At 39.6% G+C, this 57,671-nt stretch carries 46 protein-coding genes and 1 riboswitch (1 of these 47 running past the window's edge); of the genes, 5 read left to right on the top strand and 41 right to left on the bottom strand.

The features are described 5' to 3' along the window. The 9 genes from ftsH to pth form a co-directional block, all read right to left on the bottom strand. Positions 1-189, bottom strand: the 5' portion of a protein-coding gene (gene ftsH, locus I2F89_RS14355; protein WP_019722333.1) for an ATP-dependent zinc metalloprotease FtsH. The gene continues 1,908 nt to the left of window position 1, outside the view; 189 of the gene's 2,097 nt are visible here — the first part of the coding sequence; it begins with the start codon at positions 187-189; its stop codon lies off the left edge, out of view. Between the two features lie 90 nt (positions 190-279). Beyond that, positions 280-825 (bottom strand): hypoxanthine phosphoribosyltransferase, encoded by a 546-nt coding sequence (gene hpt / locus I2F89_RS14350; protein WP_010734122.1) that lies wholly within the window; start codon positions 823-825, stop codon positions 280-282. Next, positions 825-2,255, bottom strand: coding sequence for a tRNA lysidine(34) synthetase TilS (gene tilS / locus I2F89_RS14345; RefSeq protein ID WP_195514558.1), 1,431 nt, complete (start codon positions 2,253-2,255; stop codon positions 825-827). The genes hpt and tilS overlap by 1 nt, the downstream gene beginning before the upstream one ends. A gap of 78 nt (positions 2,256-2,333) precedes the next feature. Continuing rightward, on the bottom strand, positions 2,334-2,804 hold the full coding sequence (locus tag I2F89_RS14340) for a S1 domain-containing RNA-binding protein (RefSeq protein WP_010734120.1): 471 nt from the start codon (positions 2,802-2,804) through the stop codon (positions 2,334-2,336). A gap of 45 nt (positions 2,805-2,849) precedes the next feature. Beyond that, the gene (locus I2F89_RS14335; protein WP_010734119.1) at positions 2,850-3,275 is read right to left on the bottom strand and encodes an FtsB family cell division protein; all 426 of its coding nucleotides are present in this window, start codon (positions 3,273-3,275) and stop codon (positions 2,850-2,852) included. A 63-nt stretch (positions 3,276-3,338) separates the two neighbouring features. After that, a complete protein-coding gene (locus I2F89_RS14330; protein ID WP_019722335.1) occupies positions 3,339-3,614 on the bottom strand; it encodes an RNA-binding S4 domain-containing protein in 276 nt (91 codons plus the stop codon). Between the two features lie 9 nt (positions 3,615-3,623). After that, entirely contained in the window at positions 3,624-5,222 is a 1,599-nt protein-coding gene (locus tag I2F89_RS14325; RefSeq protein WP_023520496.1) for a putative polysaccharide biosynthesis protein, read from the bottom strand. A 15-nt stretch (positions 5,223-5,237) separates the two neighbouring features. After that, positions 5,238-8,759: a transcription-repair coupling factor gene (gene mfd, locus I2F89_RS14320; RefSeq protein ID WP_074801894.1), complete on the bottom strand. Its 3,522-nt coding sequence runs from the start codon at positions 8,757-8,759 to the stop codon at positions 5,238-5,240. A gap of 17 nt (positions 8,760-8,776) precedes the next feature. Beyond that, entirely contained in the window at positions 8,777-9,337 is a 561-nt protein-coding gene (gene pth / locus I2F89_RS14315; RefSeq protein WP_010734115.1) for an aminoacyl-tRNA hydrolase, read from the bottom strand. Between the two features lie 346 nt (positions 9,338-9,683). Here pth and I2F89_RS14310 point away from each other — a divergent pair, with 346 nt between their 5' ends. Both I2F89_RS14310 and I2F89_RS14305 read left to right on the top strand, forming a co-directional pair. Then, the gene (locus I2F89_RS14310) at positions 9,684-10,658 is read left to right on the top strand and encodes an L-lactate dehydrogenase (RefSeq protein WP_019722338.1); all 975 of its coding nucleotides are present in this window, start codon (positions 9,684-9,686) and stop codon (positions 10,656-10,658) included. Between the two features lie 297 nt (positions 10,659-10,955). Further along, on the top strand, positions 10,956-12,356 hold the full coding sequence (locus tag I2F89_RS14305) for a L,D-transpeptidase family protein (RefSeq protein WP_142433810.1): 1,401 nt from the start codon (positions 10,956-10,958) through the stop codon (positions 12,354-12,356). 48 nt (positions 12,357-12,404) lie between these two features. Here the strand turns inward: I2F89_RS14305 and I2F89_RS14300 are convergent, their stop codons facing one another. After that, complete coding sequence (locus tag I2F89_RS14300; protein ID WP_071866553.1) at positions 12,405-12,911, bottom strand: VanZ family protein; 507 nt, start codon at positions 12,909-12,911, stop codon at positions 12,405-12,407. Between the two features lie 122 nt (positions 12,912-13,033). Between I2F89_RS14300 and I2F89_RS14295 the strand changes: the two genes are divergently transcribed. Then, positions 13,034-14,833 (top strand): M3 family oligoendopeptidase, encoded by a 1,800-nt coding sequence (locus I2F89_RS14295; RefSeq protein ID WP_071866552.1) that lies wholly within the window; start codon positions 13,034-13,036, stop codon positions 14,831-14,833. A 122-nt stretch (positions 14,834-14,955) separates the two neighbouring features. Here I2F89_RS14295 and I2F89_RS14290 read toward each other — a convergent pair whose 3' ends face one another. From I2F89_RS14290 to I2F89_RS14210, 17 genes are all read right to left on the bottom strand, one after another. Continuing rightward, complete coding sequence (locus I2F89_RS14290; RefSeq protein ID WP_195514557.1) at positions 14,956-16,461, bottom strand: NlpC/P60 family protein; 1,506 nt, start codon at positions 16,459-16,461, stop codon at positions 14,956-14,958. Between the two features lie 363 nt (positions 16,462-16,824). Further along, positions 16,825-17,349 carry a rod shape-determining protein MreD gene (gene mreD / locus I2F89_RS14285; RefSeq protein WP_065096081.1) on the bottom strand — a complete coding sequence of 175 codons (525 nt, stop codon included), beginning with the start codon at positions 17,347-17,349 and terminating at the stop codon, positions 16,825-16,827. Between the two features lie 3 nt (positions 17,350-17,352). Next, complete coding sequence (gene mreC / locus I2F89_RS14280; protein WP_195514556.1) at positions 17,353-18,207, bottom strand: rod shape-determining protein MreC; 855 nt, start codon at positions 18,205-18,207, stop codon at positions 17,353-17,355. Positions 18,208-18,366: 159 nt separating this feature from the next. Next, entirely contained in the window at positions 18,367-19,005 is a 639-nt protein-coding gene (locus I2F89_RS14275; RefSeq protein ID WP_065096082.1) for a thiamine diphosphokinase, read from the bottom strand. Then, positions 19,005-19,655: a ribulose-phosphate 3-epimerase gene (gene rpe / locus I2F89_RS14270; protein ID WP_074801789.1), complete on the bottom strand. Its 651-nt coding sequence runs from the start codon at positions 19,653-19,655 to the stop codon at positions 19,005-19,007. The genes I2F89_RS14275 and rpe overlap by 1 nt, the downstream gene beginning before the upstream one ends. A gap of 12 nt (positions 19,656-19,667) precedes the next feature. Continuing rightward, positions 19,668-20,567: a ribosome small subunit-dependent GTPase A gene (gene rsgA / locus I2F89_RS14265; protein ID WP_029593934.1), complete on the bottom strand. Its 900-nt coding sequence runs from the start codon at positions 20,565-20,567 to the stop codon at positions 19,668-19,670. A 151-nt stretch (positions 20,568-20,718) separates the two neighbouring features. Then, positions 20,719-22,767 (bottom strand): Stk1 family PASTA domain-containing Ser/Thr kinase, encoded by a 2,049-nt coding sequence (gene pknB, locus I2F89_RS14260; RefSeq protein ID WP_195514555.1) that lies wholly within the window; start codon positions 22,765-22,767, stop codon positions 20,719-20,721. Further along, complete coding sequence (locus I2F89_RS14255) at positions 22,764-23,504, bottom strand: Stp1/IreP family PP2C-type Ser/Thr phosphatase (RefSeq protein ID WP_010734102.1); 741 nt, start codon at positions 23,502-23,504, stop codon at positions 22,764-22,766. Before I2F89_RS14255 ends, pknB begins: the two co-directional genes overlap by 4 nt. A gap of 12 nt (positions 23,505-23,516) precedes the next feature. Continuing rightward, on the bottom strand, positions 23,517-24,875 hold the full coding sequence (rsmB, locus tag I2F89_RS14250; RefSeq protein WP_071866547.1) for a 16S rRNA (cytosine(967)-C(5))-methyltransferase RsmB: 1,359 nt from the start codon (positions 24,873-24,875) through the stop codon (positions 23,517-23,519). Next, positions 24,875-25,819: a methionyl-tRNA formyltransferase gene (fmt, locus tag I2F89_RS14245; protein WP_010734100.1), complete on the bottom strand. Its 945-nt coding sequence runs from the start codon at positions 25,817-25,819 to the stop codon at positions 24,875-24,877. Before fmt ends, rsmB begins: the two co-directional genes overlap by 1 nt. Then, a complete protein-coding gene (gene def / locus I2F89_RS14240) occupies positions 25,812-26,303 on the bottom strand; it encodes a peptide deformylase (RefSeq protein ID WP_071866546.1) in 492 nt (163 codons plus the stop codon). Before def ends, fmt begins: the two co-directional genes overlap by 8 nt. 13 nt (positions 26,304-26,316) lie before the next feature. Beyond that, positions 26,317-28,725, bottom strand: a complete 2,409-nt coding sequence (priA, locus tag I2F89_RS14235) for a primosomal protein N' (RefSeq protein WP_071866545.1) — start codon at positions 28,723-28,725, stop codon at positions 26,317-26,319. A gap of 190 nt (positions 28,726-28,915) precedes the next feature. Continuing rightward, positions 28,916-29,221: a DNA-directed RNA polymerase subunit omega gene (gene rpoZ / locus I2F89_RS14230; protein WP_010734097.1), complete on the bottom strand. Its 306-nt coding sequence runs from the start codon at positions 29,219-29,221 to the stop codon at positions 28,916-28,918. A 4-nt stretch (positions 29,222-29,225) separates the two neighbouring features. Beyond that, on the bottom strand, positions 29,226-29,840 hold the full coding sequence (gene gmk / locus I2F89_RS14225; protein WP_034688579.1) for a guanylate kinase: 615 nt from the start codon (positions 29,838-29,840) through the stop codon (positions 29,226-29,228). Positions 29,841-30,104: 264 nt separating this feature from the next. Then, positions 30,105-30,995: a YicC/YloC family endoribonuclease gene (locus I2F89_RS14220; RefSeq protein WP_195514554.1), complete on the bottom strand. Its 891-nt coding sequence runs from the start codon at positions 30,993-30,995 to the stop codon at positions 30,105-30,107. 18 nt (positions 30,996-31,013) lie between these two features. Further along, the gene (locus I2F89_RS14215) at positions 31,014-31,232 is read right to left on the bottom strand and encodes a YdbC family protein (RefSeq protein WP_019722353.1); all 219 of its coding nucleotides are present in this window, start codon (positions 31,230-31,232) and stop codon (positions 31,014-31,016) included. Further along, positions 31,202-32,893 carry a patatin-like phospholipase family protein gene (locus tag I2F89_RS14210; RefSeq protein ID WP_195514553.1) on the bottom strand — a complete coding sequence of 564 codons (1,692 nt, stop codon included), beginning with the start codon at positions 32,891-32,893 and terminating at the stop codon, positions 31,202-31,204. The genes I2F89_RS14215 and I2F89_RS14210 overlap by 31 nt, the downstream gene beginning before the upstream one ends. A gap of 231 nt (positions 32,894-33,124) precedes the next feature. Here I2F89_RS14210 and I2F89_RS14205 point away from each other — a divergent pair, with 231 nt between their 5' ends. Next, positions 33,125-33,901, top strand: coding sequence for a hypothetical protein (locus I2F89_RS14205; protein WP_071866542.1), 777 nt, complete (start codon positions 33,125-33,127; stop codon positions 33,899-33,901). A gap of 53 nt (positions 33,902-33,954) precedes the next feature. Here the strand turns inward: I2F89_RS14205 and thiT are convergent, their stop codons facing one another. From thiT to mprF, 9 genes are all read right to left on the bottom strand, one after another. Then, positions 33,955-34,539 carry an energy-coupled thiamine transporter ThiT gene (thiT, locus tag I2F89_RS14200; RefSeq protein WP_071866541.1) on the bottom strand — a complete coding sequence of 195 codons (585 nt, stop codon included), beginning with the start codon at positions 34,537-34,539 and terminating at the stop codon, positions 33,955-33,957. Between the two features lie 83 nt (positions 34,540-34,622). Then, a riboswitch (TPP riboswitch) is annotated at positions 34,623-34,725 on the bottom strand. 23 nt (positions 34,726-34,748) lie between these two features. Further along, a complete protein-coding gene (locus tag I2F89_RS14195) occupies positions 34,749-35,717 on the bottom strand; it encodes a ribose-phosphate diphosphokinase (RefSeq protein ID WP_019722356.1) in 969 nt (322 codons plus the stop codon). Positions 35,718-35,806: 89 nt separating this feature from the next. Continuing rightward, complete coding sequence (gene glmU / locus I2F89_RS14190; RefSeq protein ID WP_195514552.1) at positions 35,807-37,180, bottom strand: bifunctional UDP-N-acetylglucosamine diphosphorylase/glucosamine-1-phosphate N-acetyltransferase GlmU; 1,374 nt, start codon at positions 37,178-37,180, stop codon at positions 35,807-35,809. Between the two features lie 155 nt (positions 37,181-37,335). Next, positions 37,336-38,154: a pur operon repressor gene (purR, locus tag I2F89_RS14185; protein WP_010734088.1), complete on the bottom strand. Its 819-nt coding sequence runs from the start codon at positions 38,152-38,154 to the stop codon at positions 37,336-37,338. A 175-nt stretch (positions 38,155-38,329) separates the two neighbouring features. Further along, positions 38,330-39,151: a metal ABC transporter permease gene (locus tag I2F89_RS14180; RefSeq protein WP_019722358.1), complete on the bottom strand. Its 822-nt coding sequence runs from the start codon at positions 39,149-39,151 to the stop codon at positions 38,330-38,332. Then, positions 39,124-39,804: a metal ABC transporter ATP-binding protein gene (locus I2F89_RS14175; RefSeq protein ID WP_010734086.1), complete on the bottom strand. Its 681-nt coding sequence runs from the start codon at positions 39,802-39,804 to the stop codon at positions 39,124-39,126. Before I2F89_RS14175 ends, I2F89_RS14180 begins: the two co-directional genes overlap by 28 nt. 18 nt (positions 39,805-39,822) lie before the next feature. Further along, positions 39,823-40,761: a metal ABC transporter substrate-binding protein gene (locus tag I2F89_RS14170; protein ID WP_195514551.1), complete on the bottom strand. Its 939-nt coding sequence runs from the start codon at positions 40,759-40,761 to the stop codon at positions 39,823-39,825. A gap of 535 nt (positions 40,762-41,296) precedes the next feature. Then, the gene (ispE, locus tag I2F89_RS14165; RefSeq protein WP_071866538.1) at positions 41,297-42,145 is read right to left on the bottom strand and encodes a 4-(cytidine 5'-diphospho)-2-C-methyl-D-erythritol kinase; all 849 of its coding nucleotides are present in this window, start codon (positions 42,143-42,145) and stop codon (positions 41,297-41,299) included. A gap of 112 nt (positions 42,146-42,257) precedes the next feature. After that, a complete protein-coding gene (mprF, locus tag I2F89_RS14160) occupies positions 42,258-44,828 on the bottom strand; it encodes a bifunctional lysylphosphatidylglycerol flippase/synthetase MprF (RefSeq protein WP_161642441.1) in 2,571 nt (856 codons plus the stop codon). Between the two features lie 434 nt (positions 44,829-45,262). Here mprF and proC point away from each other — a divergent pair, with 434 nt between their 5' ends. After that, positions 45,263-46,057 carry a pyrroline-5-carboxylate reductase gene (proC, locus tag I2F89_RS14155; protein WP_074801768.1) on the top strand — a complete coding sequence of 265 codons (795 nt, stop codon included), beginning with the start codon at positions 45,263-45,265 and terminating at the stop codon, positions 46,055-46,057. A gap of 136 nt (positions 46,058-46,193) precedes the next feature. Here proC and I2F89_RS14150 read toward each other — a convergent pair whose 3' ends face one another. The 5 genes from I2F89_RS14150 to rny all read right to left on the bottom strand — a co-directional run bounded on the left by I2F89_RS14150 (position 46,194) and on the right by rny (position 57,332). Next, entirely contained in the window at positions 46,194-46,595 is a 402-nt protein-coding gene (locus tag I2F89_RS14150; protein WP_229078145.1) for a hypothetical protein, read from the bottom strand. A 520-nt stretch (positions 46,596-47,115) separates the two neighbouring features. After that, positions 47,116-48,666, bottom strand: a complete 1,551-nt coding sequence (locus I2F89_RS14145; RefSeq protein ID WP_195514549.1) for a hypothetical protein — start codon at positions 48,664-48,666, stop codon at positions 47,116-47,118. A gap of 39 nt (positions 48,667-48,705) precedes the next feature. Beyond that, the gene (locus I2F89_RS14140) at positions 48,706-55,014 is read right to left on the bottom strand and encodes a QWxxN domain (protein ID WP_195514548.1); all 6,309 of its coding nucleotides are present in this window, start codon (positions 55,012-55,014) and stop codon (positions 48,706-48,708) included. 365 nt (positions 55,015-55,379) lie between these two features. Next, positions 55,380-55,583 carry a hypothetical protein gene (locus I2F89_RS14135; protein ID WP_029594071.1) on the bottom strand — a complete coding sequence of 68 codons (204 nt, stop codon included), beginning with the start codon at positions 55,581-55,583 and terminating at the stop codon, positions 55,380-55,382. Positions 55,584-55,775: 192 nt separating this feature from the next. Next, the gene (rny, locus tag I2F89_RS14130) at positions 55,776-57,332 is read right to left on the bottom strand and encodes a ribonuclease Y (RefSeq protein WP_071866532.1); all 1,557 of its coding nucleotides are present in this window, start codon (positions 57,330-57,332) and stop codon (positions 55,776-55,778) included. Positions 57,333-57,671: the final 339 nt, after the last annotated feature.

The raw sequence follows: 57,671 nt of genomic DNA, 5'->3' as shown, positions 1-57,671 counted from the left end.
ATTAGCAGGTTGCACCTCAAAGTTTTTGATTTTGCCTTCTTGTAATTGTTCAGTGAATTTTGAGTACTCGATATCTGACGACCGTTGGCCATTGTTACCAAAAATAAAGTAGACGACCATTACCATCGCTAAGATTACGAGGACATAATACAAGGCATTTTTCATCATGCCATTGTTTTTTTTGTTCATAGTTGTCCTCCCTATGCGTTATTTTTACTTGATAAATCTTTTATCAATCCTGACCATACTATTGTAACATAATTTATAAGAGATAGATGATTAATTTGATTGATAAACGCTCGGTTTTAGTACACCGATGTATGGAAGATTTCGATAGGCTTCTGCATAATCTAATCCATAACCTACCACAAACTCGTTTGGCACATTGAAACCAATGTAATCCGCTTCGATATCTACGACTCTGCCTTCGGGCTTATCAAGGAGTGTCACGATTTTGACTGAGTTTGCTTTACGGTATTTGAATAGATCGACTAAATAAGCAAGTGTTCTTCCGCTATCAATGATGTCTTCGACGATCAATAAATCACGGCCTTCCACATTCGTATCCAAGTCTTTTACGATTTTTACTTCACCTGATGAAACAGTTGCGTTACCGTAACTTGAAACATCCATAAAATCCAATTCTAGGTAAGCATCGATCGAACGGATAATGTCTGCCATGAATGGGACAGCACCTTTCAATACACCAACAACCAACGGATTTTTATCTTGATAATTTTCAGTTAACTCTTTTCCTAGTTCTTTACAACGAACTTGTATCTCTTCTTGCGTGATCAATACTCTCTCGATATCTTTTTCTAACATCAGGTTCTCCTTCCAATTGCTTCTTTTTGATATTTGTAAAGAAGTATGTAGTGTATTTTATCAGTTTCTACACCAATACTCAAATAAGAATGGACAAAAGGGACTAGACTCCATAGATTTCTCCCTTCATCTATAATAACCCATGAATTTTTTCGTTGTGCAACAGATATTTTTTTATCGATAAAATATCTTGACACTCTTTTGTTCAACGTCTCCGTCAATTGGATACGATCTCCCGGTTTTCGCCGATCGACCCAAAGCGATTGTTCGGCGGATAACCAGAGATCATGAGTGAAGATTTCACCTGTTTCATCCAATTTCCAATCTGGAAGTTGGTCGGGTGTGTAGATCCCTAACCATTCCGACTCTCCTAACTGAATGGCTTGATTCGGTATGATTTTTAACGGAGTATTTTGGTGGTTGGTTGATCGTTCCTTTTTTCTTTCATAAAGATAAAGTACTTCATAGGAACGTTCAATCACCCAGCGTTTGCCCAGATCAATCTGCCATTGTCCTGCGGCTTGTTCACATTGTTGTAACAACGTGTCAATCTGTTTTTCTTTGATCGTCACTTTCGTAACTGGAAAAACGTAATCAAAGAACGTGTAAAAGAAGAAGTAACGTTCAAAAGATTCCAAACTTTCGATCACCTTCCACGGAATAGATAAGCGCTCTTCTCCATACGTAAGATGTTCCGTGATCATCTGATGAGTATTTTTTCGGATGAATTGTTCTGCCCATTGGATTTGTTGTGAGAATTTTTGGAAATGAGCCATCGCTTGGGTATTTTCTTTTTTCAATTGTGGTACGACTAAATGACGAAGTCGATTACGTTGGACAGTTAGTTCCTGATTGGTATGGTCCTCAAAAAAAGGTAAATCTTCTGCTTCCGCATACGCATACAATTGTTCTTTACTAAATGACAACAACGGTCGAATAAGTCGCCCACCAGCAAAAGGTTGCGTTTCCTTGATTCCCGCATAGGTACCTAGCTGCCCACCACGAATGATTTTCATCAAAATCGTTTCCATTTGATCATCCCCATGATGCGCTGTCATCAATGTATCATAATGATATTCTCGTACGATCTCATCAAATTTCTCATACCGAAAAGCTCGAGCAGCCGTTTCAATTCCTTGTTCCGCGGGATTCTCCCATACTTTCAAGTGGAAAGTAAGATTGTTTTTATCGCAAAAGTCAGCAAGATAGGCTGCTTCATCCGCAGAAACGCTCCGTAAGCGATGATCGATATGGACAATCCCTAACCGAAAGCCAATTTGTTTTTGGGCGGTCATTAAGCAATCGAGTAAAACCATCGAGTCTACACCACCGGAAACAGCAACTAGTATTTTCGCATGTTCAGACAGATAGCCACGGCGTAAGCCTCTTTTTATAAATGCTTGTTTAAACTGACTTGCTCTTCTATCCATTGGTGTCACATCCTTTTACAAAATAAAAAGAGCGGACAAAAGTCTGTGACAATTGCCTGCCCTTCAATTTCGCTTAGCTTAGCTACGGCGACCGCCACGGCCTCCGCGTTTTCCTTCTGTGTTGCGTTTTAAGGAAGTCAATCGATCATCGCTATCTTTTAAAAATGAGCTCATCAATGAATCGAAGTCTTCTTTTGTATTGGAAGGTTGGCTGCGAGAAAAAGATTTTTTCTGCGGTGCGCGTCCTCGATTATCTCGAGTTTCTTTTTGTGGATATCTCTTTTGACGATTTTCATCATTAGTTTCTACTGGTTGCTCTTGTGCTTTGCGGATAGATAAACCGATTTTCCCATCATCATTGACTGTAATGACTTTGACTGTTACCTCATCACCAACGCTCAATACATCATGAATATCCTTGATATAACCGTTTGATACTTCACTGATATGAACTAACCCTGTTTTGCCAGCTCCTAAATCAATAAATGCGCCAAAATTTGTGATTCCTGAAACTTTTCCTTGCAGTTTTGCTCCTACCTCGATTGACATAAAAAAAATGTTCCTCCTAATTATTTCCCTTTTTTATATTACTGCTTATTGGGCAGTTGTTGAACTCGTTGTTTGTTCATCGGTGTCTGCTGAATTATCTGTCGTAGATTCAAGTATCGGGTAGACTTGCTCCCCTTCTTTTGAATAGAAAAATTTGCTTCTAGCAAGTTTTGCTACGTAATCTTCATCTTTAAGCAATTTCACGTCTTCTGTGAGTTGGTCTACATCTTTATTGATTTGTTGTAACTCTGTATCTGCTTCGACTTTTAATTCATTTAAATGATTCATTCGTTGCATATCATTAAAAATTTGGAAACCTATTACAGCGAAAATGACCAAAGCACCTAAAAAGATGGCTGCTAACCTGCGTCTACGAAAAATCAATTGGCGTTGTTGTTGTTGAAATTCGACATATTTTTTCTTTGCATACTCTGTGTCTAGTGCAGCGATTTTATTGCTTTTGTTTGCCACCTGTATTCGCTCCAATCTTTTTTGATTGTCATTCTTTATTATACCAACATCCTGAATGCTTGTCTAATCTATTTCGCTTGTGTTTTGTACTCGTGTTTCTGACAAGACTTCATACATTTTTTGTGCATCTTCTTTTTTTGTTGACTCATGCAACTCTGCTACCTTGATTTCCATCGTCTTGTTGCCAAATTGGATGTCCAATTGGTCTCCAACCTTGACATCACTGGAAGATTTCGCTAGTTTGCCATTGATTTTGATTCGGCCTTTATCCGCCACTTCCTTAGCGACAGATCGGCGCTTGATGATTCGCGAGATTTTTAAAAATTTATCTAGTCGCATCTCATGTCCTCACTTTTCTTTTTTTATTTTTTTCAAACGTAAGATTTTCTTACCAAATGGCAGTAACAGCCATTCACGGATCGTAAATAATTTTGTCCAGATCACTGCATATACAAATGTGACTACGCCTATAATGACACCGCCTAGGCTGGCAAAAAGAGCAGTCGAGCGATGGCTCACTGGACCAAACAATAAGTTTAAGAAGCCATAATACACAAACAACGCTAAGACCATCCAACCTAAACATTGGATCAATTTCTTACCAAATTTTCGTTCGTGCCAAAAACTATTGATTGCTGGAGTTTCAGTACGGACAAAATACCATAAAGTCACTGATAGTCCAAGTAATGTCGATAAACTAGCACCGACTGTTCCTAAATAACTCGTGAGAAGCGGTGTAGCTAAAGCTTTAGCAAGCAAGCCCCAACCAGCACCCTTTAGTGAGGGGCGGAAAGAGTTTTTACTTTGAGCAATGCTTTGGTACGCTTGAATAATTGCAGTTAGTCCAATGGAAAAAACAAATAGAACTAGTGTCATATTCCCAGCATAATCTTTAAACAATGCGTAATTGATATAAGGCAACAATACAGCTAATCCTACTGAAGCTGCCAATGCTAATGCAGTCGTCAGACGTAAGTAAATTTTGGCTGTGGAATAAAATTGTCCTTTGACTGCACTTGTTAGGTAGCGTGTCAACGCGGGTAAGAACGTAGCACTTAAAGCTGTAGCAATAACTAATCCTAATTGAACTAACGGTTGCCCACGATCATATACTCCTTTAGCTATTTTAGATGCTTGCTCGGATAAACCATAGATTTGTAACGCATTCTTAACAAAAAAAGAATCAATCAATTGGAAGAAGATCAATAGACCACTATAAATGGAGACTAATCCCCCTTCAATCAAGAAACGGCGCACGAGTGATTTCGCTGGCCTTCTTAAAATCGGAAAGTGGCGGAAGCTCAATGCACCACCATGGATTTTTTGTTCATAATAGTACAGTACACCATATGCACATACGCCACCAAATACTGCGCCACTCATTGCCGCTGTGCCTGTTTGATAGACTGTCCAGCCTAATCGCTTAAAGGCAATCGCGCTAAAAACAATGATTGCTACACGAACAATTTGTTCCACGACTTGCGAAACCGCTGTGGGTTCCATTAAAAATCGTCCTTGAAAATTCCCACGATAATAAGATAGTCCTGGCATCAACAAAAACGTGAAGGAGACGATCCGAATCAACGGCATCAGTTGTTGATCACCCATCATTAGAGCGATCCAGTGACTAAATGAAAATACGAAGAGCCAGAGTAAAAAGCCTGACCAAAAAACAAGGGGATAAAGATTTTTCAATGCTTGTCTTTGTTCGAAAGGGTCTTTTTTTTCTGCTACATATTTAGAGATAAACTGGGGTAGCCCCGACAAAGCGAGTGTCATCGCAATACCATAAATAGGATAAACTTGTTGATAAACATAAAAACCTTCATCGCCCACTAAGTTTTGCAATGGAATCCGATAGAGTGCGCTGAGGACTTTTGCTATAAAGGAGGCAAGCGTCAACACAAAGGCACCATGCATCACTTGACGCATTTCTTTATGATCCAAAGGTTCAGCCCCTTCCTATGCAGTCGCATATTTCTGTTCGCGCAATGCTTTGACAAATTGTTGGATTTCTTGCAACCAAACAGCAGTCGTTGTTTGAGGTGGCAAGGTCAAACGAATCATCATTTGTTCTTTTTCCACACCAAGTCCTGCTTTTAATTTTGTGGCAGTCAGCGCTTCAAATAATTGTTCAACCGTGTAGCGTTTTGTTCCCACTTTGCTCAACTTGAACACGATGGTTTGTTGTTGCTTACGAATCATCTCTAGCAATGCACGATCGCCATCCATTTTGATTTGTCCAATCGTCAACAAATGCGCGACTTCTTCAGGATATTCACCAAAACGATCCAGTAGATCTGCTTCTAATTCTTCCAACATCTCTTGTGAATCCAATTCGCGAATCCGTTTATAGATTTCGATTTTTTGGCGTTGATCTGACACATAACTTTCTGGTAGATAGGCATCGACGCCTAGATCGATCTCCACAGAAGTTTTTTCTGTTTGCTGATTTTTACCTTGTTTACGAGCGACTGCCTCACTCAACATTTGAGAGTACATATCAAAACCAACAGCATCGATAAATCCATGTTGTTGCGCCCCTAGCAAGTTACCAGCACCACGGATCGATAAATCTCGCATCGCGATTTTAAATCCTGAACCCAATTCCGTAAAGTCTTTGATTGCTTGAAGACGCTTTTCGCTGACTTCATTAAGGATTTTTTGCTGTTCGTACATAAAATAAGCATAAGCGACACGATTGCTTCGTCCAACACGTCCTCGTAATTGGTAAAGCGTAGAGAGTCCCATATAATCGGCATTTTCTACGAAGAGTGTGTTTGCATTTGGAATATCCACACCAGTTTCGATGATCGTCGTCGTCACTAAGACATCATACTGTCCCTCGATAAAGTCGAATAATGTGTTTTCTAGTTGGACTTCCGTCATCTGTCCATGCGCATAGGCGATTCTCGCTTCGGGAACTAATGCTTGGATTTCTTCTACTTTACGTTCAATCGTTTCTACACGATTATATAAGTAGAAAACTTGTCCGCCTCGTCCCATTTCCCGTTGGATCGCTTCACGAATCGCCCCGGGATTTTTCTCCATCACATATGTTTGGATCGGATACCGATTCGCCGGTGGCGTTTCAATCACCGATAGATCCCGTACGCCTAGCATCGACATATGCAGCGTTCGCGGAATAGGTGTCGCTGTCAAAGTCAGCACATCCACTTGCGCACGCAATTGTTTCAAACGTTCTTTGTGTTTTACACCGAAACGTTGTTCTTCATCAACGATCAATAGTCCTAAATCACTAAATTCAATATCTTTTGACAATACACGATGAGTACCCACAACAATATCTAGTTGTCCTGTGCGTAATTCTTCGATCGTTTCTTTTTGTTGTTTCTTTGTTCGGAAACGACTCAGCAAACCAACATTCACTGGGAATCCCTCAAAACGTTCCAACATCGTTTCGTAATGTTGTTGCGCCAAGATTGTTGTCGGCACAAGAAATGCCACTTGTTTACTTTCTTTGACTGCTTTAAAAGCGGCACGTAGCGCAACTTCGGTTTTCCCATAGCCGACGTCCCCCACAAGTAAACGATCCATTGGTTTTTCTTTTTCCATATCTCGTTTGATTTCCGCCGCACTTCGGAGTTGGTCATCTGTTTCCGAATATGGAAAAGCATTCTCAAATTCTTTTTGATAAGAGTCATCCGGACCAAATGCGTATCCTTTTTCTGCTTCTCTGACCGCATACAATTGGATCAAGTCATCCGCAATATCTTCGATTTTTGAGGAGATCTTACGTTTCGTTTTCGTCCATTCACTACCACCGAGTTTGTTGATTCGTGGTGTTTTGGATTCCGAAGCTACATATTTTTGGATCAAATTCAACTGCGTGACAGGAATAAATAGCTTATCATCATTTTGATAAATGATCGTCATATAATCTTGGTGGACACCGTCGACCTCTAAGGTTTCCATACCGATATATTTCCCGATCCCATGATTCGCATGGACAACGTAATCTCCAGCTTTTAATTCGTTGTAGCTTTTTAGTCGTTCTGCATTCGTTACCGTTTGACGACGTGTCTGTTTTTTTGTTGTCTTTTGAAAAATCTCTTTTTCCGTGATCGTTACGATTTTTTCTTGCGGCAACTCAAAACCTGTCATCAATGCGCCTTCGACTAATTGGACTTGTCCTTTGATCAGTTGGTCTGCTTCTGTTTCTACCACTAATATGTCTTCGTCACGCAACATTTGTTCCGCCTTACGGATACGTTCTTTCGTTGGAATGAAGATGACGACTGTCTGCTCTTGTTTGCGCCAACGATCCATTTCCGTTTTCAGCAATGGCATTTGTCCAAAGAACTGTTGCATCGTGCGATACTGGAACTGGTAAAGTGCTTGGAACCTGAGATTTCCCATTCCTTTTTGGAATAAAGAGAAAAAAGTGGTCGCAAATTTTTCTTTTTGGATGATCCCATGTACATCTGCCACAAATTGTTGTTCAGAGAATACGCGTAACTCACTAATTTTTTGTGTATGCCATTCCGCTGCTTCTCTCTCCATTTCGCGATTCGTTTCCATGATTCGTTGGTAATCGTCCACGATCAGCAAGCTATCTTGGGGGAAATAATCCAAAATCGATAAATGTTCAGGATACAAAAGATCCGCATAGAACTTCGCTTGGTCTGTCGGGATATTACGTTGCCATTCCGAGATCAACTGACCGAAATAGTCATGCAAAAATTGTCGTTCAGTAGGTTCTGCGGTCGTTGCTAATTTCTTTTCTAAGAGGTTTTCTATTTTGTTGATACCGTCAAGTAGATTCTCTTGAGAATAAATTTGTTCACTTGTTGGTGGTAACCACACTTCTTCGATCTTTTCAATCGATCGTTGCGTATCAGCTTCGAAGTATCTCATGGAATCAATTTCGACATCAAATAATTCCACACGAACAGGGTATTCAAATGTCAACGGATAGATATCGACAATACTCCCTCGCATACTAAATTCTCCAGGTTTTGCGACCATCTCTGTCCGCTCATAGCCCATCAAGACGAGTTGTTGCGGTAATGAGTCCACGGCGATCTCGTCGCCAATCTGCCAATGTAATTGGGCATTGCTCCATGTTTCTTTATCAGGAAGACGTTTGTGCAATGCTGCCACTGGAAGAAGATAGATTCCTGGCTCATCTTGTTGCAAACGATTCAACGTCGCTACACGTTCCGCCCGAGCTTCAGGAGAAGAAAAAGCCATTTCTGCGGAAAGCACTTCATCTACTGGAAATAAGTGGATACTTTCAGCCGGCAGAACGTGTTGCAGATCCTCTGCCAATTGGTTGACGTAATATAAATTCGGCATCAGGATAATCAGATTTTTATCCAGTTTTTTAAACGCATGTGCAAACAACAACGTCTTAGCAGATCCAGCTAAACCTGTAATCAACTGTCTAGACATCCGTTGTTCAAGATTCATGGACCATTCAGCCACTTGAGCATCTTTGCCAATCAATTGGATCATATCCATCGTTTCATTCTCCTTTCTTAATTAAATTGATTCATTGTATCTATAAAGGAATGGCCATCCAATAGAAATTCAACAGCAGCGACAGATTGATCGATGCTTTGTTCGATCAAGGGTTGCGTCTCTTTACTAAAGGGACTGAGAACATGTTGGACGACTGTTTTTTTACCTTCTGGTCGACCAATACCAACTTTTATTCGATCAAAGATCGTACTATCCAAATGAGAGATAATACTCTTGATCCCATTATGTCCGCCTGCACTTCCTTTTTGTCGTAAACGGATTTTACCGATTGCTAAATCTAGGTCATCATAAACAACTACCAACTCTTCTGGATAAATCCCAAAGTAAGTCATCAATGGACCAACCGCTCGGCCAGATTCATTCATAAATGTTTGGGGTTTGACTAATAAAATTTTCTCACCTTTGTGGAAAAATTCAGCTACTTCTGCTTCAAATGTGTTTTTCTTAAAGGTCGCTTGGTGTTTTTCAGCCAAACGATCCACCACCATAAATCCAACGTTATGCTTTGTATGTTCATATTTCGTTCCTGGGTTTCCAAGCCCTACGATCATTTTCATTTCTGCGCTCATCCAATCTTATAAACAGCACAAAAGGCTGGACTGCTCATAGGCGGTCCAGTCTTTGACTCGATTTTTTTATTATTTTAGCTCCTATTAGTATAACACACAATCCTTTGTTACAGCTAAAAAGAGAAACTTAATAAATGAAAAAATGATTAAAATTATAATTCAAAACTAATGAAATCATTGGTTTTGCTAAATAGTGAAATAACGCACATGTAAGCTTTTACATATGGTACAACCTTGTTATCTGTTATATTTTGTAACCAAATAGCGTGACAGCAAGCTTTTTCCATGTTAGCATAGGCATGGGAAAAACAAATCAATGGAAGGATTGATATAAATGACTGCAAACGCAGAAAAAAAAGATCATCAAAAAGTAATACTTGTTGGAGACGGTGCTGTAGGTTCTAGCTATGCCTTCGCTTTAGTTACACAAAATATCGCTCAAGAAGTTGGTATCATCGATATCAATACAGCAAAAACTGAAGGAGATGCGATCGACTTATCACACGCTCTAGCATTTACTTCACCTAAAAAAATCTACTCAGCTTCTTATGCAGATGCACATGATGCAGACTTAGTCGTTATCACAGCTGGCGCACCACAAAAACCAGGTGAAACACGTTTAGATCTAGTAAATAAAAACTTAAAAATCAACCGCGAAGTTGTTACACAAATCGTTGACTCAGGTTTCAATGGTATTTTCTTAGTTGCTGCTAACCCAGTTGATATTTTAACTTACTCTACTTGGAAATTCTCAGGTTTCCCTAAAGAGCGCGTAATCGGTTCAGGAACTTCACTTGACTCTGCTCGTTTCCGTCAAGCACTTGCTGAATTAGTTGACGTTGATGCACGTAACGTCCATGCGTATATTTTAGGTGAACATGGAGATTCTGAGTTCCCAGTTTGGTCACATGCCAATGTTGCTGGTTTACAAATCTATGAATGGGTCAAAAATAATCCAGACGTGGATGAAGAAGCAATGGTTAACTTATTCTTCGGTGTACGTGATGCTGCTTATACGATCATCGAGAAAAAAGGCGCAACATTCTACGGTATCGCTGTAGCTTTAGCACGTATCACTCGCGCGATCTTAGACGATGAAAATGCAGTTCTTCCATTATCTGTTTATATGAATGGTGAATATGGACTAAACGATATCTATATCGGTGCACCTGCTGTCATCAACCGTCAAGGTATCCAAAAAGTCATTGAAATTCCATTAAGCGACAGCGAACAAGATCGTATGGCCGCTTCAGCAAAACAATTAAAAGATATCTTAGATGAAGCTTTTGCTAAATTGGATGCTGAATAATTAATTACTTGAGACGCTGTCGTTCTCACTAAAAAAGAATACACGTTGTTCCAGAAGTAATGTCTTCGAAAACAACCTCATCTTCACAGGGAATCCTGAAAATCGACCTTCCATTTTCTAGGATTTCCTGTTTTTTTATACACTTCCGTATATAAAATCCTTGCCTAACTATCGTTATTTTTCTAAGCAGTATGTTAATTTTTATATAAAGAGGGACATCATTTCGTCTTTTACTGTAAATTATGCTATGATAGAGTCGTTACACCCTATAACTATTATTATTAAGGAGTTGCAGATATGACAAGATCTTCTCATCGAAAAAAATCAATGCGTATTGGTTTGCTTTCTGTTCTCGGTGTGATTCTAGTATTAATCGGCTTTTACACCTATCGTAGTACATATTACACGAATCGTTTTCTTCCTAAAACGGAAGTCAATTCGATCAATGTAAGTAACCTGACCATCGACCAAGCAAATGACAAGTTAAAAGAAGCGTATTCCAATAAGACGATTTCAATCAAAGAAAACGGAACGGTTTGGAAAGAGATTGCAAAGTCCGATCTTGGTTATAAAAAGGATTTTTCAACTGATCTAGCTTCGATCTTGAAAAACCAAAATGCTTGGACTTGGGGAATGAACTATGTAGCTGCGGCCGAAAAACAAGAAATCGATCCATTAAGTGCGGAACGGGAACAACTGGATCAAACGATCGAGACATTGTCTACGGAATTGACTGAATTGAATAAAGACCGTACGCCTACTGCCGATGCAACGATTGAAAAATCTGGTGACTCATTTAAAATCAAGCCTGAAGTGAAAGGGAACACGGTCGATGTCGAAGCCGTTACGAAGGAATTGACGACTGTTGTAAATGATGGAAAAGATACCATTGATCTTACTGAGTTCCAAAAAGAACCAGCCGTCACATCTACAGATAAGAAGTTGACTGAGCAGTTAACGACCATGAATAATATCGCTAAAGTAAAAGGAACTTACAGTATCAATGGCGAAACAATTACGATCCCTTCTTCACTCATCGTTGAATGGCTCACCTATGAAGATGGAAAACCAGCGCTTGATTCAGAAAAAGTTCGTCAATATGTTAGTGAACTTGGCGAAAAATACAATACAAGTACAAATGATACTAAATTCAAAAGTACCAAACGTGGCGAAGTAACTGTTCCTGCTGGCACGTTCAGTTGGACGATCCAAACAGATAGCGAAGTAACAGCTTTAACAGAAGCGATTTTAGCAGGACAAGATTTCACACGTTCACCAATTGTTCAAGGTAGTACAACTGCCGACCACCCATTGATCGAGGATACGTATATCGAAGTCGATTTAGAGAATCAACATATGTGGTTCTACAAAGATGGGAAAGTGGCGCTTGAAACAGATATCGTTTCAGGAAAACCTTCTACCCCTACTCCTCCCGGTGTCTTTTATGTCTGGAATAAAGAAGAAAATGCTGTATTAAGAGGAACGAACGATGATGGTACACCATATGAAAGTCCAGTGAACTATTGGATGCCAGTCGATTGGACAGGTATCGGTATCCACGATTCGGATTGGCAACCAGAATATGGCGGCGACTTATGGCGAACTCGTGGTTCTCATGGTTGTGTCAATACGCCACCAGGTGTCATGAAAGAATTATTTGGAATGGTTGAAAAAGGTACGCCTGTTTTGATTTTTTAATCGTAACTACTAGAGCACAGTTGCAGACACGCAACTGTGCTCTCTTTTTTACTTTCTCTTCTTTATAAAAGTAAATAAAATACATATAATAACTGCAGTCAATGCCCCCATCGAATCAAGCATGACATCTTGGAACATTGGTGAACGATCACCTGTCAACATTTGATGGAACTCATCTAGACCGGCGTATCCTGTCGCAGATAACCAAGCAAGAACCCCCGTTAACCACCAGATTTTCATTTTCGGGAATACACCTAGATACAGACTACCTCCTAATAGAAAATAGGTGCCAAAATGGGCGCCTTTTCTTAAAAAGAATTCAATGAATTTGCTGTATCCAGAATGGTCGATACTGATAACACTTTCTCCATAAGTAAACTGGATACCTGATAATGCTTCTTTAAAGGGTTGGTTTGGGAACCAGGCATCAATTCTTGAAAGTTGCGATTGTTGTCCATAGGTTTGCGAGGAGCTATAAAATAAAATAGCCATGATCATTAATGCAAACACTAAATAGAAATTTCCATTTTTTCTTTGTTTTTTTAAAAACTCCATAAGTCACCTCTTCTTTCTATGATAGCTTTTTTTTCATAAAACGACAATAATTTCTCCAAGACTTATTCCTTCTTTAAATGCTATACTAGAGATAGTACCATAAATATGAGAGGGGTTTTTTGATGACTTATTCGCTTAACTGGGATTTAGATTCTATCTTTCCTGGAGGAAGTGCTTCAACTGAATTAAATGAACGTTTGGCTCAATTAGAACGACAAATAGAAACATATTACGAACAAATCAATCAATGGTCATTTTCATCCGAAGATATCGATTCTCTTGTGACGATTTTGGCACTTCAAGAAAAAGTAACCAATGGCTTCAGCCAATGTAATAGTTATATTACTGCTTTATTATCTGCTAATGTCAAAGATTCCGATGCAAAGATTTTGTCTGGTAAACTCTATGCTTCGTTACCACGTTGGCAAGCAGCAGATACGATCTTATCGAAAAAATTTGCAGAAATATCTGACAATGAATGGACAAACTTGATTGCCCAAGATCAATTAGCTCCGATTGCTTTTCGTATGAACGAAATTCGTCGCGATGGCGCACGCTTGTTATCTGAAAACGAGGAGCACATTATCAATACATTATCTTTGGATGGTTTGAATGCCTGGAGTAGTCATTATGATACGATTGTCGCTAGCGTGACTGTACCATTTGAACAAGAGGGAGAAATCATTGAATTATCTGCTGGTCAAGCATTCAATAAAATGATGGGTGATCCTGATCCAGAAGTCCGCAAACAATTATTTACAGCTTGGGAAACTGCTTGGCAAGAAAAAGCACCTTTATTTACAGACACCTTGAATCATTTAGATGGGTTCCGTCTATCTACCTATAAACTACACGGTACAACAGATTTCTTACAAAAGCCTTTAGAATATAATCGCTTGAAAAAAGAAACATTAGATGTAATGTGGGAGACGATCCAAAAAAATAAACAACCCCTTGTCGATTACTTAACAAGAAAAGCCAATCTTTTTGGTAAAGAAAAAATGGAATGGCAAGATCAAGATGCACCGATCATTCTAGGTGATATGAAAGAAAAAACCTTTACCTTTGATGAAGCAGCAGCATTTATCATTGAGAATTTCAATAAATTCAGTCCTAAAATGGCTGAATTTGCTCAAGACGCTTTTAACAAAAGTTGGATTGAAGCAGAGGATCGTCCTGGCAAACGACCTGGTGGTTACTGCACGGAATTGCCTGAAACACAAGAATCCAGAATCTTCATGACTTATAGCAATTCAGTCAACGAAGTCGCTACTTTAGCCCATGAGTTAGGTCATGCTTTCCATAGTAGTACGATGTGGGATCTTCCAGCGTTGAATCGTGAATACGCAATGAATGTTGCTGAAACAGCAAGTACCTTTGCAGAATTGATCGTAGCTGATGCAACACTTAAAGCGGCATCAACAAAAGAAGAAAAAATCAATTTATTGGATACGAAATTACAAAATGCTCTGGCTATGTTCATGAATATCCACTCCCGTTTTATCTTCGAAAATCAATTCTATACTGCTCGTCAAAAAGGACTAGTGGCAGAACAAGAGATCACTGATATGATGATCGAAGCGCAAAAAGAAGGATATGCAAATGCATTATCTACTTATCATCCTTATTTCTGGGCAGCAAAACTACATTTCTTTATTGATGATGTACCGTTTTATAATTTCCCTTATACTTTTGGTTACTTGTTCAGTTTAGGTATTTACGCCTATGCTAACGAGCAAGGTTCAAGTTTTGAACAAGAGTATATCGACTTACTACGCGATACTGCTTCAATGACAACGGAAGAATTGGCTCAAAAACACTTAGGTGTAGACTTAACGAAACCAGATTTTTGGCAAGCAGGCATCAACATGGTCTTAGAAGATATCCAAAACTTCATGGAATTGACGGAAGAATTTATTTGATCATGCTTTCTAAGCAAGAAAATTTTAAAGGATCGAACAGACAGTTATCAAAACTGTTTGTTCGATCCTTTTTAGTTTCGTAAAAAAAGAACTAACTCACTTAAGAGTTAGTTCTTCATAAATTACATACTTACAGCGAAGTCAGGTGCATACCATTGAACTGAGCCAATTTTAACACTTTCGCCCGGTTGTGGTGCATGGATGTATTGTCCGCCACCTAAAGAAATTGCTACGTGGTAAGTGCCACCAGCTGCTCCCCAGAATAATAAGTCTCCAGCTTTTGCTTGAGAAACTGAGATTCTAGCTCCTGCTGATTCTTGAGGTACAGTCCAACCACCGATGTCACGGCCAGTTACTTGTAGGTACACATAGCGTGTAAATCCAGAACAGTCAAATCCACTTGGATCTTTTCCACCCCATACATAAGGAGTCCCAATGTATTTCATCGCTTCAGCTACAATCGCTGCTCCATTAGTAGATGGAGTCGTTGGCGCTGGAATTGATGGTGCCGGCGTTGATGGTTCAGGTGTTGGAGCTGGTGTTGCAGGTGTTGATGGCTCCGGTGTTGATGGCTCCGGTGTTGATGGTGTTGTTGGCTCCGGCGTTGATGTTGTTGTTGTTTCTGGAACAGATGGTGTAGTAGTAGATTCTTCTGTTGAAGATTCTGGTACACTACTTTCAGTTGTTGAATCTTCTGTTGATGTAGATGATTCAGGAACTGAAGATTGTTCTGTTGAAGATTCAGCACTTGATGATGATTCTGAAGTAGCTGATTCAGAAACTTCTGTTGATTCTTGTACTGATGAAGAAGCTTGTTCTTGTTCTTGCTCTTGTGCTGCTGCAGCGGCAACTGCTGCTTGTTCACGTGCTTCTCTTTCAGCTTGTTCTTGTGCTGCTTGTTGACGCGCTTGCTCTGCTAAACGAGCTTGTTCACGAATACGTGCTTGCTCTGCTTCAGCTTCTGCTTTTTGGCGGTTCAAGTCTTCTTTTTTATCTTCTGCTGTTGCTTGTTCAGCCGCTAAAGTAGTTTTTAGAACATTTAAATCAGCTTGTTTTGATAGTAAGTCGCCTTTTTGTGATTCTAAAGCCGCTTGATTTTCTGCTAACTCTTTTAGCTTCGCTTCATTTTCAGCTTTTTTATCTTCAACTGCCTGTTTGTCTTCTTTTTGTTGTTTCACTAAGTCTTGGTTCGCACGTACAATCGATGACATTGCTTGAACGCGTCCGATTGCATCTGAGAATGACTCAGCATTCAATACTGCATCGATGTAGTTAGAGCTTTTGCTGCTAACTTGTGTTTCACGTGCTTGCTCTTGGATTGTTGCTTCACGTTTTTCGATACGTTCTTGTAGATCTGCAATTTCTTGTGTCAATTGAGAAGACTCTTGACGTAATGTTGCTTGATTAGCTAATAAAGTTTCAGCTTTTGTATTGATGTCAGCGACTTGACCTTCTAATGCCTCGATTTGAGATTGGGCACTTGCTTGTTGGTTTTGTAATTCCGCAATTTTTTGATCTTGTTGTTGTATTTGAGAATCAAAATCTTCCGCCGCGGCTGCGATCGGTGATGCTACGGCAGTCAAGGCCATTGAACTTACCATTACTGCTGATATTAAACTCTTTTTCACTCTTCATTCCTCCGACTGGCTTAATTTAATAAATATCTAAAAATATTTAAGTCTTTCTTAACGATAACAAAATTGTACCATAGCTGTATGTCAATGAGATAATAGTTATGTTACAAAAACATTTCAAAACAACTGATTATAATGACAGAAATGTAAGATGACATGGTTATTTTCATAATACATTTTTCAATAATTAAATAATGCCCGTTTTAAATTAAATAAAAAAAGGCTGAAACATTCGTCCTTTCGCACCACCTAAAACCGAATAAACGGTGGGAACAGAAGTAATCTCTTCGGAAAACAAGGCGCCATCCACAAAAATTTGAAAAACAATTTTCGTGGATGGCGCCTTATTCTGCGAGGCTAGACACTTCTGTCCCGACCTTCTTTAAATAGCTTCTTTAATGGGAATACAAGTAGAGCGAACAATACCATATTCAATAATAATGTTGGACCTAAATATTTAGTGATAAAGTACGTACTATCTACACTCGCAAGTTTGAATACCATTTGTACGATCAATGTAAACAACTCATAGCCTGTGATGAAAATGATGAGGCTAAAAAACTCAGTAAAAATATTTACATGGATGACAGATTTCATCCCATACATGATAAATACTAATAAAGGTAAAGCAACTGCATAAATGCCAATCACACCAATATAGTAAGAATCAAAGATAATACCTAAAACTAATGTCGTGATCAGTAAGTAGCGTTTGGAGAAACTCAAACTGCAAAATAGTAAAACCAATATCAAAAGATGCGCACTTGCCATGTAGTCACCGCTTGACCACCTGATCATCATTCGGGTAAAGTGCCCATCGATCAACATGAGTAAGAACAAGAGGATCGGCAAATAAATGGTCATTTTCTCTTTTTTTAGCATGGACTATTCCTCCACAAGACGTTTGATGATCGTTACTACTGGGAGATCATACATATCCGCATAAGGTTTGACATAGACTTCGCGATCTAGCCCATAACTATCTGGTTTTGTTTTGATGACTGTACCGATTTGCAGATCTGCTGGCGAGTTGCCTCCAAGACCTGATGTTTGTACTACGTCGCCCTCTTTGATTTCACTTTCACCTGTTAGCTGTGTCACAACTAGCGCTTGTAACTTTTCGTCATAATTCTTGAGTAAACCGAAAGATTCTCCGTTTCCAGAAGATACGCGGACAGGGAAATGGTTGGAACTTACGTTTGACGAAGTCAGCAATTCTACTTTAGAAGAAGTGGCATTGACTTCAATGACACGTCCGACTAAACCTTTTTGCGCCATGACTGCCATATTGACTTCGATTCCATCATTTGATCCTTTGTCGACGACTAATAGATCTTGCCATGAGTCAGGTGAACGAGTGATCACATTTGCTGTGACTCTTTCATAACTCGTCAACGTTTGGCTTAAATCGAGTTCGCTTTTTAGTGCATCGATTTCTTTTTGCATGTTCTTGTTTTTTTGAGCTATCTCATCATAGCTGTCGATTTTTTCTTTTAACCGTTCATTTTCTGAATAGGTGGTGAAAAGATGATGTACTGAATCCACGCCATTTTGGACCCATTTGACCGGAGCAGAAATCGTCCGATCGACAAAAGAGACACTGTCGTTCACAATAGATTGGAAGAAATTGGGCTTTCCTTCATTCGCTCGCTGGGCAGCTGTCACACTTAGGACCGTTACTACAATAATAACGATGACTAAGGTAATAATGATATTTTTATTAGGATTGAACTTCTTCACAAAGACACCTCGAATTAAATTAGACTCTTACCTGTAATTTTATCATTAAATAAGGGGAAACAAAAGGCTCGACCCTTCTTTTAAGCTTTTTTTAGCAAATAATTTAAACTGTCATTTTTCCGCTTCATTTCTTTTGCTACTTTGTCCTGAACCGATCCATCAATCTTTACTTTGGATGACTGAAATGATTCCTTCAGAGAAGCTGAAGGATGCTTTGTCAGTGACAAATTCATTGCTTGCATAAGAAGTTGGACGAGATACTTCCTCGTTTGATAGTTGATATTTGCTGTCAGATAATGTCAATTGACTAACAGGTGTCAAACAACAGTAAGCTAAATACTTCATTTCAGGAATTTTTTTTATCTCGTAAGCTCCTGGTAGATAGTAAGTGATTACGTTTTGTTTGTCTTGTATTTGGATCTGTCGTATAAAAGGTTGAAACCGTGGTTCTAATGCTAACCATAGATTAGCTAATAAATGATCTAATCTTCCACCAGTTGCACCGATCAGTGTCACGCTTGCTTCTGGAAAGTGTTCGAATGTCTTTGCTAAACCTAGCTGAGTGTCCGTATCGTCTTTCTCTGCTGGCGCTTGGTGTACTTCGACAGCTTTATCGGATACTCGTTGATATTCTGAGGAAGACAATGAATCAAAATCACCGATTGCTAGATCTAACGAATAGCCTTTTTCAAGCAAATAGAGTGCCCCACGGTCGATGCCCACGTATCGATCAAATGATTGCTGTGACAAGTCTGGCCAATTTTCTGGTGATCCGCCTGCAACAAGTAATACTTCCATTAGCCTAATGCCTTTTTCAATTGATCGATTTGAGCTGCTGGATCTTCTGCACTATAGACAAAGGAGCCTGCCACAAATACGTCTGCACCTGCTTCATGACAAATTTTTGCAGTTTCTGGAACGATTCCACCATCCACTTCGATTTGATAGGTCCAATCGTTCACCTTGCGTAATTCCGCTAACTCTGCGATTTTATCCACTGTTTCTGTAATAAAGCTTTGTCCGCCAAAGCCTGGATTGACTGTCATCACTAACACTTGATCAACTAAAGGCAAAACATGCTTGATCATTTCGATCGGTGTACCAGGATTGATAACGACCCCTGCTTTGACATCTAAATCTTTGATCATCTGGATCGCACGATGGATATGTGGTGTCGATTCCACATGGACCGTAATGATATCTGAACCTGCTTTTGCAAAATCAGCAATATAATTTTCAGGATTGATGATCATCAAATGAACGTCTAACGGTAGTTTTGTGACCGGACGAATTGCTTGCACTACATTCGATCCGAATGTAATGTTGGGAACGAATTGGCCGTCCATTACGTCCACATGGATATAGTCTGCTCCACCTTTTTCTACTCGTTCAATGTCTGTTTGGAGATTGGCGAAATCTGCGCTTAAAATCGATGGTGCTATTTTCATAAAAATACCCTCCTACTTTCTTCTAGTTTCTTTTTTGTTGTACATCGGTTTACGGTTTTCAACTTCTTGCAAAAATTGCAAGTAATTGTCATAGCGAGTCTGTGCAATTTCTTTTGCCGCTACTCTTCGTTTGACTTCACAATCTGGCTCTTTTACGTGCATACACTCTCTAAAGCGACAGTCTACAGAAGCATCGACAAATTCAGGGAATTGTTTGGATAACTCGACAGGTTCGATGACTAAGAAATCAATAGAACTGAAACCTGGTGTATCGGCAACCAATCCATCATAAAGTGGTAATAACTCGACATGTCTTGTCGTGTGACGTCCCCGTCCCAAAGAATCAGATATTTCACCTGTTTCTAACTCAAGCTCTGGTGAGATTTGGTTGAGCAACGTCGATTTACCTGCACCTGACTGTCCCATGAAAACAGTCAGTCTTTCTGGAAAATAGCGAACTAATTCATCCGTATCACCCTGTGTGCGAGGGACGATCACTGGATAGCCAATTTTTTCGTAAGTCTCTTTAATTTCTTTTATTTGTGTAGAATCGACAGCTAAATCCGTTTTCGTCAAATAGATCACTGGCTCGATCGATTCATATTCCAACATGACTAAAAAACGGTCGAGTAGATTATAAGAGAATGTTGGTTCGATCAAACTCGTCACAACAACTCCTAAATCAACATTTGCTACTGGTGGTCGTACTAATTGATTTTTACGTGGTAAAACTTCTAGTAGATAGCCATCGGTCTTGTTTTCACTTTCAAATATGACTTGATCGCCAACAAGGGGCGTGATCTTTCGATTACGAAAATTCCCTCGACCTCGTGTCTGATAGGTCTCTCCATCTTTATATACGTAATAAAATCCACTTATTGCTTTTCTGATTTGCCCTTTAATGAAACCCACCTCCATTTTTAGTATATTTTACCATAGGACAGCAGAAGTTAGGAGAAATCACCAAAAAATAGACCTAAGAATTTCCTCAAATGCCGACGACATTTTGAATTCTCAGATCTATTTTTTATCATTGTCGTTTTAGTTCGTTTAATTCTGTCTACTAGTCACTATCCGTCGAGGACGTTGTAGTGGTACTACTACTAGTTGTTTCGGAACTTGAACTACTGCTTGAACTGCTAGAAGAACTGCTGGAAGAATCTTTTTCAGAACTTGATGATGCTTTCGCTGGGTCTGGTCCTTTTGAGTAAATCACATTGACGATCGTTCCTGATGTGATCGATGCACCTACTCCTGGATCTGTACGGATCACTTTGTCTTTTTCTACTGTATCTGAAAACTCATACGTTTCATGACCAATGTAGTCGGCACCGATACCAGATAAGTAACTTTGCGCATCACTTTTCGTATAACCAGAAATGTCATTCAGTGTCTTCGCATCTGGTCCTTTACTCACCACGAAACTAATAAATGTCGCATCCGTCAATGGTTCCCCAAAACTTGGTGACTGACTGATGATTGCACCGGCTGGGACCGTATCACTATAATCATTCGTTGCACTGATATTCGTATAGCCATTCGTTCTCAAAATACTAAGAACTGTTTCATAGTTTTGTCCGGTGTAATCGCTCATCGTCGGCTGACTTCCTTTACTAACAGTAAAAGTAATCGTATCTGATGTGGGATCGACTTCTGTTCCTTCATCTTCTGATTGTGAGATGATATTTCCACTAGTGACCTCATCACTAAATTCTTCTTCTTTTTTGATTCTACTTGAAGAGAAACCTAAATCCAGTAGCTGCTTGCGCGCTTCATCGTAAGACATACCCGTAAAATCATCGAGTTGGATTTTCTTCTTACCTGTACTGATATAAAGCGTGACTTCACGATTTTGTTTCACTGTTGTTCCTGAGGCTGGATCTGTTTTGACCACATTTCCTTTCTCAATCGTATCGTCAGCAATTTCTTCAGTGTTCGTTGCTACCTTTAATTTTGCTTGTGTCAAAGCTTCTCTTGCTGAAGCTTCGGATTGACCCGAAACATCGGGAACCGTTACTTCTCCTCGTCCACCTGAAGCAAATAAAATCGCTGTCCCAATTCCTAACAAAGCAAGCAAGACCAGCAAAATGATCCACCATTTTTTTCTTTTTTTAGTCTTTACATCTGGCATTGTTTCTTCGGGATCTGGTAATTCTTCCGCTGGTTTCTCTTCGGGAAGAGGCATTGACTTAAAGGAATCTGGCATCGGTGTTTCTGCCGTCAGTGGTGTCAATACTCTTGTTTCGTTGTCCATCGCCTGGGGTTGCCATTTTTCTTCGTTTGCTCGTTCTAACGACAACACCGTTACTAGGTCATCTGCCATTTCTTCTGCCGTTTTATACCGGTCGACAGGTTCTTTGGCTGTTGCTTTCAAGACCACATTCTCCAATGACTGAGGTGCCCTTGGATCTAACTCTTTGATTGAAGGCAAGTCATCCTGAAAATGTTTCAGTGCAATGGTGACAGCTGATTCCCCATCAAAAGGAACGCTCCCTGTCAGCATTTCATATAAAATGATCCCTAACGCATAGATATCTGATTGTTTTGTCGCCATACTACCTCTTGCTTGTTCTGGTGAAAGGTAGTGAACCGAACCAAGCATCGTATTCGTTTGGGTGATCGATGTTTCCGATAAAGCAATCGCAATACCAAAATCTGTGATTTTCACAACACCTTCATTATCGATCAAGACATTTTGTGGTTTTAGATCTCGGTGGATGATTTGATGGCTATGTGCTAAAGAAATCGCAGACAAGATTTGTTGCATGATGTTTACTGCTGTTTCATAAGGAATCGGATAGTGCGTTTGGATATACCGTTTTAAATCCATTCCTTTTACATATTCCATAACTAAGTACTGCATGTTATCTTCTTCACCGACATCATAAACACTGACGATATTTGGATGAACTAGTTCGGTTGCCGCTAATGCTTCTCGTTGAAAACGACGGATCGCCGTTTGGTCATTTTGGAAATCAAAGCGTAGGACTTTGATTGCAACATCTCGATCTAAAATCAAGTCATGGGCTAAAAAGACATTTGCCATACCGCCACTACCGATGTTACCGGTAATTTGGTAACGACCATTTAATTTTCTTCCTGGCTCAATCATGCAACATCCTCCTTGTATTCAATAAGAAGAACGCTGATATTATCTGCTCCGCCGGCTTCATTTGCTTGATCCACTAATTGCGTTACTTTTTCTGATAATGATCCTTCTTGATTGATGATCGTACCGATCGTTTCTTCTGACAGCATATTCGTCAAACCATCCGAACATAGAAGTAAACGATCTTGGAGTTGCCAAAGATACGTTGCAACATCGACTTCTAATGATCCTGGCATGCCGACAGATCGAGTCAAGATGTTCTTACGTGGATGATTGACGGCCATTTCTTCGCTGATTTCACCAGATTTGACTAATTCATTTACTAAAGAATGGTCTTCCGTCAAGCGAATGATCCGATTGTCGCGAAGCAAATACGCACGACTATCCCCAACATTGGCAATCGTGAAACGTTCCTCTGATAGGGCAGCTGCTACGATCGTTGTTCCCATTCCGTTATATTCAAGCTGTTCTTGTCCTAATTGATGAATCGCGCGGTTTTCTTCTTGGATCGCTTGGATAAACCACTGCGCGATTTTTTCGTCATCAAGTAACGCTTGCTCTTCCCAGGCTTTCCCTAAGTTTGTGACGGCCATTTGACTAGCAATATCGCCTGCGCGGTGCCCACCCATGCCATCTGCTAAAACCGCCAGCGTGAGACCGACTTGGTTTTCAAATACACTGACATAATCTTGATTCGTATTACGTCTTCTTCCTACATCTGATTGATATTCAATCTGCATACTTTCACCTCATTACTTTTTGCGCAAACAACAAATGAAAAAGCCATCTGTATAAGATTGATGTGGATACAACGTCAACATCTTCTCCTTGATTGATGATTGTAGCACAGGATCAACTAAAACATCAATCTTCTCAAAATCAGGATGTCGTTGTAAAAACGCTGAAACAACTTCTTGATTCTCTTCTTTCAAAATCGTACAAGTACTGTAGGTCAATATTCCTGAAGGTTTAAGAGCCGTAGCTACACTTTCCAAAATAGCTAGTTGGATAGCCGGTAAATTGGCTAATTCTTTTTCATTATTTTTATAACGAATATCTGGTTTTCGGCGTAACAAGCCAAAACCGGAACATGGAGCATCTACTAAAATACGGTCAAATTGTTCTGCTTCAAACTGTTCTTTGACTTCACGTGCATCCATTTTTTGTGCGAACACTGCGTTGGCAACTCCTAAACGGCGAGCGTTCTCTTCCACTAGTTTTACTTTGTGGTCATGGACATCTAGAGCCACGACTTCTCCTCCACAAGTTGGATCAAGGAACGTGGCGATATGGGTCGTTTTGCCACCAGGGGCAGCGCAGGCATCTAGTACATGATGTTCTGGCTCAATCTGCATCGCTGGTGCAACAAGCATCGAGCTTTCATCTTGGATCGTCATCAAGCCATCGTGAAAAAGTGTCGTAGAGGCGAGTCTGCCCTTTTCAGCAATCACACCATATGGGCTTATTGGACTTGCTTTTACATCTAGTCCTTCTTCTTTCAATTGATCCAGTGCTTGTTCACGCGAAAGTTTACGGGTATCAATACGGCCACTCACATGACTTGGTTGATACAATGAAAGACCTAACTTTTCTGTTTCCTCGTAGCCGATTTGGTTAATCAAGCGCTGTGTCAGCCAATTCGGCAGACTTAATTTAACGGCTAAACGTTCGACTTCATCTGTGATAGTTTCCAGATCAGGTTTTCCTTGACGTAAATAATTTCTTAATACGCCATTCACAAATTTCCCTGTGCCGGGGTTGCCTTTGATTTTTGCAATTTCTACTGCTTCATTCAAAATTGCATGATCAGGTACTTTATCTAAAAATTCGAGTTGATAGACAGACAAATACAGCAAAGTTTTGACCCAGTCATCCACTTTTTTTGCATTTGCAATCAATGGCGCAACATAAAATGCAATCAAACGATGGCGACTGATCGTTCCATACACTAGTTCTGTAAACAGACCGATATCTTTTTGGTTAAGGTCGCCTTGGTTGATCATCTCATTCAATAATAGATTGGAGTATGCTCCACCTTTGTTGACACGCTCTAATGTCATCAACGCCATAAAGCGAACCGAACGTTTCATTTTTTTGGGTATTTTCGCCATTATTTCACCTGCTGTCCTACAGCGACTTGTTGTCCACTGCCATTTAGGAATTCTTGTATTAGTTGTTTTGCTTTACCGGCAGGTTGTAGTTCTTTGATCGATAATACCGTCTGTTCCCCACAAGCTACCCATAATTGTTTTTTATCTTTATGGATGATAGTTCCTGGTGTTTCAGATGTCGTCTCATCTGCCAACACATCTACTGCCCAAAGCTTCCAGCGTGTTCCTTCATAGGTTGTAAAAGCAATGGGCCATGGACGCATGCCACGAACTTGGCAGTCGATTTCTTCTGCTGTTTTTTCCCAATTGATTGCTTCTTGTTCACGTGTGATATTCGGTGAAAACGTTGCTTGGTCCTCATTTTGAGGCGTAGGCGTCAATTCGCCAGAAATGATTTTCGGTAGTGTTTCTAGCAATAACTCTTTGCCTAATAGACTAAGTTTTTCAAACATCGTACCGACATCATCTTGTTTAGTGATTGGTAGGCTTGCTTGTGAGAAAATACCACCCGCATCCATTTTTTTGATCATCTCCATGATCGTTACACCTGTCTCTTTTTCCCCGTTGATAATGGAATAATGGACTGGTGCACCACCACGATATTTTGGCAACAAAGAGGCATGAACATTGATCGCTCCATGTGTTGGAACTTGCAATAGTTTCTCCGGTAAGAATTGACCAAACGCAGCTGTTACCAGCACATCTGGTTGCAAATCAATGATTGTTTGCATTTCTGGAGAACCCGTGATTTTTTCTGGCTGTAGCACAAGAAGATCGTGCTTCAAAGCCGCCACTTTCACAGGTGTCGGGGTAATGATTTTTTTTCTTCCCACTGGTCGATCAGGTTGTGTCACGACAGCGACGATCTCATACCCTTGGTCGATCAGCCCTTCTAGTACAGGAACTGAAAATGCTGGGGTTCCCATAAATACGATTTTAGTCATCTAAATGTTCCTCCATGTATTCTTCGAGTTTTTCTTCGGGGATTTGTTCGATCATTTTATCGATAAATAAAATCCCATCTAAGTGATCGATCTCATGTTGAAAGGCGCGTGCAAGATAACCAAACGCAGTGACTTCGATTTCCTCTCCGTCACGATCATAATATCGAACCGTTACTTCATCTGCACGTTTGACTGTACCGTAGACATGCGGAATACTTAAGCAACCTTCCACATCGATACTTTCTCCTTTTGCCTCGATAATCTCAGGATTGATGAGTTCAAACTTATCCCCTTCATCGACTTCAACAATAGCGATTCGCTGATTTTTGCCGACTTGCGGCGCGGCGATGCCGACTCCGTCATTTGCCACCATTGTTTCATACAAGTTATCTAACAAGACGATTGTCTCATCAGTGATCATATCGATTGGTTGGGCTTTTCGATTCAATTTTTTATTTGGGTGGATCATTATTGGATAACTCATAGTGTTTCCTTTCTTAAATAAAATGTAGCGGCTCATTGTCGATCGCAACAAATAGATTTTGTCGCTGTTCTTTTTGACTTTGATCCAAAATTTCTTTCAGGACATTAGGCAGTTCTGGTTCATGTTTATATTTGATGATCAGCTGATAGTAATAGCGATTTTTCACACGTAAAACGGTGCTAGGTACCGGACCTAACAGAAGGCTGTTCGTTCCTAATACTTGCTTTAATTGACTGGCGATCTGAAAGATTTTTTTGGCTGCGACTTGTTCTTCTGGATGACTCGTCGTGATTTTCACAGTGAAGTAATAAGGCGGATAGCCTCCACGATGGCGTACATTCATTTCTTGTTGATAAAAGCGTTCATAATTTTGTTCCTTTGCTAAAGTTACCGCATAGTGATTCGGATTAAATGTTTGGATCACAACTTCCCCAGCTTTTTCGGCTCTTCCTGCCCTTCCGGAGACTTGTGTCAATAATTGGAAGGTATGTTCACTAGAACGAAAATCTGGCAGGTTCAACGATGTGTCTGCATTTAGAACGCCGACTAAGGTCACATCAGGAAAATCTAACCCTTTTGCGATCATCTGCGTTCCTAATAGAATATCCGCTTGTTTGTCCCCAAATTTTTGTAAGATTCGTTCATGCGCACCTTTTTTTCTTGTGGTATCCACATCCATCCGCAAGATTCTTGCTTGAGGATAAAGTGCTTTTAGCTCTTCTTCCACTTTTTGTGTTCCCGTTCCATAATACCGGATTTTGTTTTCTCCACAATTTGGACAACGATGCGGGATCGCTTCTTCATGTCCACAATAATGGCAACGCATCGAGCGAGAATCCATATGGAGAGTCAAAGAGATATCGCAATTTGGGCAAGGCAAGACAAAGCCGCAATCTCGGCACATCACAAAGGAAGAATACCCTCGTCGATTCAATAGAAGAACTGTTTGTTCTTTTTTTTCTAATCGATCTTGGATTTTTTCTTGTAATAATTGAGAGAACGTCGATGCTTGATTCTTTTCGAATTCTTCACGCATATCGACGACTTCGATCTCAGGTAATTGCGCACTCATTTTCGCACGCTGACTCAAGTGCAACATGCGATAGACACCTTTTTGTGCACGGGCTCTTGATTCGAGGGAAGGTGTCGCACTCCCCAAAACGATCGGGCAATGATGGTAATTCCCACGCCATATTGCTAAATCTCTGGCATGGTAACGCGGGGTTTCATCTTGCTTATAGCTTGATTCATGCTCTTCATCAATGATGATCAAACCAATGTTGTCTAGTGGGGCAAAGATCGCTGAACGTGCACCGACGACGACTTGGGCTTCATTGCGCTCGATTTTACGCCATTCATCATATTTCTCACCTTGAGACAAGCCACTATGTAAAACTGCGACGGATTCTCCAAAGCGCCCTTTAAATCGTTCGACCATCTGAGGGGTCAATGCAATTTCAGGGACCAACATGATCGCTGTCTTCTTCTCTGCCAAGACATCCGCAATGGCTTGAAGGTAGACTTCCGTTTTCCCACTACCAGTAATTCCTTCAAGTAAAAAGGTGTCATTCTTTTCCTGATGACAGGCTTCAATGATCTGCTGAACCGCCGATTGTTGTTCTTCATTCAATTGTAAGGCAGTCGTTCGTTCAAATATCCGATCTTTATAAGGGTCTCGATAACTTTCGACTTCTTCGATACGCAACCAACCTTTATCTCTACCTTGATTCAATACGGCAGAACTGACTCCTTTTTCTTTGAAATAAGCAATAGGCATCGGGTTTTCCATTTCTGACAAATAAAGAAGTAATTCTTTTTGTTTTTTCGCATTTTGTCTCAGGGTGCCCCAAGCTTCATCGAGTTGTGCTTTTGACAAAAGAGAGTGAACGACACGGATCGTTTTCACTTTGTTTTTTGTATGGACTTCGTAACGGATATCAACTAGCTTGTTTTTACGCCAACGGATCAATTGCGGTAAGATCCCAGTTTCTTCCGCTTCCTTCCAAGAAATCTCTTGTCTACCTGCGAAAAATGCAACGACTTCTGGTTCATCGGTCACTGGGTAAATGAGCTTATCGTATTCTGCTTTCATGACACTTGGGAGCATCGTTTGTAAACAGGTGATCTTAAAAGCATAAGTAATGGTTTTCATATAGTCTGCTAACCTCATCAACTCTTGATTGACAACAGGTGCCAAGTCAAGTAATTGAAGGATCGGCTTTAATTCTTTTTTAAGAGGTTGCTCGTTGGCTGTCAACGCCATCACAAAGCCTTGGACTTGGCGATTGCCGTTTCCAAATGGTATCGCTACACGCATACCGACTTGGATAGCCGCTTCCATTTCAGAAGGAACCAAGTAGGTGAATGCTTGATCGGTTTGCATAGTTGGTACATCGACAATCACATCCGCAATAACAGTCATGGACTCCTTCTCCTTTCTTCATCTTGGTTTTAAACACAAAATGGCTCTTGCCTATTTTACTAGAGATTCCTTGTTTTGTCTTACTTTCTGCCAAATCCTAACAAAAAATTAACGCAGGAAAAAAAAGAGCCTAGGAACATTTCCCAAGCTCAAATCTTTCGCTATCCATAAGCTGAATAGTGAGTTGATTTTATAGTTTTTGCTCGTCACGAATACGCGACTCTAATTCTTGTTGTGCACGGTCTTTTTGCGCACGACGTTCTTCGTCTTCCATACGTAGACGTTCACGTTTTAATTCAGGATGTGGATCACTGATCACATTTCCTGCTTCGATTTCTTCTAAAGCTTGTCCAACACTTTTGACAGAATCAAATGAATCCATTGTTGGTTGTGCTTTTGCGTCTAATTCATGTGCACGTTTACTTGCTAAGATCACTAGAGAATATTTTGAATTCACGCGATCTAATAATGAGTCGATTGAAGGCTTTAACATCATAAGACTACATCTCCTTTAACATTTTGATATATTTTCCGATGACACGATCGACACGGAAATGTTCACTTGCAATAATATCTTTGATTCGGTTGACCGCTAATGGAACTTCATCATTAACAACAGCATAGTCATACAGTGCCATCATCTCGATTTCTTCCTTAGCGACTTTCATTCGTTCTTCGATTACTTCATCTGCATCTGTCCCACGCCCAACGATTCGTGATTTCAATTCAGCTAAATCTGGGGGCGTCAGGAAAATAAATACGCCGTCAGGTACTTTTTCTTTTACTTGTTGTGCACCTTGGACTTCAATTTCAAGAAAAACGTCTTTTCCTTCGTCTAAGGTTTTGTTGACATACGATAGTGGTGTACCATAATAATTCCCGACATATTCTGCATATTCCAACATTTCGCCTTCAGCGATCATTTGTTCAAATTCTTCGCGGCTTCGGAAATAGTAGTCGACTCCTTCAACTTCTCCTTCACGCATCTTGCGTGTCGTCATCGAAATCGAATATTGGAAATCATTATCCTCACTCTCAAAAATTGCTTTTCGCACTGTGCCTTTTCCCACACCCGATGGACCAGACAACACGATTAATAATCCACGCTCTGACATGACGACGTCCTTTCAACTAGTCTTTTTTATACTATTGCTTATTTTGCACTTTTTTCTTGCAACTTTCAAGGCTATTTTTTTATTATAGCTAGAAAACCTAGAAAAAGCTAGTCTACTTCCCATTAAAGAGTCCGAGACAAAAGTAAAATTTACTTTTGTTGTATACCTAAAAAACGAATAAACGGCGGGAACAGGAGTAACCTCTTTGGAAATAAGACGGAATCCTGCCTAACGGACAGGTCATCGATCAGACAGGCTGGACACTTATTCAATATTTTGGATTTGCTCACGGATTTTTTCTAAAATCGTTTTAGACTGAACGACATGGTTTTTGATTTCGATCGCGCTTGATTTTGAGCCGATCGTATTGATTTCGCGATTCATCTCTTGTAAAAGGAAATCTAGTTCTCTACCGATGGGATAATCTGCTTCAAGTAGCTCTTCCAATTTCTGCGTATGGATGATTAAACGGTCGATTTCTTCATGGATATCGCCACGTTCTAAAAGAATCGCTATTTCGGTCAATAAACGATCTCGCTCAACTTCTGTACCAAGAAAAGCTTCTAATTTTTCTTGGTATCTCGTCTGAAATTCTTGCTCGTAAATCTCGACAAAGCTAGCTAATCCAGCAATATTTTGTTTTAATTCTGCGGTTTGTTGAAGTAAAACGTTCGCCAAAGCTTGGCCTTCTATACTCCGACTTTCTTCGATTGAACGAAGTGCCGTTTGCATCGTTTCTTTCGCTAATTGTGCAAGTAATTCTTGATCCTCTTCCGTTGCTTCAGCAATTGTCACAAACTCTTCGTTTAGTGCAAAACGTTCGATCAGTTTACCGATCGACAATGCGTTCGCTTCGCCATACTTTTCTTTAATACCGGTAGTCATCTGTGTATAGAGCGTATCGATCAGTTGCCAATTGATCGTCACTTTTTTATCTTGTTCACCTAAATATGTTAGGTTGATAAAGACATCGACACGTCCTCGACTTAACTTCGTTTTGATCAATTGTCTCAGTTCATTCTCAACAAAGCCTAATACTTTAGGGCTACGTATCTGGATATCTAAAAACCGTTGATTGACGCTTTTGATCTCGATTTCAAGTTGATAGTTCTTTTTTTCGCGGATGGCATTGCCAAAGCCAGTCATGCTCTTCATGCGACAGAGTCCTTTCTTTTACATATTTTTAATTGCTTTTTGTAACTCTTCAAACTCTTCGTTCGTTAATGTTAGTCCCTTACCCATTTTTTCATGGTCCGGTGCCCAATCCCGCAAGTCAAATTTCGGTGGTCTACCATTCCAACTCACTAAGTTCAATTCTTTGCGCCATCCTTTATTGTTTTCAGATAATACTGCAATTTCTTCTACGATCTCATATGAGAATTCTTGTGCCATTTTTGTTCCTCCTTTAGATGATAAAGATAGAGATACATCAGAGTTTCTACTGTATCTGCATTGAGTTGTCGTTGTAAGCGATCACGCTTTTTTTCTTTCACGTATTGGTAGATCGCGTGTTCCTTCATTACGTGTATTTTAGCATTTCGCTCCAGTTTTCGAAACTTCAACCATTCGCTAGCGTTTAATTGACCGACCTTTTTTAAAAATGCTTCATCGATTTTACTTTCTTGGCAAATGATTGGTAACATTTCTTCGACGGTATACACTTTATTCGGTAAGATCAATTTTTGTTTCGCTAGTAGCTCAAGCATCGCCAATCCGCATGTTTCACTTGTGACCCTGTCTTTATATACATTACGCAAGTCCCGCCAGAATTTTTCTTTGTAAAAAAAGGATACGTCTAAATCAAGTGTTTCGACTAAGAAACGTAAGAAACGTCGCCAATAACGTTCAGCTGGCTTTGCGGTTTCAAACGTATACCAGTTTCCTTGATAGATCCCTAAACATTTTTTAGCTTCTAAATAACCTAATTGGATATTCAATTGGTTTCTTTGTCGCTCAAAAACTAAGAAACCACCTAAAGACCAGTTTGAACAACATTTCCAGGTCACCAAAGCATCAGGTTCCTTGTATTTTTTGGCTACACCAGGTCCTTGGACATCGACAATCAAGACTTCGGTTGCACCTTGTTGGATAGCAACATCTACTGGCACGTTATTTCGATAGCCACCATCAACATATTTTGATCCATCGATCTGGCGATAAGCCATGGCAGGATAAAAAGAAGCAGAGGCGAGGATCCAATCGGCGATCTCTGTTGGTTCTAATGCTTGCATCTTTGTAACTGTTTCTTGAAATTCTGGGATTTTAGTTGCGATTGTATAGAGTTGCGGTTTTTCTGTACATTTGATTTTTTCTGCATCTAGGTATTGCTCTAGTAACGCTTCCAACGGTGCAATCGAGGTTCCTCCTTCGACTACTGCACGACGTGTCATCAAGCTGGCTTCTTGGATATAACGTTGCCTCAAATCTTCTGATAAGGCAACCTCTGGTAAAGCCAATACTTGATTGGTTGATAGTTCCTGCCATAACTCAATGGCTTGTGCTAGTTGATCCTGAACGACTAAAGCCCCATTTAGCGCACCTACAGAAGTGCCAGTAACGAGTGAAATCTCTAGATTTTCTTCTTTCAATGCTTTCCAAACACCTATTTGATAAGCTCCATGCGCCCCGCCCCCACCTAAGACAAGCCCTGTATGATAGGAAAGTTCCTTCTCAAACGATTGCGTTCCCGAATAACCACTTCGGTGGAAAAGGTCGACCATGTTGGGTGAGATCGAATGATCAAAGCGGACGAGTCCGTATTTTTTGAAAAAATAACGAGCCGTACTTTCTAACAATAGGAAAATATCGGACCACTGCCAATATTCTTCTTCAATCAACACGTTGGTATAGATCATTTTTTCATTCGTTATTTCTGCAGTAAAGTAAATGTTCAGCCTTTTCGATACGATCTTCCATGCCTGTTGTTTTTTTGCCTGTTGCCAAAAATGTTGCCGGCTTTCTTGATGTGTAGTAAAAAAACTAAAAACTTGTTTTGCTTGCTGCACTCGATTCTGCTGATAACGTTCCGACCAATAGACTTTTTGAACTTTCATAGACACCTCGTATTCTCTTTTTCTTTTATTATATCAGTAATCAGAAAAAAAGGGCGGGGTGAATAGTTATCCGATACCAGTGTTATATATATATAAATTTTTACTCTATGTTCATCTTTTATTCATAAAAAAAAGTTGCTTTGTAATCGAATTTTAAAATAAAAGAAACAAGCTTTTTTTCAGTAAATGTTGTAAAATGAAAGGGATGAGATACAGGGGAGGAGGAGCATGATGAGTGATTCAGTATATGTACATATCGATACAACTAGTAACGCCGTTTTGACCAAAGGGCTGACTATCAATGATTTTTCAAATAGCATCGTGCATTTTCCTCAAAATCTACTTTTGTTGGACCCTTCCGCATCTGCTGGAGAATATGAATCACACACAGGCTTGAAGGTCATTCGTGGAACTGAGAATATCCAAAGATTTTTCCAAACCGTTCGTAGCCGTAACAATAATACGGATCTTAAATGGATCGATTTTACTGATTTGACGATGTTAAAAGAATTAAGTCCTTTAGAAATCTCAGAGTTGCTTTATTTTGGTCATATGAAAACACATCTCCATTCACCTTTTTTCTATAAATTACAAAATAACTTTGTTTATTTTGATTTGAGCGATCATCTAGGTAGAACCTATTATCGTTATTTAGATGAATTTTATCGGATTTTTGCCAACAAATTAAGCACGATCTTGGCGGGGAAAATCAACGAAAAAAAATCATTCTTTCGAAAAGAGATCCCCGTCGAAAAAATCAGTGTGGAGATACTGAAAAAGATGCGTAATTTGATGCAAGAAGGAATCATTTTTTCGTTTGATCAAGCAGGTTTGGTCGATGACAAGTATGAGATCCCGATTTATGTCATTGAAGATTACGTTTGGAAATTAAAAGGGACACGTTACTTGGAAGAAAAACCGGTAGCTGTTCTCGTCTATCATGCCACTCAACAACGTTGGCAACTAGACGGCAACGTTTCTGATTTTGTCTACAACACATTTGTATAATGACATTCAACTCCACTAAAAAAGCGTAAAGGTAGCTACCTTTACGCCTTTTTTTAATTTTTGCTTTTACGTACTTGCAATCCTTCGCCTTCAAATAAAGAAGGAACGGTCTGTTCAATACCTAGTAGGACAATAGTTGTTACAATCCCAGTAGCTAACCCACTAGCGCCATTCATGACTAAGGAGAACAACCATGGATTCATCCCCCATAGTGCGAAACTTCCCCAAAAAGCAACCCCAGCGACAAAATGCCAGAAATATCTGGCAGTCACACCAACGAATGTCGCTAAAATGATCGTTGAGGCCATTTTCTTACGATTGCCTTGCAGATAACTCTGCTGCATTCTTTGCGAAAAAATCCCTGCAACGCCAGCAAACGTGAACGCGATCGGATACTCGATCAATACTTGGATGACACTCAAATAATAGACAGTTCCCATGGGAAAATGAAGGATTCCCCACAGAAAGGCCGATCCCATACCAGCTTTCCAACCCCTTCTCAAGGCAAATAAAGTTAAAGGGATTTGTCCGAGCGAGATTGCAAAACTACTACCGATTTGTAGAGGAATCATCGACAATACTAAAGATAATGCTGCGACGATCGTTCCCTCGATCCAGACACGATGATTCTTATTCATAAAAAAGCTTCCTCCTTTATAATTGGACATCACAAAGGAGGAAGCAAGTTTGTTTTTTTACAAACAGCTTCGTGCTTTCACACTAGCTATTCATTCACAATTCCTACGCTCGCATAACCGAAACAGGTACGAAGGGTTTAGAATATATTCAGTCTCAGCCCAAAATGGACTCCCCTTTGTGATTGTAATTATTTAGTTTTTGTTTTCCTTTATCTTTTTGTTTCAAATAAAGGACTAACTGGTTTGTTTTCATGGATACGTTTGATTGCGTCACCCATCAAACCACCAACGCTTACTTCGTCAATCTTATCAATTTTGCGATCTTCTGGCAAATAGATTGAATCCGTTACAACTAAGCGCTCGATTGCAGAGTCTTCGATTCTTTGTAAAGCAGGTCCTGACAGTACAGGATGTGTACATGAAGCATAAACGCTCACTGCTCCAGCTTCTTTCAACGCATTGGCAGCCAAGGTGATCGTTCCAGCTGTATCGATCATGTCATCGATCAAGACACACGTTTTGCCTTCTACTTGACCAATGATATTCATCACTTCTGCCACGTTTGCTTTTGGACGGCGTTTATCAATGATTGCAATTGGTGCTTTTAAAAATTCAGCCAATTTGCGTGCACGAGTAACACCACCATGGTCAGGTGAAACAACGACAACATCATCGCCTTGAATCCCTTTTTCTAAGAAGTAATTCGCAATCAGTGGTGCGCCCATCAAATGGTCGACCGGAATATCAAAGAAACCTTGGATTTGGACTGCGTGCAAGTCAAGTGTCAACATTCTTGTTGCTCCAGCTTTTTGGATCATATTTGCCACTAATTTTGCAGTGATTGGTTCACGTGCGCGCGCTTTACGGTCTTGACGTGCGTAGCCGTAATACGGCATTACAACGTTGATCGTTTTGGCACTTGCACGCTTCAATGCATCGATCATGATCAACAGTTCCATCAGGTTATCATTTACCGGACTACTTGTTGATTGAATAACATATACGTGTGAACCACGGATACTTTCTTCGATATTGACTTGGATCTCACCATCACTAAATTGAGTGACGGATGATTTTCCTAATTCAACCCCAACAGCTGCAGCAATTTTTTCTGCCAATGGACGATTTGAGTTTAATGCAAATATTTTTAATCTTGGATCAAAGTAATGTTTGGACATGAGGACCTCCGCTTTCTTTTTCACAACTCTACTACCTAATAAATACTAGTCATATTTGCCGAATAAATCAAGTGATTTTGCAAAAAGTATCATTTTGAATATGGGAGTTTCTTCGCGTATCCTTCTTTATTGACTTGTCTAGCGCGTGCGATTGCCATCGCATGTTCAGGAACATCGTTAGTGATCGTCGAACCAGCAGCGATACATGTATTCTCTGCCACTTCCACTGGTGCCACAAGATTCGCATTTGACCCAATAAAACTATGGTCACCGACTGTTGTATGATGTTTTGCTTTTCCGTCATAATTGACAAAGACGACACCACACCCCACATTGATTTCTTCACCTAGTGTGGCATCCCCGACATACGTCAAGTGTCCAACTTTTGTATTTTTGCCTATTTTCGCATTTTTCACTTCTACAAAGTTGCCGATATGGACGCCTTCTGCAATTTCTGCTTTTGGACGCAAATGGGCATACGGTCCTACATCTGCTTTACTTTTGACCACACTGTGTTCGATCACTGAGTTTTCAATGACTACTTGGTCACCGATCTTGCTGTCAACAATACGTGAATGTGCACCAATAAAACAATCTTCACCAATTTCTGTTTCCCCTTGGATCTGAACGCCCGCTTCGATCACTGTATCTGAACCAATCACAACATCTGCATCAATATACGTAGTTGCAGGATCAACAAAGCTAACGCCATTGACCATATGTTTTTTGTTGATTCTTTGGCGCATCAACTCGGTTGCTTTTGCTAGTGCCATACGATCATTGACACCCATACACTCATCGAAATCTTCCGTCTGATACGCAGCAACTGGATTTCCAGCATCTTTTAGGATCTCAACGATGTCTGTTAGATAATACTCGCCTTGTGCATTATCTGTTCCCACTTTATCCAATGCTTCAAATAACGCTTTGTTATCGAAACAATAAGTTCCTGTATTGATTTCTTGAACTAACGCTTCTTCTGGAGAAGCATCTTTTTGCTCAACGATTTTTTCGACGATTCCTACATGGTCACGAATGATTCTGCCATAACCTGTCGGATCTTCTGCTTGTGCAGTCAAAATCGTGGCACTTGCATTTTTCCCTTGATGATATTCAAACAAGTTGTTCAACGTTTCAGTTGTCAATAAAGGGGTGTCACCACTAATGACTAACGTTGTGCCTTCCTTACCTGCTAAAAATGAGGCTGCTTGTAGTACCGCATGACCCGTCCCAAGTTGTTCAGCTTGTAACGCATACTCACTACGTCCGCCTAACTGAGCTTTGACTTTCTCTGCACCGTGACCAACGATTGTCACGATTTGATCAGGGTTTGTCTCACTTACACGGTTGATGATATGTTCGACCATCGGTTTCCCAGAAACAGGGTGTAGGACCTTGTATAGTTTTGATTTCATGCGAGTACCTTTACCCGCGGCTAATATGATTGCATAACGTGCATCCAAATATGTCACTCCTAAATTACGATTTATTATTTTTAGTTTAGCCCAGTCGCTCTTTTTTTTCAACTAAACGTTCATTTTAACAACCAGGACGCAAAAAAAGAAGAGACATCATCCATCGCCTCTTCTTTTTCCATAGCACCGCTATGTTCGTTGTTTTATTCTTCGAAATAGTTACCTGGTACTACAGTGATATTTTTCGTTTTTGTATCCACATCTTTGACGTAAAGTAGTGACGTGTAGTCATTGATTGCGCGATGTCCGTTGAATTTTGACTCCGCAAACACAGTGATACCGACAAGCTCAGATTCAAATTCTTCAATCAAGCTCTTCATTCCGTTCACTGTTCCGCCGCCTTTCATAAAGTCATCGACGACAAGCACGCGAGAACCACGTTTCAAACTTCTTTTTGATAGCTCCATTTTTTCGATCCGTTCCGATGAACCTGAAACATAGTTCACACTCACTGTAGAACCTTCTGTGATCTTAGAGTCACGACGTACGATGACAAACGGTGCATTCAAGTAATAGGAAACGGCTTGAGCGATTGGCACCCCTTTTGTGGCTACAGTCATTACAGCATCGATTTTTTCTCCTAAATATTTTGAGGCAATGATTTTCCCTACTTGACGTAATAGCTCAGGTTCTCCTAATAGATCAGATAAGTAAACATAGCCTCCAGGGAGTAAACGGTCTTGTTCAGACAAGCGCTCAGCTAGCGATTCAACATATTTCTTTGCTTCTTCGTAGGAAATCTCCGGAATGAATAGAACACCTCCGGCTGCACCAGGGATTGTTTCAAGCGTTCCGTAACCTCTTTCTTTAAATGTTTTTTTGATGATCCCCAAATCTTCACTGATCGAAGATTTAGCAGATTCATAACGTTCGGCAAAGCTTGTTAATGAAATCAATTCATGCGGATGATCTAATAAATACTGTGTCATATCGACAAGACGCTCACTGCGACGTACTTTCAAAAATTCCAGCTCCTTTTTCCAACAAATTTTATCGTGTTTCATTATATAAGTTTTTTCGGGAAAATTCGAGCATTTTATCCAAAATTAAGAAAATAGTTCGGTATTTATAAAAAAACAGGTAGCTATTTAAGACATTTGTTTGTCCCAAATAACTACCTGTTTTTAAAATAGTAATCTATTTTTTCCTTCTAATTCCTAATAAAATACGTTTACTCAAGTTGACTAATAAGAATAAAAAGATAAATACTAACGTGATAGTTGCCCCTGGAGGTGTATCCAAGTAAAACGAACTAGTCAACCCAGAAAGCATACCAATAAAACCAACGATGATACTAATCAATATGACAATATTGAAGCTTTTCCCTAAACGCATCCCGATTGCTGCTGGTAAAACCATAATAGCAGAAATCAGCAACGCGCCTGCTATTGGGATCATGACAGCGATTGCTACCCCAGTAATGATATTGAACATCATTGACATCCAACGAACCGGCAGTCCATCGACATGAGCGGTGTCTTCATCAAAGGTCAACACGTACATCGGACGTTTGAATAAGAAAAACAAAAGACCGATTACTGCAAACAAAATACCTAGGAATAGAACTTGTGGCCAAGTGATCGTCACAATCGATCCAAATAAATAAGATTGGATGCTCGTGGCAGAATTACCCCCACTCAAATTCATCAAAACTAATGCAAGCGCAAGTCCTCCTGCCATTAAGATCGCAATGGAAATCTCTGAATACGTACGATACATCGAACGTAGGTATTCTAAAATGATTGCAGCGATAACGACTACCACCATTGTGGTCATCGTTGGATTGAGATTGAGGAAAAATCCTAAGGCTACCCCTGCTAAAGAAACATGAGACAGTGTATCTGCCATCAACGATTGCCGACGTATCACTAAGAATACTCCTAACATCGGTGCGATTCCTGCAATAAAGATCGCAGCAAGAAATGCCCGCCTCATGAATTCATATGAAAGCAACGCCATTGAGAATCCTCCTTTCTCACTAAACGGATTTGTCGATCCGCATATTGTTTGATGTCTTCGTGATCATGAGTGATCATCAATACAGCTTTACCATGGTCGTGTGCGCTATGGCGCAACAAACGATAAAATTCATTTCGTGATTCTTCATCCATTCCAGTAGTTGGTTCATCAAGTACAAATAAATCTGGATCAGTCGCAAAAATACGTGCTAAACTGATTCGTTGCTTTTGACCACCAGACAGCTCACCGATCCGACGATGACGCATATCCCACATACCAACAGATTCTAAGGCACGCTTGACATGCTCATGGTCTTTTTCGCTTAACCGTTTGAACCAACGACCTCTCGGATATCTGCCAGAACGTACTAATTCTAAGACTGTACTAGGAAAACCCGCATTAAAGGAAGAAACTTGTTGTGGAATGTACCCGATACTTAATTTGTCTCCGTCTTGATTTTTTCCTGCAATTTTTATGGTCCCTTTAGAGGGTTTCAATAGCCCCAAAGAAGCTTTGATCAATGTAGATTTTGCCGCTCCGTTTTCACCAGTTAAAATCACAAATTCACCGGCATCTACATGATAAGAAACTCCTTCTAACACAGGTTCTTCATCATAATAGAAAGTAAGATCGGCTATTTCGATATAACGCACATAGAGGACTCCCTTCCTTTACTTTATGCTTTCTTTTAATGCCTCTAGGTTTTTCTCCATGGTAGAAATGTAGGTTTCACCCGCTTGGATTTGTTCATTCGTCAAACTCTCAAGGGGGTTGAGTACTTCAAGTTTTACACCTGTTTCCTTCGATAATGTCTCTGCTACTTTAGATGACGCATTTTCTTCAAAATAGATGACTTCGATTTTATTTTGATCGACAAAATCTTTCAATTCAGCTAATCGACTAGGTGTAGGCTCTTGATCCGGTGAGACTCCTGAGATGGCTACTTGTTTTAGGTCGTAGCGATTTGCTAAATAAGCAAAGGCAGCATGTTGCGTCACAAACGTTCGGTTTGTTGCACCTTTTAATGCTTCTGTATAGGCCTGATCCAATGCTTCTAATTTTTTGATATAAGCTGCGGCATTTTGGTCAAATGTGTCTTTCTTCTCTGGATATTTCTTGCCGAGCTCTGTAGCAATCGTCTGTACTTCTTGGATCGCTAATGTTGGATCTAACCAAACATGAGGGTCATAGGCATGGTCATGCTGATGTCCTTCTGATTCTTCGTGTTCTTCTTCATGCTCTTCTTGTGACTCTAAACGTTCAATTCCCTTAGCAGCTTCGATCATCAACGTTCGATCGGTATCGACCGTGTCTTTCAATGAGTCAACAAAAAATTCCATGTCTGAACTGTTATAAACAAAAACATCTGCATCCGCAATGGTTGCACTTTGCTTTGCACTTGGTTCAAAATCATGGGGTTCCGTTCCTGCGGGAATCAATAATTCGACCTTCCCAGTATCACCAACGACTTCTTTCGTAAATTCATACATTGGGTAAAACGTCGCAACAACATTCAACTCGTCCGACCCAGACTCTTGGGTTGTCTGTCCACACGCTGTAAATAGGAAAGCTCCTATTGCTAAAGATGCAGCTAATAAATATTTCTTCATATTATGCTCCTTTCAAAACAAATCGTAATATTACGATTTATCAACGAGGATTAATGTACCAAATTAAAAAAAAACAGTCAATAGTTTAACCTGATTTTCTGATTTAAATGCAAACTTATCCTGTAAATCGGAAAACAAATGAATTGCCCGTCATATCAACAACGAACGTAATCGTTTTCTTTCAACTTTGGTTAAAAAGTGTCTGTTCCACACTATTATTTTTTGTTCCGATAACACTGAACGATTGGTTGAGATTGATAACAAAAAAGAAGGTAACGATCCTTCATCTTCTAAAACGAAATCAGCGGGAAAGATGTCTAGGTTATTAGTCCTCCCATATCTCCTAAAACTGAATAAACGGCAGAAACAGAAGTAACCTCTTCGAAAATAAGGCGCCATCCACAAAAATTTGAAAAACAATTTTCGTGGATGGCGCCTTATTTCTTGAGGCTAAACACTTCTGTTCCGACCTCTTTTACCGCTTATTTCTCGAAGCTGACTACTTCCGTCATGACATCGTGTCTCTTTCATGCGTTTATAGCGTTCTGACAAGATAAACTTCCTCACAAAAACCTTTTAATCCGTTGTAGACACGTTGGGCTCTGGAATAGTGTTGACAAAGGGCAAAAACAGTTGGACCACTACCACTCATCAGGGCCGCATCTGCGCCATATTTGATCATTCGCTCTTTGATTTGATAAATGACCGGATGGCGTTTTCCTGTCACATCTTCAAGACTGTTCCCCATTTTCGTCAACATTTTTTGATAATCTTGTTGTCGAAGCGCATCAGCCAAACCAGGAATATCTTGATGTTGGATTTTTTGCGTATCGATTTCTCGAAAAACAGTTCGTGTCGAAACACTCATTTTAGGTTTTACCAAGATGATCCAGCAAGAGGGCATCGCTGGCAACAATTGGACGATTTCTCCCTTTCCGCCTACGTAAGCTGTTTGTCCGTAAACACAGTAAGGTACATCTGTCCCCACTTCCAAACCAATCTCAGCTAGTTCTTCTAAGCTACAGCCTAAATCCCATAACCGGTTGATCCCTCTTAATGCTGCAGCACAATCTGTACTTCCACCACCTAGTCCAGCGGCAACAGGGATATTTTTCTTCACAGCGATTTTTACGCCTTTTTTTATCTGGTATTTCTTTTTCAGCAACAAAGCTGCTTGATACACATTGTTACGCTGATCTACCGGTAAAAATGCTTTATTCGTCTCAACAATGATCCGATCTTCCGATAGCTCTTCAAAGAACAAGTGATCAGCTAAATCTACACTTGACATCACCATTTCCAACTCATGATACCCATCTGGTCTTTTATATAACACATCCAACCCTAAGTTTATCTTCGCTGGTGCTTTTTCAATCAATTCCATCCTCTCACCCATTCGAAAAGTCTAAGTCGAAAGTATTCTATCATAGGGGAAAATAAAAGTATAGCTTCCACCAACATGCGTAAACACTTTCCTCACAGCTTTACAATCATTTTTACAATTCTGTCAGAACTTCTTCTGCTAGACTTGTTCCTTTTTCTTTCCCTTTACCAATCAATAAGAAAAGCTGCCATGTGGCTAAAGTAAAACTACTTCCTTTCATATACGCAAAATAACGGCCTTCCCAATGAGTAACATACCGTTGTTTTTCTTCGTAAGTTAATTGGAATGAGTAAAAGAAATTCCCGTAATTGAAGATGATCCTCATCACTTTTTCTTGCAAGAACGAGAAATCAGTTTCTCCGACATTTGCAAGGGGAGCCAGCCCTAGATTCGCTTCTGCATACCCATTTTTGCGATAGACATCCAGTAGATTTGCAAGTAAGTAATCACCTAGACTATTCGGCTGGTTCGGTAGATACCGCAATAAATCATACCCCGCTTGGCGGTCATTGATTGGTTGAGATGTAATGAACCCAACGATTTTCTGCTCTTTCCTAACAATACCAATACCACTCATCAAGAGATAATTTTTCTCAAAATAACCAACAGAGAAATGCTTCTCACGAGAACCATCCAACCATTTTTGAGAAACTTCCTGAATCGGTTCGAGCAACTCTTCAGGTAATTGGTCATACCAAGTAAAATGGTATCCCTCATTCGTCAAACGTTGCAATTCGATCTGCTTTGTACGCCAGTGAAGCGCGTCTGAAGAAAGATTAGTAATCGCTGCTTCTCCAACTTTTGCAAAGTGAAAACCCGCTTCGTGAAGCATGACGACATAACTTTCGGATACTTTATAAAAAGCTAATTCATAGCCAAAACAATCGGCTTTTTTCAAAAACTCATGCGTAGCTGTACGTATCTTCGTTGGATCACCAATCGGATCACCAAGAACAAAACATTTATTTCCTTTGATTTGGTAACCAAACACTACTTTATCTTGACCATTTTCCTGATAATAAAAATAAGTATATCCAGGTAAGTGCAGATAATGACTAGCCGCGGTTCCACCATAGGCTGTCAAGAGGCGATTTAAACGCATTTGATCCAGAGGTTCACCAAACCCTGTTTCTGAAGCTAAATATTGGTACAATGCAACTAACGCAAGTAATGAGATTCCTAAACCAATCAGTCCTGAAAACCAAACATCCTCAGATGGAAAGAGAATAAAGCGATTCGCAGTTAAATCTCCTACCCAAAAACTTCCACGGTGATAGCCTGCGATTGCATAAACAATAAATAAAAAGCCAAACAAACACGCATCAAATATGATTGCTCCCCATGAGTAGACGAACTTTTCACGATAAAACTCTTTTCGGGATAACCACACCGCTAATAAAATCAAAAGGTATACAACAATCAGTTCCCATGATAAGGTGCGCATTACAGTATTGATGATTCCAAAAGCGAGTAAAGCAATAGTAGGAATAAACGCTTTTTTGACTTTCATCGCTAAAGCTCTAGCTAGCCCTAACAATAAGAACCCAACCAGCAGGTTCAATGACTGATCTAAAAAATCAAACGAAAAGGGTAAGAGTATTTGAAACAACCGACTGACAGTCGAAAGATTCGTGATCGTTGAAAGTAAGACCATCATGATTCCCGCAAAATACACGGCACATACTAACACTAAATGAGCAATTTTTTGAAAAAATAGTCGGGGAATATTATCTAAAAATCGATTGATTTTGACGCCTGTGTGTGTCAAAAATAAAACGATCCCTGAAAGAAATGGTAGAACATAGTAGAACAAACGATAATAAAGCAACCAAACAAGTGCAACATCTTGCCGCACGCCAAGTTGACTCATTCCTAAGATCATCAGCACATCAAACGTGCCAACCCCACCTGGTACCATTGTCAACATCCCAATCAATGTGGCAATGATAAACATAGGGTACAAGGACCATACAGAAATATCTACAGCCATCAAGCGCCCAATCAACAAGAAAACCACTAAGGCACCGGTCCATTGTCCAAAGGAAGCCAGTAACAAGCCCAGTAAACCTTTAGGATAAAATTCTGCAAATAGCGTTTTACGTTTCAAATAGGCAAACAAAAAGATAAGCGGTGCTAGAAAGCTACCACCAAATAACCAAATCCAATAACTACGAAACACACTATCTGTTTGAAGAAAGAAGACATTGATGAACGTCACTAATGACCAAATAGAAAGACCCGTCAATAGAAACAAAGCAACCTTAGAGACTGTTGCCAACACCATTTTTCGATTCGTGTGCTTGCCATAAAAACTGGCGCGCAAGCTTGCTCCGACAATCCCTCCGAATCCTGCCAAGTTATTGATCGTATTCGTGATCCATGCAGATAACAAAAAGTCTTTACGACTCATTTTGGGCTTGCCTTGTTTTTCCAATACTCGAATCGTTACCCAATCATAAAGTAACATCGGCATCACACCAATCAAACCTGCTAATATCATCCATGCTAACGTGACATGACTTTGTTGTTCCATCGTGTGCCAGACATCTTGCCAACTCATCCCATGGGCAATGTTTGCGACTTGATTTGCCACAAAAACAAGGATCGATCCAAAGAAAATCAGCTTCAAAATCAACTGATGTGCTTTCACCCACTGGATCATGATCTGTAATTTATTTTTCACCGGCACCCTTCCTCACCTGTAGACTTTCTAAACATATACATTCATGTTATCTTATTTACATTGATTTTTCCACTTTGGGCATTAGGTTGTGAAAGAAGCGCTTTGACCTGAACAGTAAGCTGGAAAATCGGAAAATAGCTCCTCATATTTTTTGATTTTTCAGCTTAGTGTTGAAGGTCAGCTTCTTGAACACCGTTTATCGAGGTCGTGAAAAAGCCGTTAAGCTCCAAGTAGTAAGGCAGAACGTGGGAAAATAGCTCCTCATATTTTTTCACGTTTTGACTTACTATTGAAGGAGCTGGCTTTTGAACACCGTTTATCAAGGTTGTGAAAGAAGCACTTTGACCTGAGCAGTAAGCTGGAAAAACAGTTCGTCTCTCGACTTGCAGATTATGAGAAAGAAAGCTATGCTAAAAATCAAAGGAGAGGATTACATGAAAATCGGATTTATCGGTACAGGAAATATGGCACAAGCAATTATTCACGGTATCTTAGCAAATAATCTAGTGGCTAAAGAAGATATTTTTGTTTCAAGCGGTCATTATGAAAATGCTCAACGCTTTGCTGGTAAAGTTGGGATCAATGCTTGTCAAACCAATCAAGAGATTGCTGAAAAAGCAGAAATCGTTGTTTTGGCAGTAAAACCAAAAATCATCGAACAGGTGTTAAATGAATTACGCGACTATCGTAAACAACAGTTGTTTATCTCAATTGCTTCAGGAAAATCGCTTGCAACACTAGAACAAGCACTTGATCCAGAAGCTGCTATCGTTCGTGTGATGCCCAATGTCAACGTGAGTGTGGGCGCGGGTGTTTCTGCAATCTGCAAAAACCAAGCAGCAACAAATGAACAGTTGACACAAGCGACACAAATCTTTGAAGCGATTGGCAGTGTTTATCCTTTAGCAGAAGATGATTTCAGTACATTTATTGGATTAGCTGGAAGCTCCCCTGCTTTTATTTATATGTTGATCGATGCAATGGGACGTGCAGGTGTTTTACATGGACTACCTAAAAAAACAGCAACGGAAATTGCAGCCAAAGCGATTTTAGGTTCCTGTCAAAAGTTCCTAGCAAGCGATGAAAATCCTTGGGAATTAGTTGACCAAGTATCTTCTCCAGGCGGAACGACAGTTGCTGGTGTCGTCGCATTAGAAGAGGCTGGGTTTATCCCCGCAATCATTACAGGGATCACGAAAACGATCGAAAAAGACAAAGAAATGTTGTAAACGAAGAAGCGATGCAAGGATAGACTGGAAATAATAAAATTTAATATGATTAAAACAAAACAAGCCGAAGAATCCGAAAACACCTGTGCCTACTTCCGGATTCTTCGGCTTGTTTATAGTGAACATTTGCTATTATTTATTTCTTGTTTCGCTGTGAAAACAAAGTTACTCCACATAAAATTAGTATTCCTACAAGCATTAATCTAGCGTACAAAAAACGTGTAATCTCAAATTTTTCAACTTCAAATGAGCTTACTATTTTAGGTGGTAAGTAAAAACACAAGAATAGAAGAACCGCATATTGGATTTTTCTTATCCTAGTTTCATTCTTAAACGGTTTAACGGATAAAAATGGAACGCCAAAAACATAGCCTAAACCACTGGTTGATATTAGTATAGATTTATTTCCTTTCAATAAAAACTCAACCAAGCCGATAAAGGCTAATACAAGTGAAAATATAACTAGTAATTGAATGATGTATTTCTTCATACGATTAGTCATCTCGTTCTGTGATGCTTTCCATGATGTACCCTCCATGAGTCATCCCATACTTCTCGAACATATCATCCAGTCATATCACCAGTAGCTAAAGAGAATGCACTTGCTTCTCCACTAGATAACATACTCATTGTGACAGACAAGGTAAAAATTTCAGATTTAATCATTTATACTCCTCCTTTAACATTTAGTGAGAGTGCTCGCTAAACATTAAACCACTCATTTAGAGTACTGTATTCAATAATTTGTGTTTTTTTATTGTTACTATTCGACACACGATAACCTATTGTTAATACGTCCTTTATCCGTTGATTTTCAAATTAAATAATAACAATAATACATAAAAATCCTTGTAAATTCACTTTTTTCTGTCACCTTAGAACTGAATAAACGCCGAGAACATCCGTAACCTCTTCGAAAATAAGACTGCACATTTTTATGCTTACTGTCTTAGTAATCGAAGAGGTTGTTCTTCATATTTTAGCTGATACATACAGTAGTAAAATTATACCTTATCTCTGTGCTATCTTTTTTTGGCTAGTGTCCTTTACTGTTCGTTTTACAGACTGACCTGTTTTCCCTTCACGATAGACTGCTGGTAAGTGATTGTCGCGTTGGTCTCTTTACTAACCTTTTTGCCATGACTTATGATCTTTGCAAAATCTACCGCTCCATCTCTTGTTTGAGCAGATGCTTCTGTCGACATTTTTGGTACTACTTGTTTCCTTTCTACATTTTCATCTTGTTCTATCACTAAAAAATCACCTGTTTTCATTGTCGTTGCAACACGAAACAGCTTACCATCTCCCAATTCTTCTTTTGTCTCTCTTTTGACGCGGGGTTGATCGTGGGACTCATTTTTATCCTCATCCCCTCTCATGATCCTTGCAAAATCTGCCGCTTTATCTCTTTTTTGAGCAGATGCTTCTGTCGGCATTTTTGGTACTACTTGTTTCCTTTCTACATTTTTATCTGGTGGTATAACTGAAAAATCATCGTTAGACTTCTGGTAAGTTGCTGTCGCATTGGTCTCTTTATTAATCTTTTTACCATGACTTATGATCCTTGCAAAATCCGCTACTTCATCCCTTATTTGAGTAGATCCTGTCGGCATCATTTCAGACAATTCTTGCTTCTTTTCTAAATCTTTAGTTTGCTCTAACACAAAGAAATTACCTGTTTGCATCATTGCTAACACAGTGAATAGCTTGCCGTCTCCCAATCCCTCTTCCTTTGTTTCTCTTTTGACACGCGGTTGGTTATAGAACTCATTTTGATTGGCGAAATCTCTCATAATCGTTGCGAGTAATTGAGCATCCGTCAGTTTAAAGTTAGTAAATAACATAGCATCTGTTTGAAATGCTTTGACGACCGTTTTTTTAGATAAACGAGGGGCATTTTGCTGTTTTGCTACCCCTGTAACAAATTGATCAAAATTCGGATGTTCAAAAAAACCCGCGTATCTTGTAAGAAAATCATCTTTCACATTTTGTCCACTCGGCAAAAATCCAGTAAGCGTTAGCCCATATTTAACAACATCATATGTTCCTGAAACAATATGTGTGGTTTCATGCGTGATCGTTATCTCTGGAGGCGCTGCTATTTGGATTCCTGGTAAAATTTCTGGTCTTTTATGGAAAGCATCAGCTACAATAATGATGCGACACTCGGCATCTTCTTTCAATACAAAGGCATAGGCTTTCGGATTATCATTACTAACAGAGTAATAGGCATGTGTCTTTTCATCTAGAACAAAATCAGTCGAAACGATCCAAATATTTTCAAATCCCCAGTCTGCTGATTGTCTCAGAAATTGTTCACCTTTGGTTGCGATTGAAAGGAGTCTCTTTACCGATTCCTTTAAAATCTTCTCTTGCTGAACAGAAGGTGGCACGTCAAGGAAATTTATTAAGTATTGACCTTCGGCTGTTTCTGCGATTTTATCTACTTTTAACAATTCTAAACACACATCTTTGACGATTCTGAAATTTTCTATGGCATTCTTGAATTCTTGAGGAAGTTTCTCTATAAACGGTCTAAGTGATTCCGGCACCATACTTATGTCTAAACCGGAAAAAACACGAAACTGGTCATCTGGTTTCAAAGACAATACTTTGGCAATCTCATCAGAAATCGATTTTTGTGCTTTCTACTCGTCGATATAGACAATTCTTTGTGGCTCTGGGACAAAATGATCCAATGGTTTGATCGGAACTAATTCATCTTCCAACCTTGAAATGCCTTGCATTGGCGAATACTCGATTGCATTAAGCATACCGTACCATCCCCACCATCTATTTGGGGATTCTGGAAGGGTATTATACGGCGGATACAATGAATTCTCATTCCTCTGCGCAACTGTCTTTCCCCGAGCTGACCCTACATCCTCTTTTTTTGACATACCTTCTTGCGGAGAATTAGGGCTATTATATTGGACAGTCCCTGGATATTTTTCATTGGCTTTCTCTAAAGGCGTTTCAAACCGAAAAGCACCATTATTCGTGTCCAATCGTAATACGGTCATCGGTGCAAGAATATTTTTTTTCACCAAATGGTAACGATTCGTTTCCTTGTCCAACAAAACTAATGGAAGGTATTGCTCTTGGATTCTGATATAAGATCGCCCAGCAGAATTCCACATCAACCCATTTTCATCCGGTGGGGATAGCGTAGTCGGAGTCAGTAATGACTCATACTGACTTAATTCCTTTCCTACCTTCTCACGTACTGCTAGCGAAACTGTTGGGCTAGTTTCTGCTTCAAAATACCACTCTATCCCGTTAAAGTTTACCGGATATATCGCTCCTCTATCATGTATATCATAGCGGACACCATGATTCTCAATTGTACTGATTCTGACAGGCACTAATTTCTTATTCATTTCAATGAACGTTTGCCGAAAATCTCCTTCTCCAGTAACAGTTAATGTAGTTGCCTCCCCATAAGCTTTAGGATTTAAATTTAGTTCTTTTACAGCTACATCTCTATTAGGAATCTTCCTTGAAATTCGGTTAACCAAATATTTGTGTCTGCGAAAAAAAACTGCCGGTCCCTCAAACAGTCTTAGCTTTGTTCCACGCAATGTAAAATGATTTCCATAAACAGTCCCTTTTTTAAAATCTGATACTGGGACGTACAAATGATTTTGCACACGTTTCACGCGTATTTCTGGACCATTATTTGGTAAAGTAGCTTGCGTATAACTTTTCGCCCAATCGTGGGTTTCTATTCCAAATTTTTCAAGTTTTGCCACTACTTCCTTGAGTTCTTTTCTAATAAATGCTTGGTTTTTTAAACGTATCAACCCCTTAAATAGGGCTTGTGAACTATCATTTAGAAATTCTATTCCTGGATCAGCGTAACGTATAGCACTAACAACAATTGATCGGAGTTCTGATGTTCTTGGGAGGAAGCGCGTACTATGACGTACTATACCTGCTGCACCTTGTTTCATGATCGTTCTTGCCATACCAAATACAAATCTCGTATTGAGGGCTGTGACTTGACCCAATACAGGAATCAAGGACACTGCATCGAGCATACAACTGGGAACCGCCTCACCAATATCTTTATTCATACTACCGACCACGCAATCGTAAAAAGGAATGAGATGCTTGAAAACATCCCAAATTTTTGTAACCATTGTTGTCTCTCTTCCTGAATCATAGAGTTGTCGACAGACTTTATCCCTGTGTTTACCGCTGATATGGTTGATAAACGCCTCCTGTGCATTTCCTTTCAATAAAAGTTTGTTCTGATTCGAGTCTAGTTTAAAAATATAAGGCTTATCTCTGATCAGAACTTTATCACCATATTTTCGAAATTCATTTTTCCAAAGATCTTGTCGATTAAAAAGTCCATATCGGAGATATGACATAGGATCTTTATCAACGCGATAAAGCTTGTATCCTCCATCTTTTTCAAGCCTTTTCAACGCATAGCATCTTTCTTCTCCACCAAGAATAACTACAAATAAATCTGTCTCATCTAAGGTAAGAAGCGTCTCTACTTCCACTTCTTTTGCCAAAAAGACTGGTGGAAAACCTGACGTTCCTGGTCCACTTGCCGAATGCCTTGCTTTATGACTCAGCACTGCCTGTGCCTCATATATACGACTTTCCGATGAAAATATAAAATTCAACTCATCTTTGTGAAATGAATCCACCGCAAGTCGTATCAGAAACTGATCCAATGAATAAAATGATTCAGATACAGCTTTCGTTAACCGCATATACCATTCATTGATATCTGGTGGAATCCATGGACCAGGACAGGGATTTCCGCCAGCGAGATAAACTTGCCCACCCGCAAGACTAACCGCGATACCTAGTTTTTTGCACTCTTCCAGTACTTCATCCACAAGCGCTGATTGTTGGCGCCAGTTTATTACTGCTGTTTGATAAGATAAGACAAGGTCATTGACCATTTCTTGCTTTTTTATTAGTTCAAAATAGCCACGTTGCAAATAATTGACAAAGGTGCTTAACGCGACTTGTTGATAGTTCCCTTTTGCTATTGGACCTCTGAGAATATCTGGGTCCAACTGAGCGATAGCCAATGTCGCTGGAACTAAAAGATGAGAAATTTCTTCGACAGTATCAATCCCTTTATCTCTAAAACTCTCAAAAAAAAGTTCGCCTACTGATTTGATTTCTGTCTGATTGAATTTCTCAAGATACCCTAAATCCTTTAATATTCTAGAGCCAGTCATCTGCATTAAAGAATCATAATCAGCGATCAATACATCGTCACCAACCTCACTTGATTTAAGAAAATAATTAGGTAATGCTCGATTCATGAACATAATCCATAGTTTAGTGATATTATTTTGTCTTCCTATTTTTTGATCGACTTGTTGAGTGGCAGATTTCGGTGGGATGTTGATTAGATCAGCTTTTATCAATTCTTCTACGGAAAATGACTTCCTAAGCTGGCCGATCGTAAATGTAGATGGGTCAGATGAATCAATGATTTTTTTTGCTGCATACCCTTCTATTGTGGTACCCAGGACATTTTCAACTGTCCATTTCATTACGGTCAATTCAGCGTCCCTATCTGAGATCACTTCCTCTGGCTTTCCACCATATAGTTTTAACTCTTTCAGGATAACTTTTGCTATCGCTTGGACTTTCTCAGATGAGACTCTGCCATCCATCCCTGTTTGTCCAAACCATTCCCCCATAGCGGACAAAACATCTTCTTTGCTTACTTGGGTAGTAGACAACATGCCTTTTTGACGAAAAAATGTCTCAACTTGTGTCATGATTTTCTTATCCAACCACTTATTGATTGTTACTGCTGGTATAGATTCTGCTTTTTCATCTACAGTCGCAGAGGGAGTGGTGGTAGGCAAAACTAAATGATTGCTTTCGATCATGTCCCATAACCAATTCGTGAACGTGATTTCTGCGCCTTTATTTGAAATGACGCCATCTACTTCCTCACCAAGGATGACTTGAGCAATTTGTTTCATTTTTACCATGTCTATAACCTCTTGATTTGCTCCTTCCAGTAGTACCCAACTTGAGACTATTTTCGCAAAAGCATCAGCATCCGTAGTTTCACAATCTACGCCTTTTTCAGTTAAAAATTTAGCTACTCTTTGTTTTTCTTTCTCTAACTTTATACGATCTACGGTAGTATGTAACACTTCTTTTGGCTGGCTATTCGTTTGTGTCGTAGGCTTAAAATCATTTTCTGAAAAAAAACGTTCAATCTTTTTCTTAACTTCTTCTTCATGCTCCTGTTCTTGATTCTTTTTGATTTCTTCAATATCGATACCCAAACGATTGTCTTGCCCCTTCTTATACGTATAGCCAATCTGTGCGTTATTGTTTTCCCACTGCAACACAATCGCTCGTGACTCAGCATCCGTCAAGGGAACAGCTGCCCCACCATAAGCCCTCACAATCATATTCGCTGCTATGTTCTGTCTTTTGCAGATTTCTTCGTACTGTAAACCTGCAAAGATCCATTTTTGTAACAACAAAACCAGTTGACGTGGTGTTGCCGTTGTAAAATACATTTGTTCTTTATATAGGAACTTGCCGACTTCGCCATTCGCTTTTTGGGTATTCTCTCGCATATCAAAAATCTGTTTATGATAATAAATTGGTACGATTAGTGTTTGCTTAGGAATACTATCTGGTCGATCAAGGATAAAGTCTTCATAAATCTGATTGTTTTCTTTTAAATGTTTTTTAACTTGAAGCATCGAGACGGTCTCCGCTGGTGATAAATCATATTGAATGGTTTGTTTCGTCTTCTCTTTATAACGATACCCCACTAGCAACGTGTTCGTTTTCCATTGTTTATAAATTGCTTGTAATTGTATATCGGATAAGAAATCTCCTAGTCTACTATTTTCAATCCCGTACCCTTTGTGGATGAGATAAGCTAAATACTGTGCCCGCTCTGACTGTAAGGTTTGGTCATTTTTCCAATTCCTACCTGCCCAATTTTGAACAACCTTAATCAACTCCAAGTCGGTATCTATCTGGCTCACAACTCCTGTACCGATGAAAAAAGATTTAAGCAGATGATTCACATCAGTTGTCTGATTTTTCTGCTGAAAAAGCGGTTCATCAAAATGAAAAACTGGTAATAATTCTGACTGATCAAAGGGTTGTATATCTTGAGAGATGGCTTCGGTGATTTGAAGGACCTTACTATAGTCAGAAGCACTAACAGGAATGAATAAATTATTGGTTAGATCATTTTCTGTGATTGTTTCATTATGTTTTTGTATCGGATTGATCTCAATATTCTTAATTTCAGTAAAAGTATATGGTTTAAACACGTTATTTGTTTCCCATTGAAAGAAAATATTGATTGCTCTAATAGCAGTTAACTGCCCAACTGAAAGACCATAAGCACTAAGAATAATCTTAGCGAGCTGTTGTCGCTTCTCAAGAAGTTCATGATTTGATGCACCTCTGTTTGCCCAGCTTTGAAGAGCAAGGAAAAAATCATGGAATGGTTTCTCTTTCATGTCACATAATTCACTATGCTGTTCACAAACAGCCTGCCTGATTTTTTCATTTGCTTTGTCTGTTTCATTACGCTGAACAAAGACTTCTTGATCATACCAGAACGGGGTAAATGGTTCAGCGACTGGTACGGGTGACGGTTTATTTTCCATATAAGCTAACATGACTTTGTTGATTTTCTCAAGTGTTTCCTCAGAAACTGCTTCTGACGATTTCAGACCAACAAGCGTTGGGGTTGTTGGTTCCATTACAGGTGGCTCATTCATCGATTGCGTAGGAATGGTTGCTGCTTCCGCGACAATCCTTGTTTTTAAGAAATCATACCGTTTAACAAAACGGTCAATCATTTCTGAAAAATCTTCGGCTAAAGCCCCAAGTTTTGCGGAAATGCTCACGTCTGTTTCATGAGATGCTCGGCTTTTCGAATCATCTGCCCGGAGCTGCTGACTTAAAATAGGTTGCTGATCATATTTCCTATTGTCTTTGCCTAACGGATCAGAAGATTTCTCTTGTGTTCCAGGATCGCTAGAGAAAGTTTGGATTAATAACTCTGTAAAATGTCCTAAAATATTGTATTTTCCATCTGTGTGATTCCTCGAATCAAGGATTTGCTCTTGCTGATGAAAGAAAGAGCTGAATACTTCATTTAGACCATTCCAAAAAGAATGAACACTAAGAGTCACATTGTCTGGTATTGGAACGTCTGTTGTCGTTTCATTCTTCTGATACTTTTCCTCAAAAGTCTTTTGAAAAAATTTTTTCAGCTTTTCAGCCGCATTGCTTGCATTAAATTGCTGTGGATTATTTGCATTCGTGCTTTTTTTGAAGGAAAACTGCTGTATGGAATGCGTTGTATGACTTCGTGCTTCATTCAATGTATGTGATTCAGCGATAGCATTTTGGCATACTGTCTTAAAATGGATTTGTGTATGATTTTTATTTTCCCACAAACCGTATTCTCTTTTATGGGACACTTGCTCGCTAGTCGTACAATCAATAAGTGTTGAGATACCATGAGCAAATTTGTGCATATCTATACTAAATTGGTGAGCAGCGTCTGCTAAATCCGAAAGTGGCGAGACAACTTCTGGTTTGTATTGTTTGATTTGGGTGGTATTCGTTGGTAAAGGAGGAGTCATTCTTTTGGGGTTAAACGACGATCTAGACTTGAGCGCAGGCATCCGCACTTGATTTCCGATCTGTTGAATTTCAACATGCGTATCTACTTCTAAAACAGCACCTGCATCTTGGACCGCTCGTTGCTGATCAGGGCGTTCCTCTGGCATCCGTAGACCAGCTAGAACGCTCCACATAAAGAGGAATCCTGTAGGGGTTAGGAGGTCTCTCGGGGTTTGACCTGACTTACTTGCAATCTCATACATCGTATTTTGTCGTTCTTTGGGGTCATCCTTCTTATTAAATTCGTTGTAGAACTCACCGATTTTTCGATTAAAATCTTCTCCTGGCATTTCTTCTCACTCCTTCATTAAAAGATGAAAATCAACTGAATAAGGTGGTAAAAATCACTAGTTTTATTTGTTTTTCTACAAATCTATTCTCCCCTTCACTTTCATCATACAAGGGTGGTAAAAATTTATGTGCCTTTTATTCAGTTATTTCAGAAAAAAATGGTCAAATAAATTAGATTGAACGTTCCAAGATGAAATGCCTGATTTTCAACTTATTACTCAAGAAGATGTGCATTTTTTGGCTAGGTAAAAAGGAATTCATTTAAGTGTTTTTTTACACCTAAAACGACTGAAATGAACACTTCCTGTCATTTCAGCCGTTTTTTATGAATGTATGTAAACATATCTTTTCTTATTGTCTTGTTTTAATTTCCTCTTTTTTTTGATTTGAGTTTAACGATCGACAATTCTATGACATAGTAAAACATCAGACTATAAATGCCTCTCGGCAGGAAATCACGATTCACGATATATTCAATCGTGATCCCAAAAGCACTTCCAACCAATCCAGAATAAATGACGATTAGATAGGGATGTTCGTCAGCAAATTTCATTATTTTCATCCGCAATATGCTTCGCCTCCTTATACTATAGTTATTTCAAGTATTACTATACCGTTAAAAAACTATGGATATCCTATCTGTCATAAAAGATCATTTTAAAGTCATAAGCGTTGTCACGATCTGTTCTGCCCTAGAATCAAAAAAATGACCCAACAGACTAATCTAATCTGTTGGGTCATCCTATATTTTAACTATTTTTTATTTCGCATAATCGGTTGCACGAGTCTCTCGGATCACGATTACTTTGATGTGTCCTGGGTAATCCAGATCATCTTCGATGCGTTTACGGATATCGCGTACTAAGCGTACCGCATCTAAATCAGAGATTTCTTCTGGTTTGACCATAACACGTACTTCACGTCCGGCTTGGACAGCAAAACTTGATTCAACACCGGCAAAGCTGTTTGAGATCGTTTCTAGGCTTCTCAAACGACGGATATAGTTTTCCAATGATTCGCTTCTTGCACCTGGGCGAGCTGCTGATAATGCGTCTGCAGCGGCTACTAGGACGGAAATAACAGAAGTCGCTTCGACATCGCCATGGTGAGAGGCAATCGCGTTGATCACAACTGGATTCTCTTTGTATTTCGTTGCTAGTTCTGCACCGATCTCAACGTGAGATCCTTCGATTTCATGGTCTAACGCTTTTCCAATATCATGAAGCAAGCCCGCACGTTTTGCCAATTGGATATCTTCGCCTAACTCCGCTGCTAAGATTCCTGATAATTTCGCTACTTCGACCGAATGTTTCAACACGTTTTGGCCATAACTTGTTCGGAAATGTAGACGACCCATGATCTTGATCAAATCTGGATGAAGCGTATGTGCGCCGACTTCAAAGGCTGCTTCTTCTCCATATTCACGAATCCGTTCGTCCATTTCTTTACGTGATTTTTCAACCATTTCTTCGATACGCGCTGGATGGATCCGTCCATCTTGAATCAGTTTTTCTAATGTCATTCGTGCGATTTCTCGACGAATTGGATCAAATCCTGAAAGAACGACTGCTTCTGGTGTATCATCAATGATCAAATCGATTCCTGTAAGTGTTTCAAGGGTTCGAATATTTCGTCCTTCACGTCCGATGATACGACCTTTCATTTCGTCATTTGGTAATGTCACGACGGACACTGTCGTTTCAGAAACTTGATCTGCTGCACAACGTTGGATAGCCAATGAGAGCAAGTTCTTCGCTTTGCGATCTGCTTCTTCTTTTGCACGTTGTTCTGATTCTTTTACCATCAAGGTCAGTTCATGATTCAACTCTTCTTCGGTTGATTTCATGATTACTTCTCTTGCATCTTCTTTCGATAAACCAGCAATTTTTTCTAATTCTTTTTGTTGATCTTCAATCAATCTTTCAACGTCTTTTTCTCGCTCTTCAATTAATTGCTGTTTTGAACTAAGTGCCTCTTCTTTACTTTCAAGTGAGTTTTCTCGTTTTTCTAACGAGTCATCTTTACGATCTAACGTTTGTTCACGTTGGATCAATCGATTTTCTTGAGATTTTAGCTCTAATTTACTTTCTCTCAGCTCACTTTCAACTTCAGAACGATATTTCTGATTTTCTTCCTTAGCTTCCAACAATGCTTCTTTTTTTAGAGTTTCTGCTTCTTTTTTTGCACCTTCAAGAATACTTGCAGCTGATGTTTTTGCACCAGCAATTTCTTTCTCATGACGTGACTTCGCAACCATAAACCCTAAACCAAGACCGACAATTAAACCGATGATAGCGAGGAGAATGTTGAGTCCCATTAAATCCACCTCCATACTATCTTTTCCATTTTTATCATCTACCAATTTCTATGATAAATTATTCTAAACTATAAATATGCTGTTGCATATGTGCATAAAAACCTGCACAAGTTTATTCTAATGTTTGTTTCCAGTAGTGTCAACTTTAAATACGAAAAGAAACGGCTTCCTCGATTTTCAAAAAAGGGAGGTTTTGAGCGAGTGATGACTTATTTTTTGGTTCTTATTCTAGTGAAAAATAAAAAAACATCCGGTAGTTATTTGAAGTGCCCCCTGTCAAGTAGACAGTAAAAAAACAAAAATGGTATGAAAACAGGGATCGAGTCACTCGATTCCTGT

Origin of the sequence: Enterococcus sp. 1001283B150225_161107_E12, assembly GCF_015556925.1 — a bacterium.
Taxonomy (GTDB): domain Bacteria; phylum Bacillota; class Bacilli; order Lactobacillales; family Enterococcaceae; genus Enterococcus_B; species Enterococcus_B mundtii.
Note: the sequence above shows the minus strand (reverse complement) of the source record. Positions and strands in the feature narration are given on the sequence as shown.

Coding starts and splice junctions, on each gene's coding strand:
- hpt (WP_010734122.1), bottom strand. CDS start 825: ATGTTAGAAAAAGATATCGAGAGAGTATTGATCACGCAAGAAGAGATA.
- tilS (WP_195514558.1), bottom strand. CDS start 2,255: ATGGATAGAAGAGCAAGTCAGTTTAAACAAGCATTTATAAAAAGAGGC.
- I2F89_RS14340 (WP_010734120.1), bottom strand. CDS start 2,804: ATGTCAATCGAGGTAGGAGCAAAACTGCAAGGAAAAGTTTCAGGAATC.
- I2F89_RS14330 (WP_019722335.1), bottom strand. CDS start 3,614: ATGCGACTAGATAAATTTTTAAAAATCTCGCGAATCATCAAGCGCCGA.
- mfd (WP_074801894.1), bottom strand. CDS start 8,759: ATGGATATGATCCAATTGATTGGCAAAGATGCTCAAGTGGCTGAATGG.
- pth (WP_010734115.1), bottom strand. CDS start 9,337: ATGAAAATGATCGTAGGGCTTGGAAACCCAGGAACGAAATATGAACAT.
- I2F89_RS14310 (WP_019722338.1), top strand. CDS start 9,684: ATGACTGCAAACGCAGAAAAAAAAGATCATCAAAAAGTAATACTTGTT.
- I2F89_RS14305 (WP_142433810.1), top strand. CDS start 10,956: ATGACAAGATCTTCTCATCGAAAAAAATCAATGCGTATTGGTTTGCTT.
- I2F89_RS14300 (WP_071866553.1), bottom strand. CDS start 12,911: ATGGAGTTTTTAAAAAAACAAAGAAAAAATGGAAATTTCTATTTAGTG.
- I2F89_RS14295 (WP_071866552.1), top strand. CDS start 13,034: ATGACTTATTCGCTTAACTGGGATTTAGATTCTATCTTTCCTGGAGGA.
- mreD (WP_065096081.1), bottom strand. CDS start 17,349: ATGCTAAAAAAAGAGAAAATGACCATTTATTTGCCGATCCTCTTGTTC.
- I2F89_RS14275 (WP_065096082.1), bottom strand. CDS start 19,005: ATGGAAGTATTACTTGTTGCAGGCGGATCACCAGAAAATTGGCCAGAC.
- rpe (WP_074801789.1), bottom strand. CDS start 19,655: ATGAAAATAGCACCATCGATTTTAAGCGCAGATTTCGCCAATCTCCAA.
- pknB (WP_195514555.1), bottom strand. CDS start 22,767: ATGATTGAGCCAGGAAGAAAATTAAATGGTCGTTACCAAATTACCGGT.
- I2F89_RS14255 (WP_010734102.1), bottom strand. CDS start 23,504: ATGCAGATTGAATATCAATCAGATGTAGGAAGAAGACGTAATACGAAT.
- rsmB (WP_071866547.1), bottom strand. CDS start 24,875: ATGGCGAAAATACCCAAAAAAATGAAACGTTCGGTTCGCTTTATGGCG.
- fmt (WP_010734100.1), bottom strand. CDS start 25,819: ATGACTAAAATCGTATTTATGGGAACCCCAGCATTTTCAGTTCCTGTA.
- def (WP_071866546.1), bottom strand. CDS start 26,303: ATGAGTTATCCAATAATGATCCACCCAAATAAAAAATTGAATCGAAAA.
- priA (WP_071866545.1), bottom strand. CDS start 28,725: ATGACTGTTATTGCGGATGTGATTGTCGATGTACCAACTATGCAAACC.
- rpoZ (WP_010734097.1), bottom strand. CDS start 29,221: ATGATGTTAAAGCCTTCAATCGACTCATTATTAGATCGCGTGAATTCA.
- gmk (WP_034688579.1), bottom strand. CDS start 29,840: ATGTCAGAGCGTGGATTATTAATCGTGTTGTCTGGTCCATCGGGTGTG.
- I2F89_RS14220 (WP_195514554.1), bottom strand. CDS start 30,995: ATGAAGAGCATGACTGGCTTTGGCAATGCCATCCGCGAAAAAAAGAAC.
- I2F89_RS14215 (WP_019722353.1), bottom strand. CDS start 31,232: ATGGCACAAGAATTCTCATATGAGATCGTAGAAGAAATTGCAGTATTA.
- I2F89_RS14210 (WP_195514553.1), bottom strand. CDS start 32,893: ATGAAAGTTCAAAAAGTCTATTGGTCGGAACGTTATCAGCAGAATCGA.
- I2F89_RS14205 (WP_071866542.1), top strand. CDS start 33,125: ATGAGTGATTCAGTATATGTACATATCGATACAACTAGTAACGCCGTT.
- thiT (WP_071866541.1), bottom strand. CDS start 34,539: ATGAATAAGAATCATCGTGTCTGGATCGAGGGAACGATCGTCGCAGCA.
- I2F89_RS14195 (WP_019722356.1), bottom strand. CDS start 35,717: ATGTCCAAACATTACTTTGATCCAAGATTAAAAATATTTGCATTAAAC.
- I2F89_RS14180 (WP_019722358.1), bottom strand. CDS start 39,151: ATGGCGTTGCTTTCATATGAATTCATGAGGCGGGCATTTCTTGCTGCG.
- I2F89_RS14170 (WP_195514551.1), bottom strand. CDS start 40,761: ATGAAGAAATATTTATTAGCTGCATCTTTAGCAATAGGAGCTTTCCTA.
- ispE (WP_071866538.1), bottom strand. CDS start 42,145: ATGGAATTGATTGAAAAAGCACCAGCGAAGATAAACTTAGGGTTGGAT.
- proC (WP_074801768.1), top strand. CDS start 45,263: ATGAAAATCGGATTTATCGGTACAGGAAATATGGCACAAGCAATTATT.
- I2F89_RS14150 (WP_229078145.1), bottom strand. CDS start 46,595: ATGGAGGGTACATCATGGAAAGCATCACAGAACGAGATGACTAATCGT.
- I2F89_RS14140 (WP_195514548.1), bottom strand. CDS start 55,014: ATGCCAGGAGAAGATTTTAATCGAAAAATCGGTGAGTTCTACAACGAA.
- rny (WP_071866532.1), bottom strand. CDS start 57,332: ATGGGACTCAACATTCTCCTCGCTATCATCGGTTTAATTGTCGGTCTT.